The organism is Microbacterium sp. NPDC090003, assembly GCF_044748385.1.
Classification (GTDB): domain Bacteria; phylum Actinomycetota; class Actinomycetes; order Actinomycetales; family Microbacteriaceae; genus Microbacterium.
Window position 1 is genome coordinate 1,187,560 of record NZ_JBIVFW010000001.1, and the last position, 57,399, is coordinate 1,244,958.

Consider the following 57,399-nt stretch of genomic DNA (forward strand, 5'->3'; position numbering starts at 1 on the left):
GCTGGTCTGGCGCGAGATGATGCGCCCGGAGGTGTACGACTCGTGGAACTCGAGGCTCAGCCGCTGCGTGTGCAGGAAGATCCGCTTGCGCAGATCCAGCAGCACCGCCTGCGTCAGCTTGGCGGCGATGATGACGTACCACGCGATCATCGCGGCGGCCACGGCTCCCGCGAGCAGGTAGACGCCACCGATCATGAAGGTCGGCATCCAGTCGGAGTGCTCGATCACGGCGGGCAGCGCGCGGTCGAGCCCGATGCTGATGAGGATGGGGCCCGCGACCTGCAGCGCGGTCGAGATGACGAGCACGACGGCCGCCAGCACGATGCGCGCCTTGAGCGGACGCACGAGCGAGCCGAGCAGATGCAGCGAGCGCTGACGGATCGCCCTGCTCTCCTCCTTGGTGTACCGGGAGCGGTCTTCGTCCTGCGTTCCGATGAGAGCGCTCATGACCGCACCTCCTTCTCGGTGGTCACGCCTTCGTCGGCCAGATCGGCCTCCGCCCGGCGGATGCCTTCGTGGATGGTCTCGGCGACGTTCTCGTCACCGTCGGCCTCCGCTCCGATCACGGGGATAGCACCGGTGCGCGCCGCTTCCTCGGCCTCGAGGCTGGAGATGACGTGACGGTAGTGGCGACTGCTGCGCAGCAGCTCGCTGTGCGTGCCGACGGCGGTGATACGGCCGGCCTCGAGCAGCGCCACGCGGTCGGCGAGGGCGACGGTCGACGGCCGGTGCGCAACGATCATCGCGGTCGTGTCGGCGAGCACATGGCGCAGCGCCTCCTCGACGAGCGCCTCGGTGTCGACGTCGAGCGCAGAGAGCGGGTCATCGAGCACGAGCACCTTCGGCTTCGCGGCGACCGCACGCGCGAGCGCGAGTCGCTGGCGTTGTCCGCCCGAGAGGCTCAGCCCCTCTTCGCCGATGACCGTCTCGACGCCGTCGGGCAGCGTGTCGACGAACGACGCCTGGGCGACATCGAGGGCTTCGCGCAGCACGCGCTCCGCCTCCTCGCTGTGCACGTCGAGCTCGGCGCGGCCGAGCAGCACGTTCTCGCGCACGGTCGCCGAGAAGAGCGTCGCGTCTTCGAACGCCATCGCGATGTGCTGGCGCAGCTCGGCCAGCGGCAGGTCGCGCACGTCGACGCCGTCGAGCGTCACGGAGCCGCCGGTCACGTCGTAGAGGCGTGTCGGCAGCGTCGTGAGGGTGGTCTTGCCGCTGCCGGTGAGACCGACCAGCGCCATGGTCTCGCCCGGTCGCAGCACGAGGTCGATGCCGTCGAGCAGATCGCGCTCCTGCGCCCCCGCGTCCTGATAGCGGAAGTGGGCGCTCCGGAACGCGAGCTCGCCTCGCGGGCTCTCGATGTGCACGGGATTCTCGGGGTCGGTGATCGTGTTCGTCTCGGAGAAGATCTCGAACACGCGGTCGGTCGCCGTACGCGCGTCGAGCATGAACGAGAACAGGAATCCGATCGATTCGATCGGCCAGCGCAGCACCGTGGCCATCGCGAAGAAGGCGAACAGCTCGGGCAGCTCGATCTCGCCCTGCGAGATGAGCCAGATGCCCGACATGAGGCTGAGACCGAAGGCGATCTGCGGCATGAGGTCGAGCCAGAACCAGATCGAGGCGATCGCCCCGGCTTTGCTCATCTCGGTTTCGCGCAGCGTCTCGGCCTGGCGACTGAAGCGGCTCAGCGCGTGCTTTCCGCGCCCGAAGGCCTTGAGCACACGAATGCCGTGCACGCTCTCCTCGACGCTCGTGGCGAGGTCGCCCGCCTGATCCTGACTGCGACGGGTGAGCGCACCGTAGCGCTTCTCGAAGAGGTAGCCGCGGATCCACAGCGGGATGGCGGTGACGATGAAGATCGTGCCGAGCAGCCAGTGCCAGCGGAACAGGAGCGCCGCACCGATGATGATCGTCAGGATGTTCACCACGAGCAGCACGAGACCGAAGGCGAGCCAGCGGCGGATGAGGCTGATGTCCTGCATCATGCGGCTGAGCAGCTGGCCCGACTGCCAACGGTCGTGGAAAGCCACGGGCAGGGTCTGCAGGCGCGCGTAGAGATCGGTGCGCATGCGGTACTCGACCTCGGTGGAGGGCTTGAGCACGAACTGCCGGCGCAGGAACACCATCACGGCTTCACCGAGGGCGAGTCCGAGCACGGCGACGGCACCCCAGACGATGGCGCCGAGTTCACCGGTCTGTACCGGACCGCGGATGATCTGCTCGAGCACGATCGGGATCATCAGCGCGATGATCGCGGCGGCGAGCGCGCTGGCAGCACCGCCGGCGAGCCGCCAGATGACGGGGCGGACGAAGGGTTTCAGACGCCACAGCGCTGCGGCGGTCGACAGGGAGGAGGAAGCGGGGGGATTCTGCGAGGAAGACATGTCTCTCAGACGGTTCGTGCGGAAGAGGTTGCGGAGCAGGCGGGCGCCGAGCGGTATCGGCGAGTGCGGCGGACTCGTCGAGTCCGGCGTCCGGCGGGGAGGAAACGGAGCGCGGAGCGTCGAGCAGCTCTAGTGGAAAGTACGCACCGGGGTCGTGCCGAGAGCTGCGATCTGCGTGACCAGGATCGTGGTCATGGTGTCCTCCTCAGGGCTCGGCGGTGTCGTCCGGTTGGTGCGACAGCCCTCCAGCCTATTGCTGTGAACAAGCTGTGCGCAAGAGGAATTCCCCCTTTCCCTCTCTCGCGGCCCTCTCGTGCGATCCGTCGTCTCCGTCCCTCAGCGTGCGACCTCTTCGCGTGCGAGCAGGCTCTCCTTCACCTCGAGCCCCCAGGCGAAGCCGCCGAGGCTGCCGTCGCTGCGCAGTACCCGGTGGCACGGCACGAACAGCGCCGGGGCGTTGCGTGCGCAGATCGATGCCGCGGCCCGCACGGCGCGCGGGTTGTCGAGCACCGCGGCGAACGAGGTGTACGTGAGCGGAGCGCCCGGGGCGATCTCCCGCAGCGCGGCCCACCCCGACAGCTGCAGCGAGGTGCCCGTCTGCCGCACGGGCACGGAGTCGATCGCCGCGAGATCCCCGGCGTAGTACGCCTCCACGGCCGCCGCCGCTTCGGTCTCGCCCTCGCGCACCTCTGCCGGGCGCCCGGCCGCGCCGAGCCTGCCGAGGATCGCCGCGTGGTCGGCCGTCCAGCCGGACGCCAGCACGCGCTGCTCGTCGTCGGCGAGGATCGTGAACGCCCCGTCGGGGGTGTCGATGGTCTGGATGAGGGCGGTCATCGGGTCTCCTTCGAGGTCGGTGTCTTCGAGGTCGGTGTCTTCGAGGTCGGTGTCTTCGAGATCGGTGTCTTCGTCGGGCGCTTCGCCGAGCGCACGGGGGCGGCCCGCCAGAGATGGGCCGTCAGGTAGCTCCGCCAGGGAGCCGTCCGCTCCGCCCACGACGCCAGGGCACGCGGTTCGCCCGGGAGGCCGGAGGCGGCGGCCCCGGCGCGCATCGCGACGTCGCCCGGGAGCAGGATGTCGGGGTCTCCGAGCACCCGCATGCGCACGTAGTCGGCGGTCCACGGCCCGATTCCCGGCATCGCGAGGAGTGCGGCCCGCTGCTCGGCCCCATCGTCACCGACCGTGAGGGTGAGCGATCCGTCCGCCAGCGCGGCAGCGGCACCGGTGATCGCGCGGATGCGGGCGGCAGGGCCCCGGAGCACCTCGGCGCCGTGCTCGGCGATCGCCGCCATGGTCGGGAAGAGCACGCCGTCATCGGTGCGTTCTCCGAGAGCGTCGGCGAGCGCGCTCAGCGCCGTGCGCGCGGCGACGACCGTGATCTGCTGGCCGACCATCGCGCGGATGAGCATCTCGTGCGGATCGGCCACTCCCGGCACGCGGATGCCCGGGGTCGCGGCGATCAGCGGCGCGAGTTCGGGATGCGCACCGAGCGCGTCGTCGACGGCCCGCGGATCGGCGTCGAGGTCGAACAGGCGCCGCACCATGCCCACCAGGGGCGCGAGATCGCCCAGCTGCGTGACCCGGGCGCGCAGATGCAGACGCTCGGCGGCGTCTTGACGCACCTCGAACCACGCCGGTCCTCCGCCCATGCGCAGGTGCCGGGCGAACGATGCCTCGCTCGCCACCTCGACCCCGGGCAGCGCACGGGCGGCCATCCAGGCGAAGACGCCCGAGGCATCGAGTGGGCCGCGGAAGGGCAGCACGAGGTCGATCGAGCCGGGAGCTGCCGCCATCGGCATCCGTCGTCGGGCGCGCAGCTCGCTGGGCGTGAGCGCGAAGACCTCGCGGATCGTTTCATTGCACTGCCGGATGCTGGCGAATCCGGCCGAGAACGCCACATCGGAGACGGGCATGTCGGTGCCGACGAGCAGCATGCGCGCGGTGTGCGCGCGATGCGCCCGGGCGAGGGCCAGCGGTCCGGCGCCGAGCTCGCTCACCAGCACCCGGTTCAGATGGCGACTCGAGTACCCGAGCCGTGCGGCGAGCCCGGAGACGCCCTCGCGTTCCACCACACCGGCGGCGATGAGTCGCATCGCCCGGGCGGCCGAGTCGCCGCGCAGATTCCAGGCCGGCGACCCGGGCGCCGCCTCGGGGAGACAGCGCTTGCATGCCCGGTAGCCGGCCTCGTGCGCTGCGGCGCTGGTCGGGTAGAACGTCACGTTCTCGGGCTTCGGCGTGCGCGCCGGACAGCTCGGACGGCAGTAGATGCCCGTCGACCGGACGGCCGTCACGAACTGCCCGTCGAAACGGGTGTCGCGAGCGTCGATCGCGCGGTACCGCTCGTCGAAGTCGGTCACGGGGAGGCTCATGACTCCATGCTGTCACGGGCCTCCGACATCGACTGGCGGAAATCGGACATCGCGGTGAGAGCTCCGAGAAGCCGAGGCCCCCACCCGTCGTCTGCGGATGGGGGCCTCGAGAAGACTGTCCGGATGCTCAGTGGAAGAAGTGGCGCTCTCCCGTGAAGAACATCGTGACGCCGGCCTTGCGGGCCGCATCCACGACCTCCTCGTCACGCACCGAGCCGCCGGGCTGCACGATCGCCGTGACTCCGGCGTCGATGAGCACCTGGGCGCCGTCGGCGAACGGGAAGAACGCATCGGATGCCGCGACCGAACCGGCCGCGCGCTCGCCCGCGCGCTCGACCGCGAGGCGGCACGAGTCGACGCGGTTGACCTGGCCCATGCCGACGCCGACCGTGGCGTTGTCCTTGGCGAGCACGATCGCGTTCGACTTGACGGCGCGGCACGCCTTCCACGCGAAGATCAGGTTCTCCATCTCGAGGTCGCTCGGGCGCTCACCGGAGACGAGCTCCCAGTTCTTGGCGACCGAGACGATGTCGTCGGGGAACCGGTCGGCGTCCTGCAGCAGGAGTCCGCCCGAGACCAGGCGCACATCCATGCGCTCCTGCTGCCAGTCCTCGGGCAGCTGCAGCAGACGCAGGTTCTTCTTGGCCTTGAACACCTCGAGGGCGGCGGGCTCGAACGCGGGGGCGACGATGACCTCGGTGAAGATGTCCTTGAGGTTCTCGGCCATCTTGAGCGTCACGGTGCCGTTCGCGGCGATCACGCCGCCGTATGCGGAGACCGGGTCGCACTCGTGCGCGCGCAGGTGGGCGCTGGCGATCGGGTCGAGGGCGTTCGGTGCGGTCGTCGCGATGCCGCACGGGTTGGCGTGCTTGATGATCGCGACGGCCGGCTTGATCATGTCGTAGGCGGCGCGCAGGGCGGCATCCGCGTCGACGTAGTTGTTGTACGACATCTCCTTGCCCTGCAACTGCGTGGCCTGCGCGATGCCGTGACCGCCCGCACGGGTGTAGATCGCACCGCGCTGGTGCGAGTTCTCGCCGTAGCGGAGCGTCGCGAGCCGCTCGGCCTGGATCGTCAGGTGCGTCGGCAGGTCGCCGTCGTCCTGGAGGGTGCCCTCGGCGAACCACGACGCGACGGCCGTGTCGTAGGCGGCGGTGTGCGCGAATGCGCGGGCCGCGAGCTCGCGACGCTGAGACAGCGAGGTACCGCCGTCGGCGATCGCCGAGATGATCCCGGGGTACGACTGCGGCGACACGACGATCGCCACGTTCGCGTGGTTCTTGGCGGCGGCGCGCACCATGGCGGGGCCGCCGATGTCGATCTGCTCCACGACGTCGTCGCCCTGGGCACCCGAGGCGACGGTCTCGACGAACGGGTACAGGTTCACCACGACGAGCTCGAACGGTGCGATGTCGAGCTCGGCGAGCTGACGCTCGTGGTCCTCGAGGCGCAGGTCGGCGAGCAGGCCGCCGTGGATCTTCGGGTGCAGGGTCTTCACGCGGCCGTCGAGCATCTCGGCGACGCCGGTCACCGCGGCCACGTCGGTCACCTCGAAGCCGGCCTCGCGGATCGTCGCGGCGGTCGAACCGGTCGACACGATCTGCACGCCGGAGTCGGCGAGCGCCTTCGCGAGGACGAGCAGATCCGTCTTGTCGCTGACCGAGACGAGCGCCCGGCGGATCGGCACCGTGTCGCGATCGCGGTACAGCGAGGGGTCGTGGCGGGGGCCGGCCATGGTGATGCTCCTTCGTGCGTCGTGCGTGAGAGAGGGGAGGAAAGGGTTCAGGAAGCGGCGTCGAGCGCGAGCTCGCCGGTCGCGATGCGCCGCACGACATCGATCAGCAGACGGCGCTCGACGGGCTTGATGCGGTCGTGCAGGGAGTGCTCGGTGTCGCCGTCGAGGATCGGCACGCGCTCCTGCGCGAGGATCGGTCCGGTGTCGACGCCGTCGTCGACGACGATCACGCTGGCGCCCGTCTCGGCGACGCCGGCGGCGAGCGCGTCTCGCACGCCGTGCGCACCGGGGAACTCCGGCAGATAGGCCGGATGGGTGTTCACGAGACGCGGGGCGAACTGCGCGACGAGGGATGCCGGCAGCAGGCGCATGAGACCGCTGAGCACGACGAGGTCGGGGTTCCAGACGGCGAGCTGGCGCCCGAGCTCCTCGCCCCATGCCTCGCGGCTCTCGTGCTCGTGCCACGGCACGGTGAAGCTGGGGATGCCGAACTCCTCGGCGTGGGCCAGGCCGTCGGCCTCGCGGTCGGCGCCGACGACGACCACCCGCGCGGGAAAGTCCGGGTGGCGGGCGGCCTCGAGGAGGGCACGAAGATTCGAGCCGGTGCCCGAGATGAGAACGGCGACCGTGAGCACGCGCCCAGTCTACCGGGGCGCGGGAGGGCGTCCCTCCCCGGTGACGTCGTCGAGCGGAGCCGTCTCCGCGAACGGCAGGGGCGCGGCATCCGCTGGCGAATCGGCCGCTCCGGCATAGGGCGACGGCGATGCCGTGTCGCCGATCAGATCGTCGAGATCGGATGCCGTCATCTCGGCGACCCAACGATCGGTGCGCTCCTCGGCGAGCTCGTCGCGGTTGCGCGGCGACAGCAGCAGGATCGCGGCCCCCAGCAGCACCTCTCCCCCGAGGGCGAGCGCGAAAGCGCCGACCGACGGGCCGGTCTCGGCGAGGCGGCCCGGGCCGATCGACCCGCTGGTGAGCAACGCGGCGAGGGCGGCGACACCCGCGGTCACGGCACCCATGCCGACCGCGATCACGGCGCGCGGCAGCATCCGCAGCGGCGTCCCCTCCCACACCAGGCGCGAGCGCACGGCCCATCCGGCCACGGCGCCTGCGGCGACCGGTAGCAGTACGACGATGAGCATCCAGATCGAGCTGTTCTCGGGCAGCAGCCCCAGCACCGGGATGCCGGGCACGACGCCGAGCTGCGTGCCCGCCGGAGACACCGCGGTGCCGACGCCCACGGCGAATCCGGGGCCCGCGATCCACGACGCCGTCCAGACGAGGAGCGTCGGCAGGTAGAGCAACTGGGCGAGGGTGATCACGACCGCGCCGAGCACGTCGACACGTGCGGCCTGGAAGAGGGCGACGACCTCCCCGCCCCGGAACAGCGTGAGGAGGGCGAGGGCGGCGGCCGAGACACCGAGGACGGCGACGAGGGCGAACGCCGCTCCCCGCACGATGGCCGCGGGCACCGGGGTCCACTCGGTCCAGGCGTCCAGTCGATCGTGGATCGCGTCGATCGGACCGCCGTCGCCGTCCTCCCAGACCACGCGCACCGCCCCGCACACCGCGCCCGCGAGGTACACGGCCGCGGGCAGCAGGATCGCGAGGAGCAGGGAGGTCTTCGCCGCGTCGAGACGCGAGGTGAGGGCGACGCCGGCGGCGATCGCGGCGAACACGACCGTGCCCGAGAGTACGCCGGTCACCCACGACCCGGCGTTCGCGGCCCGCGCGCCCGAACGCGCGGCGAACAGCAGGGTGAAGACCAGGAGGGCGAGCGGGGCCACCGACACGGTGAACGTCGCCGCAGCCGCGGGAACCCCGACCGCGACCAGTGCCGCATCCGCGATCGTGATGTCGAGCGGCACCCCGTGCCCGAACGCCCACAGCGTGCCGGTCAGCGGCCAGAGCGCACCCCAATCGGCCGTGGTGCCGAAGGCGAGTGTCCACAGCAGGGTCAGCGGCGCCAGGAGCACGGCGAGTCCGACAGCGGCCGCGATGGCGGCGTCGAACGCGGCGAGGAGGGCGACGAGAAGGCGTTGCATAGCGTTTCGAGACTACGACGAGAACCGTCGGGGATCCCGGTGGGCGCGCGCGACGCGGGAGAGACGATATCGTCTCATCCGGAGGTTCACCCGAATGACAACTGCCCCGTCCCCCGCCCCCGCCACCGCAGAGCCGAAGAACGCCCTGGATCGCTTCTTCGAGATCAGCAAGCGCGGTTCCACCTTCGGCACCGAGATCCGAGGTGGCCTGGTGACGTTCGTCACGATGGCGTACATCGTGATCCTCAACCCGATCATCCTCGGAACGCCCGACGTCGACGGCGTCGTGCTGTCCAGCTCCGCGGTCGCCGCCGCCACCGCGCTCACCGCCGGTGTGATGACGATCCTGTTCGGCGTGATCACGCGTCTGCCGTTCGCGTTCGCCGCCGGCCTCGGAATCAACGCCTTCATCGCCTTCTCGGTTGTCGGCTCGGTGACCTGGCCCGAGGCCATGGCGCTCGTCATGATCAACGGTGTCATCATCGTGCTGCTCGCCGCGACCGGCCTGCGGAAGATGATCTTCGATGCCGTTCCCGTGCAGCTCAAGCTCGCGATCACGGTCGGCATCGGCCTCTTCATCGCCTTCATCGGCTTCGTGAACGCCGGCTTCGTGACGGCGACCGGCAATGCCTCGCCGCCCGTCGACCTCGGCATCGGCGGCTCCGTGGCCTCCATCCCGACCCTGCTCTTCGTCGTCACCCTGCTCATCGGCGGCGTGCTGACCGCGCTGCGCGTCAAGGGCGCGATCCTGATCGCCCTCGTCGGCGGCACGGTGCTCGGGGGCATCGTCAACCTCATCTGGCCGTTCGGCCTCGACTTCGGCTTCACCGGATCGATCGTGGGCCTCCCCGATCTCAGCCTCGTCGGCCAGGTCGACTTCGGCTTCGACCTGCAGAAGGTCAGCATCGTCGCCCTCGTCATGTTCGTGTTCACGCTGCTCTTCTCGAACTTCTTCGACGCCATGGGCACCATGACGGGCCTGGCGAAGGAGGCCGACCTCGCCGATGAGAAGGGCGACTTCCCGCGCATCAAGTCGGCGCTGGTCGTCGAGGGCATCGGCGCGATCGCCGGTGGTGGCACGTCGTCGTCGTCGGCGACGGTCTTCGTCGAGTCGGGTGCCGGCATCGGCGAGGGCGCGCGCACGGGCTTCGCCACCCTCATCACGGGTGCGATGTTCCTGGTCGCGATGTTCTTCACCCCGCTGACCTCGCTCGTGCCCGGCGCCGTCGCGGCCGCCGCCCTCGTGCTCGTCGGCGCGATGATGCTCGCGCAGATCAAGAACATCGATCTCAGCGACTTCCGCGTGCTGCTGCCGGTGTTCCTCACCGCCACGGTCATGCCGATGACCTACTCGATCGCCAACGGCATCGGCGCCGGCTTCATCAGCTGGATCGTCGTGAACGCCTTCTCGGGCCGTGCCAAGACGATCCACCCGCTGCTCTGGGTGGTCGGTGTCGGGTTCGTGATCTTCTTCGCCCGCGGGCCGATCGAGGCGTTGTTCGGCATCGGGATCTGACACCGAGTCGACAACCGAGTCGACAGAGGGGCGGATGCTGCGGCATCCGCCCCTCTGTCGCGTCACCGACGCTTCTCGCTCGCAACGAGCCCCGTCAGTCCGGGGGCTGAGAGGACAGTTGTCGGACCGAATCGCCATCCGCGTCCGACATGTGTCCCCGGGGCCCCCGCGCCGAAGACGGCGAGACGAACGGATGCCGTCGTCCGAACGAGATGCCGGATGCTCGCGGGCATGAAGAAGGCCCCGGGGTGGAGCCCGGGGCCTTCTCCTACAGTCTAACGCGTCAGAGCGACTCGACGATCGCGCGCATCAGGTCGGCGGTCTCGGACGGCGTCTTGCCGACCTTGACCCCGGCGGCCTCGAGGGCCTCCTTCTTGGCCTGAGCGGTTCCGGCCGAACCGGAGACGATGGCACCGGCGTGACCCATGGTCTTGCCCTCGGGAGCCGTGAAGCCGGCGACGTAGCCGACGACCGGCTTGGTGACGTGCGCCTTGATGTACTCGGCCGCGCGCTCCTCGGCGTCGCCGCCGATCTCGCCGATCATGACGATGGCCTTCGTCTCGGGGTCGGCTTCGAACGCGGCGAGCGCGTCGATGTGCGTCGTACCGATGACCGGGTCGCCGCCGATGCCGATGGCGGTCGAGAAGCCCAGGTCACGCAGCTCGAACATCATCTGGTAGGTCAGGGTGCCCGACTTCGACACGAGGCCGATCGGTCCCTTGCCGGTGATGTTCGCCGGCGTGATGCCGACGAGCGCCTCACCGGGGGTGATGATGCCGGGGCAGTTCGGCCCGATGATGCGGGTCTTGTTGCCCTTGCTCTGGGCGTACGCCCAGGCCTCGGCGGAGTCGCCGACGGGCACGCCCTCGGTGATCACGACGAGCAGCGGGATCTCGGCGTCGATGGCCTCGACCATCGCGTCCTTGGTGAAGGCGCCCGGCACGAAGGCGATCGACACGTCGGCACCGGTCTCCTTCATGGCCTCGGCGACCGAGGCGAAGACGGGCAGCTCGACGGCGTTGCCGTCCTTGTCGGTGTGCGAGACCGTGGTGCCGGCCTTGCGGGCGTTGACGCCGCCGACGACCTGGGTGCCGGCCTTGAGCATGAGCGCCGTGTGCTTGGTGCCCTCGCCGCCGGTGATGCCCTGGACGATGACCTTGGAGTCCTTGTTGAGGTAGATCGACATTCTTCTAGTCCTTGTGTCTCAGCGTCGGATCAGGCGTTGGCGAGCTCGGCGGCCTTGTCGGCGCCCTCGTCCATGGTGGCGGCCAGAGTCACGAGCGGGTGCGCGTACTCGGCGAGGATCGCGCGGCCCTCGTCGACGCGGTTTCCGTCGAGGCGCACGACGAGCGGCTTCGACGCCGTGGAGCCGAGGGTCTCGAGCGCGCCCTTGATGCCGTTGGCGACGGCGTCGCACGCCGTGATGCCGCCGAAGACGTTGACGAAGACGCTCTTGACCTGCGGGTCACCGAGGATGACGTCGAGGCCGGCGGCCATGACCTCGGCCGAGGCGCCGCCGCCGATGTCGAGGAAGTTCGCGGGCTTGACGCCGTTGTGGTTCTCGCCGGCGTACGCGACGACGTCGAGCGTCGACATGACGAGGCCCGCGCCGTTGCCGATGATGCCGACCTCGCCGTCGAGCTTCACGTAGTTGAGACCGGATGCCTTGGCCTTGGCCTCGAGCGGGTCGGCGGCGTCCTTGTCTTCCAGCGCTTCGTGCTCGGGGTGGCGGATCTCCGACGCGTTGTCGTCGAGGGTGACCTTGCCGTCGAGCGCGATGATGTCGCCCTCTTCGGTGCGCACGAGCGGGTTGACCTCGACGAGCGTGGCGTCCTCGCCCTTGTAGACGTCGAACAGCTTGACGAAGACGTCGGAGACCTTCTCGACGAGGTCTTCGGGGAAGTTCGCGGCGCGCGCGATCTCGACGGCCTTCTCCTTGTCGATGCCGGTGAGCGGGTTCACCTCGACGCGCGCGAGGGCCTCGGGGCGCTCGACCGCGAGCTCCTCGATCTCCATGCCGCCCTCGACCGAGCAGAGGCTCAGGTAGGAGCGGTTCGCGCGGTCGAGCAGCACGGAGAAGTAGAACTCCTCCGCGATGCGTGCGCCCTGGGCGACCATGACGCGCTTGACGACGTGGCCCTTGATGTCGAGACCGAGAATGGCCTTCGCCGCCTCGTACGCCTCTTCGGGGGTCTTCGCGACCTTGACGCCGCCCGCCTTGCCACGGCCACCGGTCTTGACCTGCGCCTTGACGACGACGACGCCGCCGATCTTCTCCGCGGCTGCCTTCACCTCCTCGGGGGTGTCGGCGACGATGCCGGCGAGAACCGGCACTCCGTACTTCTCGAAAACGTCTCGTGCCTGGTACTCGTACAGATCCACTGTGGTTCCTTCACTGGGCTGCTGTCTGGTAATTCTCTCGATGTCGAGACATCGACCAGTCCCCCAGCCTACTACCTCGGACTGGACGCTCCTGCGGGTGCGGACGCTCCTGCGGGGGCCGGCCGCGTCACACCGTCCGCATGCTCGACAGCGCGAGGTCTAGGCTCGTGCCATGCACGAATCCGCAGAACTGCGCACCGGCGTCGTGGCCGCTGCCCTCGAGCTCTTCGACGCGCAGGGCTTCGATCAGACCTCGGTCGAGCAGATCGCGAAGGCCGCCGGCGTCTCGCGATCCACCTTCTTCCGCCAGTTCGGCGGCAAGGAGGACGTGGTCTTCGCCGACCATGAGGTGCTGCTGGAGCGCCTGCGAGTATTCCTCGCCGAGGGCCACGACGATCCGTGGGGCGCGGTGTGCGCGGCATCCGAATCGGTCTTCTCGCACTTCGCGCACGATCCCGAGCTCGCCCGTCGCCGCTACCGGATCGTGCGCGAGGTGCCGGTGCTGCGCGAGCGTGAGATCATCACGGTGTTCCGCTACGAGCGCCTGTTCGACGACTATCTGCGCGGGGCGCTCCCCGGCGTCGACCCGCTCGACGCGGTCGGATTCGCGGCTCTGGTGACCGCGGTGCACAATCACGTGCTCCGCCAGCTGCTGCGCGGCACGAAGAAGGTGCCGCTGGCGACCCTGCAGGCGGCACTGGCGGACGTGCGCCGTCGTTACGGCGTGCCGGCGGATGCCTCGGCCAGCGCTCCCGACGATGTCGTCGTCGCCGTGTTCCCGCGCTCGATGCCGGTGGCCGAGGTCACCCGGCGACTGCGTTCGCAGCTGGACTGAGCGCTCCTCGGCAGGACTCCGCGTCCGCGTACCCGGAGTCGTGGCACTCAGTTTCGAGGAGTACGATACTTGGTGCCACGAAGGAGCCTCATGAGCATCGATTCCTCTTCCCTCCCCGGCGAGCGCGTCTCGTCGTACGACGTCACGGGACGGCAGGGCAGCGACTACTACGCCGTGTTCGCCGACATCCCGGACGCCGATCGAGCCGCCTGGGAACGTGCGCAGGCGTACGTCGACGAGGTCGCCCCGCAGATGGCCGATGCGTGGGACCGCGCGGAGTACCCGCTGACCGCCGCTCGCCGCATGGGCGAGATGGATCTGGTCGTCGACGGTGTCGAGCACCCCGCCCTGACACGCCTCTCCCCTCTCGCGGCCGGGCTGGTCAACATGGAGGTGTCGCGCGGTGACGGCTCCCTCGGCACGATCCTCGCGGTGCAGGGCGGACTCGCCCTGCGCACCCTCGCTCTTTTCGGCTCTCCCGCGCAGCAGGAGAAGTGGCTCACGGCTCTCGCCGACGCGAGCGTGCTGGGCTCGTTCGCCCTCACCGAGCCCGACCACGGATCGGACTCGGTCTCGCTCGAGACGGTCGCGCGACGCGACGGCGACGCCTGGGTCATCAGCGGCACGAAGAAGTGGATCGGCAACGGGGCATCCGGCGGGATCACCTTCGTCTGGGCGCGCGTCGACGACGAGTCCGCCGACGAGCACGGCGCCGTGCGCTGCTTCCTCGTCGAGCAGGGCACTCCGGGATACACCGGCACCGTCATCCGCGGGAAGGCGTCGCTGCGTGCGATCCACCAGGCGCACATCCGGCTCGACGAGGTGCGCGTTCCCCTCGACGCCGTGCTCCCGGGAACGCACAGCTTCAAGGACGCGTCGGTCGTGCTCTACGCGACCCGCTCCGGCGTCGCCTGGTCGGCGCTCGGCCACGCCACCGCCTGCTACGAAGCCGCCCTGGCGTACGCGACCCAGCGCGTGCAGTTCGGCAAACCGCTCGCGAAGTTCCAGATGGTGCAGGAGCGCCTCACCCACATGCTCGAGGACCTCACCGCGATGCAGCTCTACTGCCGTCGGATGGCCGACCTCGAGACGTCTGGCGCGCTGCGTCCGACGCAGGCGTCACTCGCGAAGTTCCACAACACCCGCGCCGCACGTCGCATCGCCTCGACCGCCCGCGACCTGCTCGGGGGCAACGGCATCCTGCTCGAGAACGGCGTGATGCAGCACCTCGCCGACATCGAGGCGATCCACACCTACGAGGGCACGGAGAGCGTCCAGGCGCTCCTGCTCGGGCGCGACATCACCGGGATGAGCGCGTTCGCCTGACCGCGGAGGACGGATGCCGGTCGGCGCTCAGTCGCAGCCGCATCCGCCCGACGGCGTCTTGACCATGAAGCACACGTCGCAGACGCCGTAGTCGCGTTCGGTCACGGGCTTCGGCGCCTTCTCGCGCGGCACCGACGGTGTGCGCGGCGTCGAGGAGCGCTTCGCCGCACGGGCGGGGACGGAGGGCGCGTACTCGCTCGGGTGGGTGACGTAGAAGTACGGTGCGCGCCCCTCGCTGGGCTGCAGGCGCAGCGGCGTGGAGCCGACGACGATGGTCTCATCCTCGGCGAACCCGTTCGTGTAGGTGCGCCCGATGTGGAGCGAGGCGTGGTCTCCGCGGCGCAGGGCCTCGATGTAGCGGCCGCGGTCGATGAACGAGGTCACACCCACGGCGTCGACGATCGCGCCGATGAACTCGTGGTTCACCGGGTCGATGCGGTGCGCGCGTAGCGCCTCCGCGAGGGAGCGGTAGGGACGGGAGGTGCCGGTCGGGGTCGGGCCCTGTACTTCGTTCATCCTCTCCAGGATCGCACGATCGCGGAGCCGTCTCGACCGCTTCCGTGCCTCGCCCCCGCCTGGGCCGTGCGAGACTGGCGATATGGTGCGGGCGACGATCATCGGCAGCGGACCCAACGGCCTGGTGAGCGCCGTGTCGCTCGCCAGGGCGGGGTACGAAGTGCGGGTGCTCGAGGCATCCGACACGATCGGCGGCGGCGTGCGCACGACCGACGGCATCCTCCCCGGCTTCCGCCACGACGTCTGCTCCGCCGTGCATCCGGCGGCGCTCGCCTCGCCGTTCTTCCAGGCCTTCGGTCTCGCCGACCGCATCGACTGGATCCGTCCCGAGATCTCCTACGCCCATCCGCTCGACGGCGGCCGGGCGGCGATCGCCTGGCGCGACATCGAGAAGACGTCCGCCGCTCTCGGAGCCGACCGCGATGCGTGGCTCGCCCGACTGCGGCCCCTGAGCGAGCACATCGACGGCGTCGTCGACTTCACCGGCCATCAGATCCCGCGTTGGCCGCACGAGCCGCTCACCGCGGCGCGATACGCCCTGCGGATGCTCGACCAGGGCACACCGCTCGCCTCGCGCGCCTTCCGCACCCCGGAGGCGGCGGCCCTGATCACGGGCGTGCTCGCGCACGCCAACGCACCCGTCCCCTCACTCCCCGGTGCAGCGGCCGGACTTCTGCTCGCCGCCCTCGGACACGCCCAGGGCTGGATGTATCCGCGCGGGGGCGCGCAGCGGATCGCCGACGCGCTCGTCGCCGACCTCGAAGCGCACGGCGGTCGCATCGAGACGGGGCTGCACGTGCGCGACCTCGGCATCCTCGACTGGGGCGATCCCGCACGCGGCGACCTGCTCCTGCTGAACACCTCGCCGCGTCTCGCCCTCACCCACCCCGGAATCCCCGCCGGATACGCTCGTGCTCTCTCCCGCTACCGGTACGGGCCGGCCGCGGCGAAGGTCGACTTCGAACTCAACGGACCGGTGCCGTGGGCGAATGCCGACGTCGCGCAGTCGCCGACCGTGCACCTCGGCGGCACCCGTGAGGAGGTGAGGGCGAGCGAGAACGCCGTCGCCCGGGGGCGGGTGAGCGAGCGCCCCTACGTGCTCGCCGTCCAGCCGTCGATCTTCGATCCCACCCGCGCACCCGAGGGCAAGGCCGTGCTGTGGACGTACATCCACGTGCCCCTCGACTCAGACCTCGATGCGACCGAGCTGATCACGCGACAGGTCGAGCGCTTCGCCCCGGGGTTCCGCGAGCGCATCCTCGCGCACCGTCCGGTGCCCGCATCCGCGCGCGAGGCTGTGAACCCGGCCGAGATCCAGGGCGATGTGCTCGGCGGGGCGTTCACGATGCGCCAGGCGCTGCAGCGGCCGACGCTCTCCACGGCCCCGTGGCGCACGCCGATGCGCGGCGTCTATCTCGCCTCGGCCGCGACCCCGCCCGGGCCCGGCGTCAACGGCATGTCGGGGTGGCTCGCCGCCCGCACGGCCCTTGCCGATGCCGGCGAGCCGCACGAGCTCGGAGACCTCTTCCCCTGACCCCTCACGCCCTCTTCCGCCGCGCTCACGTGCTCGCCAGGATGGAGGCATGCGTTACGACATCCCCGCCCCGATGCTCGCGAAGGCCGCAGCGACCGTGCCCGATCCGGCGAAGACGCCCGGAGGCCTGCTCTTCGAACCCAAGTGGGACGGATTCCGCGGACTCCTCGCGTGGGACGGCGAGACCGTCGAGATCGGATCCCGTGGAGCCAAACCCCTCACCCGGTACTTCCCGGAACTCGTCGAGGCGATCCCGCACGCGCTCCCCCGCCCGTGCCTGCTCGACGGCGAGATCGTTGTCGCGACGGGCCCCGAGGGCGCGCAGCGACTCGATTGGGAGGCACTCAGCCAGCGCATCCACCCCGCCACCTCCCGCGTGACCCGGCTCGCCACCGAGACGCCGGCGATGTTCATCGCGTTCGATCTGCTCGCCGAGGGTGATGACGACCTGCTGGACCGGCCGTTCTCCGAGCGTCGCTCGCGGCTGGAGTCGCTCCTCGCGGACGTGCCGCATCCGCTGCACATCACTCGCACGACCCGCGATCGCGATGCCGCGGTACGCTGGCTCGCCGAGTTCGAGGGTGCCGGGCTCGACGGGGTCGTCGCGAAACCGCTCGAACAGCTCTACGCCCCCGGCAAGCGCACCCTGATCAAGGTCAAGCACGCCCGCACGGCCGACGTCGTCGCTCTCGGATACCGCATCCACAAGTCCGGCGCGGGCGTGGGATCGCTCCTCGTCGGTCTCTACGACGAGGAGGGAACGCTACGGCAGGTGGGCGGCGTCGCCGCGTGGAGCGACGCGCGTCGCCGCGAGCTCGTCGACGAGCTCGCCCCTCTCGTCGAGCTCGACGACGCCGGAGACGCCGTCACCGGCGAGGGTGAGCGATCGCGGTTCACCGGATCGAAGGACGTCTCCTTCGTGCGCCTGCGTCCCGAACGCGTGCTCGAGGTGCGCTACGACCAGCTCGAGGGCGCCCGTTTCCGCCACACCGTGCAGTTCGAGCGCTGGCGCCCCGATCGCGAGGCGCGCTCCTGCACCTATGCGCAGCTCGACACGGTGGCGGGATACGACCTCGCCGAGGTGATCGGCTGAATCAGTCCTTCGCGGCGGGCTCCCCGTCGGCGTCCCAATGCGCGGCCACCTTCTTGCTGGGCTGCACGCGCGGCGGCTCCCCCGGCATCTTGGGGAACTCCGGCGGGAACGACAGCTCGCCGAGCCCGTCGGCGACATCGCGCTCCCACCAGTCGAGCAGGGTGTCGATCCGTCCCGGCTTCTGCTGTTTGTCGGCCCACGGATCGCCGATCTCGTCGAGGCGCTGCGGAACGGTGCGCACCGTGAACCTCGTCGGGTCGAGGCCGTCGAGCTCGTCCCAGTGCACCGGGGTCGACACCGTCGCGCCGGGCAGGGCACGCGGGCTGTAGGCGCCCGCCATCGTTCGATCGCGATTGGCCTGGTTGAAGTCGATGAAGATGCGCTCTCCGCGCTCCTCCTTCCACCAGCTCATCGTGACCCGATCGGGCATCCGACGTTCGAGTTCGCGCCCCGCGGCGATGACCGCGTGACGCACGTCGAGGAACTCGTGGGTGGGTTCGATCGGTGCGAACACGTGCAGACCGCGGTTGCCGCTCGTCTTCGCGAAGGCCTCGAGTCCCGCCTCGCTCAGCACCTCCCGCAGGCCGTGCGCGGCGGTTACGGCGTCCGCGAAATCCGTGCCCGGTTGCGGATCGAGGTCGATGCGCAGTTCCACCGGGTTGTCGGAATCGCTCGCGAGCGATGCCCAGGGATGGAACACGATCGTGTTCATCTGCACGGCCCAGACGATCGCCGACGGGCGGTTCAGCACGATCTGCGGATGCCGCCGCCCACTGTTGTACGTCACCGTAACGGCGTCGACGTAGTCGGGCGTGCCCTTCGGCGGGTTCTTCGAGAAGAAGCCCTCACTGCCCACGCCGTCGCGGAACCGTTCGAGCGAGACCGGACGGCCACCGTTCGACGCGAGAAAGGGCACAGCGACCCGCTGCACGTAGTCGGCCAGCTCTGCCTTGGTGACCCCGACCTCCGGCCACACGACCCGGTTCGGGCTGGAGAGCACGACCTCGCGCTGCCCTTCGGGGTCGGACACGGTCACGGGCACACGTTCGGAGGCCATGCAACGACCCTAGAGCGCGGCCGTCGCCCACGGAAGAGCGCGGGCAGCACGGTCCCGTCCGTCGTCGGGCCTCAGTCGTCGGTCGCGGGGGCGAGTTCGAGCACGCGCGTGAGGGCGTCGCGTTCGACGATGAGCGTGGGACCTGCCGGATCGATCACGACGCCCGCCATCTCGGTGTGACCCGCGAGCACCTTCGCGAGCTGCACGGGCTCGAACGGCAGCGGGCGGTCGCCGCGTCCGAGGGCGATGACCTCGAGCGGGTGCGAGAACAGCTGCAGGAAGCGCTTGCCGTCGGTCGTCTGCGCCTCGGCGATACCGACCTGACCGTCGGCGCCACCGTCGTTCACGGCCACCCACATGCGAGTCTCGGCGAGCGCTTCGCCCGCTCGCGTGGCGGAGTCCTGCTCGCGCGGGGCCGCGACGATGGCCTTGACCGTCATCTCGGCGTCGGCCTGCTCGAGCGTCTTCTGCAGGAGCTCGGTCGGGAATACGACCCGGTGCGGCGCGGAGGCGTTGTCGATGATCAGTCCCGCGAAGTCGCCCGCGACGACCTGCTGCATGACGGAGGTCGAGGGCTGCGCGACGGCCGAGGTCGAGGAGGGGTCGGCCTCGAGCTTCACGGAGTCGCGCACGGCGGCCGCCGAGCTGAAGGCCAGCATGAACTGGCGCTCCTCGTCGCGCACGACGGCGACGGCGAGGGGCTTGCCCTCGGCGATCTGCGCACGGGCATCGCCGTTCACGCGGATGAAGAGGTGTCCCTGCAGTGCCTGGCGCATGACCCCGAGCAGTTGCTCGTTGCTCGCGCCCTTCTCGACCTGCTTCAGGGCTTCGCGCAGCAGCACGTTGTCCTTCATACCGGGAACCGACTCGGTCTGCTCGGGCGGCGACGCGGGGGCGAGCGGCAGACGCGGCTCGCCGGCGGGCGCGGCAGGGGCGGCGGGAGCCGCGGGGGTGGCCCGCGCGGCCGGAGCGGGTTTCGCATCGGGGTCGGGCAGCGAGACCTCGGGGCCCGCCTCCGCTCCGACTCCGCGGAACGCCTGCACCGAGATGCCGATCGTCGGTGCCGCGGGGGCTTGCTCCGCCGCATCGACCGTTGGCTCGGTCGATGCCGCGTCGTCCGCTGCCGTGTCATCCGTCGGGGCCTCGTCCGTCGGGGTCTCGACCACCTCGGCGGTGTCGGATGCGGAGGTGACGGCGTCGTCAGCGGACTTCTTGCGGCGGGAGAAGAGGGCCATATGAGCCAGCTTAACCCTCCGCGGCTTCGCCCTCCGCGGCGCGTGCCCGGTGCCGTCAGATCTTCTCGATCGGTGCGACCTTGATGAGGAGCTTCTTCTGCCCGGCGGTGTCGAATCGCACGTGTGCGATGCGCTTGGCGCCTTCACCGGTGACGGCGTCGACGCGGCCCTCGCCGAAGTCGACGTGGCGGATGCGGTCACCTGCGGTGAGTTCGAGGTCGCCGTTGTCGCGCACCTTGGCCGTGACACGGTTCGGGAAGCGATCCATGGCGGTCGAGAGCGGCTTGAGCGAATCGCGACCGGGCAACGGCTTGACTCCGAAGCGATCGCCGGAGCCGGAACCCGATCCCCCGAATCCGCCCGGGCGGCGCGCATTGAGAGCGCGCGACTGCATGCCGCCGCGGGAGTTGACGTCTCCCGGCGACTGGCGCCAGTCGATCAGAGCCACCGGGATCTCCTGCAGGAATCGGCTCGGCATCGCGACGGTCACCTCGCCGAACTGCGCCCGGGTCATCGCCAGCGACAGGTGCAGGCGCTTGCGAGCACGGGTGATGCCGACGTAGAAGAGCCGGCGCTCCTCCTGCGGACCACCGGGCTCGCCGGCCGAGATGCGGTGGGGGATGAGGTCTTCCTCGACGCCCGTGACGAAGACCGCGTCGTACTCGAGGCCCTTGGCGGTGTGCATCGTCATGAGCGACACCGTGCCCGACTCGTCATCGAGGTCATCCGCATCCGCCACGAGCGCCACATCGGTGAGGAAGTCGACGATCGTGCCCTCGGGGTTGTTGCGTGCGAAGTCGCGGGCGACGGCGACGAACTCGTCGAGGTTCTCGACGCGCGCTTCGTCTTGCGGATCGCGGCTGGCGCGCAGCGCATCGAGGTAACCGCTCTTGGCGAGCAGCAGGCTCAGACCGTCGGCCACGGTCGTCGGAGCCGGCACCTCGCCCGTCGGCGGCAGCATGAGGGCCGTCGCCTCGGTGAGCACGGCATCGAGCTGCGCGATCGCCGCCTGGATCTTGGGCCCGAAGCCGAGCTGCGCCGGCATCGAGAGGGCGTCGCGGAACGTGATCCCCTGCTCCTCCGCGAAGCGGGCGATGGCCGTCTCGGTCACATCGCCGATGCCGCGACGCGGTTTGTTGAGGATGCGGCGGACCGCCATCTCATCGGCGGGATTCGCGACCGCCACGAGGTACGCCAGCGCGTCCTTGATCTCCGCGCGCTCGTAGAACTTGGTACCGCCCATGATCTTGTACGGCACCGCCGACCGGATGAAGATCTCCTCGAGAGCACGCGACTGGGAGTTCGTGCGGTAGAAGACCGCCATCTCGGAGTACGGCATGCCGGCGCGGTGCAGCGCCTCGACCTCGTCGGCCACGAACTGCGCCTCGTCGTGCTGCGAGTAGCCGGTGAAGCCGATGATCTTGTCGCCCTCGCCCCGGTCGCTCCAGAGCTTCTTCTCTTTACGGTCGAAGTTGTTGCCGATCACCGCGTTGGCCGCCGAGAGGATGTTCTGCGTCGAACGGTAGTTCTGCTCGAGGAGAACCACGCGCGCCCCGGGGAAATCGCGTTCGAACTCGCTGATGTTGCGGATGTCCGCGCCGCGGAACGCGTAGATCGACTGGTCGGAGTCGCCGACCACCGTGAGCGAGGCTCCGGCCGTGTCGGCGTTCGTCGTCTCGGGCTCCGGCTCGAAGATCATCATGCCGTTCGAGGCATACGGATCGGGTGCCGACGACGAGGCGAGAGGCCGCGTGAGCTCGTGGATGAGCGCGTACTGCGCGTGGTTCGTGTCCTGGTACTCGTCGACGAGGATGTGCCGGAACCGGCGGCGATACGTGTCGGCCACCTCGGGGAAGGCGCGGAAGAGGTAGACCGTCTGCCCGATCAGGTCGTCGAAGTCGAAGGCGTTCGCCTTCTGCAGCTGGCGCTGGTAGTCGGCGAACACCTCGACGAAGATCCGCTCGGCCGGATCCGACATGTTGGCCTGCCGCGCGTACGACTCGGCATCCGACAGCTCGTTCTTGAGCTTCGAGATGCGCGACTGCACGGATGCGGGGGTCAGACCGAACGCGTCGGCCTCGTGCTCCTTGACCAGGCGTTTGATGAGCGCGCGGGAATCGCCGGAGTCGTAGATCGTGAACGACTTCGTGAACCCGAACTGCTGCGCCTCGCGCCGCAGGATGCGCACGCACGCCGAGTGGAACGTCGAGATCCACATGCCGCGCGCCGCATCGCCGATCAGGCCCTCGACCCGCTCGCGCATCTCGCCCGCCGCCTTGTTGGTGAAGGTGATCGCGAGGATCTGGCTGGGCCATGCCTCGCGGCTGCGCAGCAGTGACGCGATCCGACGGGTGAGCACGCTCGTCTTGCCCGATCCGGCACCCGCGACGATGAGCAGCGCGGGGCCGCGGTAGGTGACGGCTTCGAGCTGCTGCGGGTTGAGGCCGGCGAGGAGGTCGTCCTGACCCTGCGGGCCGGCGGTTCCGGGAACGATGAGAGGAGCTTCGGTCATGGCTCTCCGAGTCTAGGCGGCGTCACCGACACCGCCCTCCCCCGGAAGCGCACATCATCGGGTGGCACAATCGGCTCATGCGCACGCTCCTCAACATCATCTGGGTCATCCTCGCCGGATGGGCCCTGTTCCTCGGCTACGTGCTCGCCGGCCTGCTGCTGTGCATCCCCATCGTGACGATCCCCTGGGCGATCGCGTCGTTCCGCATCGCCCGTTACGCCATCTGGCCCTTCGGGCGCGAGGTGGTCGGCAGACCCACCGCCGGCGTCGGATCTCTCCTCGGCAACATCCTCTGGGTGATCCTCGCGGGATGGTGGCTCGCCCTGGGGCACATCGTCTCGGGGCTCGCGCTGTGCATCACCATCATCGGTATCCCGATGGGCATCGCGGACTTCAAGATGGTCCCGGTGTCGCTCATGCCGCTGGGCAAGGAGATCGTCTCGACCCGCCGGGGAGCCTTCGACCGCACGCTCTGACGGGACGTCAGCCGCGGAAGAATCCCACGCCGAGGTCGGGGTGGTCGACGAAGACCCCGTCGACGCCCTGGCGCGCGATCGCATCCCACTCCGCCTCGTAGTCGCCGAAGGCGCCCTTGCCGCCGTTGCCGCGGAACTCGGGCGAGAGGAAGGCGTTCTCGGGTCGGCAGGTCCAGGTGAAGACCTGGAGGCCGCGTGCATGCGCGTCGGCGACGATCGTGTTGCCGGGGGCGAGCAGCATCTTCTTGCTCACGCTGATGCCGTCGACCGCACCGATCAGGCCGTCGAGTCCCCGCGGCGAGACCGTCGCCTTGTAGGTGAGCGCCCTCTTGCCGTGCGCGACGAGCTGGTCGTAGGGGCGGCCGGACGATTCGATCAGATAGATGTAGGTGGCGGGGATGCCCCGGGCCCGCAGCTGCCCCAGCACGGTCTGCTCGAAGCACTCGATGATCAGCGGCAGTTCGCCGCCGGCCCAGCCTGCCGCGCGCAGATCGCGCTCGATCAGCGGCACCAGGTCGAGACCGATGCTCGCGAAGTACGTGGCGTGCTTGACTTCGAGCACCACACCGATCTCGCGCCCGTGCTCGACGGACCCGCGCCGCACGAGGTCGAGCAGATCGACGAGGCGCAGGATCGGCTGCCCTCCGTCGAAGCTCGCGCTCGTGGCACGCAGCTCCGGCAGACGCTCGCGTCCGCGGAGTGCCGAGAGCTCATCCCAGGTGAAATCCTCGGTGAACCAGCCCGTCAGCGCCTGCCCGTCGACCCGCTTGGTGGTGCGTCGATCGGCGAACTCCGGATGCTCCGCCACATCGGTCGTGCCCGAGATCTCGTTCTCGTGGCGCACGACCAGCACGCCGTCCTTCGTCGCGACGACGTCGGGCTCGACGGCATCCACCCCCATCGCGAGTGCCAGCTCGTAGGAGGACCGGCTGTGCTCCGGTCGATAGCCGGGCGCGCCCCGGTGTCCGATGACGAGGGGCGATTTCCTGGGCACGCTCTCAGCGTAGAACACCCCACCGCGCGCCCCACGCCGGTATCGTGGAGGAAAGCGACCTACGACACCCTTCTGGAGTGAGGCCCACCATGAGCAACTTCGCATTCAACAACCCTGCTTTCAAGCAGCAGGATCCGCGCAATGTCGCGACCTACCCCGGCGCACCGCAGGGTGCTCAGGGAGCCCAGGCCGCATCGTTCCAGCACGCCACCGTCGACGCGGCGGCCAACGCGCAGCTCGAGGGCATGTACGCGGCTCCGCCGGCGGGCTCGATCGAGACCGACCGCATGTCCGTCGAGGACACCGTCTGGAAGACGGCCGGCCTGTTCGGCATCCTCCTCGTCACCGCGGCCATCGGCTGGGTGTGGACGCTCGGCGGCACCGACATCAACTCGTTCTCGACCGTCTCGCTCGTACCGTGGATGATCGGCGCGCTCGGCGGCTTCGTGCTCGCGATGGTCATCACCTTCACCTCGCGGAAGAAGGTGCGTCCGGCGCTGATCTTCGCGTACGCCGCACTCGAGGGGCTGTTCATCGGTGGCATCTCGGCGTTCTTCGAGGTGATCTACCCGGGCATCGTGCTCCAGGCCACGCTCGCCACGATCTCGGTCGTCGGCGTGACCCTCGCCCTCTTCGCCAGCGGCAAGATCCGCGCGTCGAAGAAGGCCACCAAGATCTTCATGGTCGCGATGGTCGGCTACCTGGTCTTCTCGCTTCTCAACCTCGTGCTCATGTGGACGGGCGTGCTGCCCCCGAGCCAGGCGTTCGGCCTCTACAGCGCGACGATCGCCGGCATCCCGCTCGGGCTGATCATCGGTGTTCTCGTGGTCATCATGGCCGCGTACTCGCTCGTGCTCGACTTCGACCAGGTCCAGCAGGGTGTGCGCAACGGCGCTCCCCGCGTGTACGGCTGGCTCGGCGCGTTCGGCATCATGGTCACGGTCGTCTGGCTGTACGTCGAGATCCTGCGGATCATCGCGATCGTCCGCGGCAACAACTGACGCTTCGTCGCCTGTCGCTCAGGAGGCCCGTCTCCCACCGGAGGCGGGCCTCCTGCCATGTTCGGCCCCGCGGCGCAAGGGGTTTCCTGAAAGCTTCCTGAGAGAGCACAATCGAGACATCAGACGAACCTCGTCTGCACACAGGAGGTCATCATGAGCTTTCTCGGCTTTCTTCTTCTCGGTCTCATCGCCGGGGCCATCGCGAAACTAATCCTTCCCGGCAAGCAGGGCGGTGGATGGTTCATCACTCTGCTGCTGGGCGTCGTCGGCGCTCTGCTGGGCGGGTGGCTCGGTTCACTGATCCTCAACCGCCCGCTCACCGAGTTCTGGGATCTGGGCACGTGGCTCCTCGCCATCGGCGGATCGATCATCGTGCTGCTGATCTACGGCCTGATCGTCGGTCGTGGCAGCCGCAGCAAGGCGTGATCCCCGCTTGACCCGCTGATCGCGGCGCTTCGCCCCCTCCGGCTCCCGGTGGGGGCGAAGTCATGTCCGGTCACCGCGCGACTTCGCCGCGAGCAGGGCACGTTCGCGGTCGTTGCGGGCGAGGGCCGCGGCCGTCGCGAACTCACTGCGCGCCTCGTCCTCCCGCCCGAGGCGGCGGAGCATCTCGGCCCGCGTCGCCGGGAGCAGGTGGTAACCGCGCAGAGCCCCGGATGCCTCCAGCCGATCCAGGACCTCGAGCGCCGAGGCGGGCCCTGTGGCCATCGCGACGGCCGCCGCGCGGTTGAGCTCGACGACGGGAGACGGCGCGAGCCGACCGAGCGCCTCGTAGAGCACGACGATCTGATCCCAGTCGGTCTCCTCGATCGACGGAGCGCGAGCATGGCACTCGGCGATCGCCGCCTGCAGTCCATAGGCGCCACGGCCCCGGCCGACGGCATCCGCCCGCGCGAGCGCCGCGCGTCCTCGCGCGATCCGGCTACGGTCCCACAGTCGACGATCCTGGTCGCCGAGCAGCACCGGAACACCCCGCCCGTCGGTCCGCGCCGGGAATCGCGCCGCGGTGAGCTCCATCAGCGCGAGCAGCCCGAGCGCGTCCGGCTCGCGGGGCATCAGCCCGACCAGCACACGACCCAGCCTGATCGCCTCGTCGGCGAGGTCCGGCCGCATCCATTCCGGCCCGCTGCTCGCCGCGTGCGCCTCGTTGAAGATCAGGTACACGACGCCGAGGAGCGCCCCGAGACGGACGGTGTGCTCCTCGCGAGGAGGAGTGGCGAACGGAACCCCCGCCGCGGCCAGCGTCTTCTTCGCCCGCACGATGCGCTGCTGCACGGTCGCGGTGGGAATCAGGAAGGCGCGAGCGATCTCCTCGTTCGAGAGTCCCGCGACCACGCGCAGGGTCAGAGCCACCTGGGCTTCCCGTGACAGCACCGGGTGGCAGGCGATGAACATCAACCGGAGCACGTCGTCGTCGACGGCGTCCGGATCCCAGGGCACGCCATCGGCCCGCTCGGCGTGGTCGCGCTCCAGGTCGTGGGCGAGCACGGCGATGCGATCGTCGAGGCGCTCCCGCCGCCGCCATCCGTCGATCGCCCGGCGCTTCGCGACGGCCGTCAACCAGGCGGCGCCGTTGCGGGGCACACCCTCGACCGGCCACTGCCGCAGCGCGTCGAGCAGTGCTTCCTGGGCGAGGTCCTCCGCCCACCCGAAGTCGCCGACCATGCGGGCGAGCGTGCCGACGATCTTCGCCGACTCGATGCGCCAGACCGCGGCGACGGTGCGCTCCGCCGTTCCCGGTGAGAGGAGGGGACGCACCGTCGCATCGTCGGAGGACAGCGTCATCTCACTGCTGGGCGCGCTGCGCCTGCCCCTCGCGCCAGCCGGCTTCCTTCTCGATCCACTCGTTGTCGGCGGGGAAGTCCGAGGCGTCGGTCACCCGGCGCACCTCGAGGAACGATCCGGGTCCGAGCGGTGCACGGCTCGCCCACTCGGCGGCCTCCTCACGGCTCGACACCTCGAGGATCCAGAATCCGTTGAACAGCTCCTTGGTCTCACCGTAGGGGCCGTCGGTGATGAGCGGGGTCTCGGCGCTGAAGTCGACGACGAAGCCCTCCGCGGCATCGGTGAGGCCCTCACCCGCGGCCAGCACGCCGGCCTTGATCATGGACTCGTTGTACTTTCCCATCGCCTCGATGACCTGCTCGAAGGGGATCTCCTTGTACGCCTCGACGGCCTCGTCGGTCGCGCGCATGATGAGCATGTACTTCATGGTGTTCTCCTTGATCGATGGGATCGTGTCTCGACCCTCTCATCAAAGACGTCGAACGGGAATGCGTCGGATCGACAAGCGATCCGGAATTCTTCGAGATTCCTTCTCGCGCGTTCTTCTCGCCCGTTCTTCTCAGGGTGTGCTCAGCGCCGCGGCGGCCGACGCACGGCGGCGTCGATAACGGCGGTGAGAGCGCTCAGCGACTTCTCGGGGCTCCACGCCGCGGCCACCTCAGGAGCCTCGGCGCTCAGCCGCGCGAGCAGCGCGGGGTCGGCGAGCACGCCGCGCAGGGCAGCGGCCAACGCCTCGACATCGCCGCTCGGAGCGAGCACTCCCCCGCCCGCGCCCAGGACGTCGCGGATGCCGTAGCGCACGTCGTACGACACGACCGGCGCTCCGTGCAGCAGCGCCTCGACGATCGACAGCGGCTGCCCTTCGAAGGCCGTGGCGGTGAGGACGACCGAGGCCCGGTCGAGAACGCGGCCCGGATCGTCGGTGTATCCGGCGAGCACCACACGATCCGCCGCACCGAGCTCATCGATGAGAGCGGTCAGGCGTCCCTGCTCCGGTCCGCCACCCCAGATCTCGAGGCGGGTTCCGGGCACGTCGGCCGCGAGGAACGCGCGGATGGCCTGATCGACGCGCTTCCCCGGGGCCAGGCGACCGAGCACCACGACCAGTCCCGGCTCCCGCAGATCGTCGCGGCGCGCGACGGCTGCGATCGGGTTCGGCACGGTCTCGTTGCGCGCAGCCGTGCCGAAGCGGGCCACCACGTCGTCACGCTGCGTCGCGGTCGGCCAGATCACGGCATCGAAGCGGTCGGAGAGGGCGAACCAGCGCGTCCACAGCGCGTTGGTCGGGGCATCCGCCGTGTAGGGAGCCTCGAGGTGGATGGTGTGGATCGTGTGGAGGATGCGCACGCGCGGATCCTGCCACCCCACGATGAGCTCGCCGAGCTGGCGCGACTCGCAGATGACCACGATCGGGCGGTCGCCGAGGCCCGCGGCCAGGTGCGACAGCCACGCGCGGTACAGTCCGCCGAATCCGACGACGCCACCGGCGACCTCACCGTCCGCGTCGAAGATCTGCACCGGCTCGATGCTCAGGTGCCAGTCGGGATCGCCCGGGATCACCGGGAGCGCGGCGAACGGCCGCCCCTCGGCGTCCACGATCGTGCGGTACTCGACCCCCGCGTTCGCGACCAGAGCGGGGTCGGCGGCCGAGCGCAACCAGGCGGCGGCCCCGCCCTCGGCGTCGACGGCCTCATCGAAGAGATTGCGCAGGCGGGAGGCGTCGATCAGCGCACCGCGCGAGACGAACGTCTCCCGGTGCTGCGCGTGGTCGGCCGCGGTACCCGGATCGAAGGTGAGCAGCTGCGGACCGCGCCCCTCCGCCACGCCCGCAGCGGCCAGCTGCCGGGCGCGCGACAGCGTCGCGATCGTGTAGCCGCCGTCGAGGTCGGGGATGAGCCGGCTCGACAGCACCAGGTACTCGGCGTCCGGCAGGACCGGCGCCGACTCGGGGAGCATCGTCTCCCCTACTCCCACTCGATCGTCCCCGGCGGCTTCGACGTGACGTCGAGCACCACGCGGTTGACGTCGCGCACGCCGTTGGTGATCCGGTTCGAGATCTTGGAGAGCACGTCGTACGGCAGACGCGTCCAGTCGGCCGTCATCGCGTCCTCGCTCGAGACGGGACGCAGCACGATCGGATGCCCGTAGGTGCGGCCGTCGCCCTGCACGCCCACCGAGCGCACGTCGGCGAGGAGCACGACGGGGCACTGCCAGATCTCCTGGTCGAGCCCCGCCTTGGTGAGCTCCTCGCGGGCGATGGCGTCGGCCTCGCGAAGGATCTCCAGGCGGTCGGCCGTGACCTCGCCGATGATGCGGATGCCGAGGCCGGGGCCGGGGAACGGCTGGCGGCCGACGATCGCCTCGGGGATGCCGAGCTCGCGCCCGATCGCCCGGACCTCGTCCTTGAAGAGCGCGCGCAGCGGCTCGATCAGCTCGAAGTCGAGATCGTCGGGCAGGCCGCCCACGTTGTGGTGCGACTTGATGTTCGCCGTGCCCGCACCGCCGCCGGACTCGACGACGTCGGGGTAGAGCGTGCCCTGCACGAGGAACTTGACCGGGGCGCCGCCCGAGGCCTTCGCCTCGGCGACCAGATCGAGCTGCACCTTCTCGAACGCGCGGATGAACTCGCGTCCGATGATCTTGCGCTTCTCCTCGGGGTCGGTGACACCCTTCAGGTGGCCGAGGAAGGTCTCTGCGGCGTCGACCGTGATCAGACGCACGCCGGTGGACTCGACGTAGTCCTTCTCGACCTGCTCGCGCTCGCCCTTGCGGAGGAGCCCGTGGTCGACGAACACGGCGGTGAGCTGATCGCCGATCGCCTTGTGCACGAGCGCGGTGGAGACCGCGGAGTCGACACCGCCGGAGAGCGCCGAGATGACGCGCGCGTCGCCCACCTGCTCGCGGATGCGCTCGATCTGCTCGGCGATCACGTTGTCGCTGTTCCAGTCGGAGGCGAGTCCCGCGCCCTTGTGCAGGAAGTTCTCGAGCACGCGCTGTCCGTGGTCGGAGTGCTTGACCTCCGGGTGCCACTGCACTCCGTAGAAGCCACGGTCCTCGTTCGCGAACGCCGCGACCTTGGTCGCGTCCGTCGTCGCGAGCACGTCGAACCCCTCGGGAGCACGGGCGACCTGGTCGCCGTGGCTCATCCACACGTTCTGCTCGACGGGCTGGCCGCCGAGCAGCGTCCCGCCGTCGCCCGTGATGACGGCATCGGTCGCCCCGTACTCGCGCAGGCCGGTGTTCGCGACCTCGCCGCCCAGGGTCTGGGCCATGTACTGGAAGCCGTAGCAGATGCCGAGCGTGGGCACGCCGAGGTCGAACACCGCGGGATCGAGGCGCGGCGCTCCCTCTTCGTAGACCGACGACGGGCCTCCCGAGAGGATGATCGCGACCGGGTTCTTGGCGGCGATCTCGGCGGCGGTCGCGGTGTGCGGCACGATCTCGCTGTAGACGCCGGCCTCGCGCACGCGACGGGCGATCAGCTGCGCGTACTGCGCGCCGAAGTCGACGACGAGCGCGGGGCGCTGCTGGGTCTCGGACTGTTCGGTCAACGGGCACCTTCCGGGGCGGGAGCGGAGGCCTCTGAGGCCTCGCGGGTGGCGAGGTAGGTCTTGACTTCACGGGCCACGATGGCCTCCATGAAGAACGACAGCAGCGGGATCACACCGCCGAGCGCGAGCAGGATGAAACGCGGGAACGGCCAGCGCATCAGGCTCCACATGCGGAAGCATGCGAAGAGGTACACGACGTAGAACCAGCCGTGGGCGACGAGGATCGCCAGTGACAGGTTGAAGCCGTCGCCCAGGGAGGTCATCTCGCACGAGTTCGTCCAGGGGGCGAACAGCGACCACCACTCGCAGTCGGCTCCGGCGAGGACCCCGGCGAACCAGAGCGGTCCGCCCGAACCTCCGAGGAACAGTTCGAGGTGGATCGGCGTGTACTTCAGCACCATCTCGGTCAGCAGCAGGAGCAGCATGACTCCGGTGATGATCGACGCGATCTGGTAGAACTTCAGCGCACCGCGGATCGCCGGAAAGCTGGCGACTTTCGGTTCGGGCATGCGTCCAGTCTAGTCGGCGCGCCGCACCGCTCGATCCGGCGCGGATGGCCCGCGCTCGACGGCCTCACGGCGCGGGCGGCCGAGCGATCAGCGCCTCGCCGTGGCCCGTCAGCGCGCGCTCCGACGCCGCCGCGGGCACGAGCACCGTCGATCCCGCGGGGAACGCCCGACCGTTCAGGGCGACCTCGCCATCGACCACCACGACGATCGCGAATCCGGGATCGAGTACCGTGGGCTCGCCGTCGACCGGAACCCGCTCGAGACGGAAGTACTCGTCGGCCGCGGCGGGGAACACCGACCCCGATCGGGGCGCCGCACGCACGAGTCCGTCGAGGTCGGCTCGATCGCGCCCTGCACGGTTCACCGCGGTCAGGGCGAGATCGAACCCGAGACCCAGATGCCCCTCGCCCGGGCCGTCGATCGCGAAACCCTCCCACTCGAGCAGAATCGAGAGGTCCTCGGGCTGCTGCAGCTCGAGCAGGAGGACCCCCGCACCGATCGCGTGCAGCTCGCCGGGCGGCACCCAGACGACGTCGCCCGGGCCGACCTCGATCGCGTGCAGCAGATCGAGGAGTGCGTCGACGTCCTGTCGAGCGACCAGGTCGGCGAGAGCATCCGCCGACACGTCCTCCCGCAGACCGACGTGCACCGTCCCGCCCTCGAGGATGTACCAGGCCTCGGCCTTGCCGTGCGCGCGGCCGAGGTGCCCTGCCGCGAAGTCGTCGTGCGGATGCGCGTGCACCGGCAACCGCTCCCCCGCGTCGAGCAGCTTGACGAGCAGGCGCGCGTCGTCGCCCCAGCGGCGGACGTGCTCCTCCCCCAGCCAGGCCGTCGGATCCCCGGCGATCGCCTCGCGCAGCAGCCGCCCGTCGGGCAGAGTGCTGAGGCCGAGAGTCTCCTCGCCGCGAACCGTCGTCACCGATCCGATCCAGTCCTCGGGCTCGCGGGGAGCCGACCCCTGATCGCCGCGGAACGCACGGAGACGCTCACCACCGCGGTAGAAGCGCTCGGCGGGTCTGTTCGCGGCCAGGGCGATCGGTGTCATCGGGTGGCTCCATTCAGGTCGGCGTGCGCGGCATCCGCATCGGCGTGGACGGCATCCGCATCGGCGTGCGCAGCCAGGAACCCGCCGACGAAGGTATCGCCGAGACCGATCGTGGTCGGCTCCGCGATGTCGAGGGCGAAGGCCGGCACGCCGACCGCTCCGGGGATGCCGCGCTCGACGGCGGCGACGAGCTCGGCTCCGCGTCGGCTCCGCGCCATCGCGGCCGTCGCCACGGCATCCGACGACGAGAATCCGTCGCCGAGCCGGTAGCGGGTCGCCGCGACTCGCACGGCGCTCTCGAGCGCTGCGCGGTGGCGCACGGCATCAGATCCGACGGCGATCGCCCAGTGCCGGGTGTGCACGACGAGGGCCGGGGCGGGGATCAGGCGGGCGATCACGGCGAGCGCGGCGATCATGTCGGTCGGATCGAGCAGATCGAGGGATCGACCCAGGTACTCCTGCAGTTCGTCCTCGTTCATGCCGTACACATCGATGCGGGAGAGCAGCCGTTCGCGGACCGTGTGCGAGAAGGCCCGCGTGTAGAAACCCGCGTCCTCGTAGTACACCAGCGCATCGTCGGGCAGCGACTCGAGCGCCACGAGCAGCTCGTCGAGCCGGCGCTCGAGCAGGTCATGGTCCTGCATCGTGTTGAAGCCCGACACCAGGAACACGGATGCTCCGGCCAGGGCCGCCGGCAGATCGTCGGCGAGACGCATCTCGCGATTCGGCGGGTCGTTCGCGAAGATCAGCCGGTTCGCGCTCGGGGAGACGATGTCGCCATCGATCAGCCGCACCTGCGCCCCGACCGGGTACTGCACGATCAGGTGCGGATCGAGGGTGTCGCGCTCGGCAGATGACACGTATGAGACGCGCTCCGGCAGCAGGCGGCGGACGTTGTCGTCGATGCTCACCAGATGCTGCACGCTCGGGATGCCGAGGCTGTCGAGCACGAGCCCCGCACGCACCCCCGTGCCACCGAGCGTCACGGCCACGTCGAAATGCGCGGCGAAGCGCTCGATCACCTCGGAGGACTCGACGAAGCGCTCGGCCCCGGTCCCGGCTGCGACGAACGCGAGCACGGCCACCAGGAGCGAGCGCTCGTCGACGATCGGCGCCGCGGCGGTCAGCTCGTGCCGCCGGATGCGATGCTCCCGGGCCAGGCGACCGACCACGTCGGAGTTCCATCGCAGTTCGAAGTCGACCGTTCCCCCGAGCCCCAGCACGAGTCGCCCGTTCACATCCTCGGTCATCCGTCGATCGCCCTCCCCGTCGAGATCAGTGCTGCTCAGTACAGGTCGGCCTTGCCGTCCGCGCCGAACAGTTCGATCTTCTCAGCAGCGGTCGCCTTGAGGGCGGCGATCGGCTCGGGCTGGATCGCGTTCGGCTCGCGGAGGCGCTCGTCGGTACCGAGGATCTCGCGCATGCGGTTGTGGTACGAGACCTTGATGTCGCTCGAGATGTTGATCTTGTTGATGCCGAGTTCGACCGCTCGACGCAGCTCGGCGTCCGGGTTCGCCGATCCGCCGTGCAGCACGAGCGGGATGCCGACCGCAGCCTTGATCTCCTGCAGCAGGTCGTGGCGCAGCTCGGGGTTCTTCTCGGCGGGGTACAGGCCGTGCGAGGTGCCGATCGCGATCGCCAGGCTGTCGACGCCCGTCTCCTCGACGAAGCGCACGGCGTCGTCGACGTTCGTGTAGATGATCTCCGCTGCGCCCGACTCGCCATAGCTGTCGTTCGCGCCGATCGTGCCCAGCTCGCCCTCGACCTGGATGCCCACCGCGTGGGCGGCCTCGACGACCTTGCGCGTGAGCGCGACGTTCTCGTCGAACGGCAGGAGCGATGCGTCGATCATGACGGAGGTGAACCCGGCCTTGATCGCCGTGATCATCTGCTCGTAGCTGCCTCCGTGGTCCCAGTGGATCGCCACGGGAACGCTCGAGCGGTGCGCCCGCGAGTGCATCGCCGCGATCAGGTCGGTCGTGATGTGCGAGACCTCGTCCGGGTGGATCGCGATGATCACCGGCGCGTTCTTCTCCTCGCTGATGTCCATGACTCCGTTGAACATCGCCCAATCGCTGATGTTGAACGCCGGGATCGCGAAGTTGTGCGCGTTGGCGACGTCGAGGATGGATTTTCCGGTGTAGAGCACGTGTTTCTCCTGTTTTCGTGATGGTCGAAGGCCCCGGAAGGGGTGGCGGTCAGCTCTTCACCGAGCCGGCCGTGAGGCCGCTGATGAAGTAGCGCTGGAAGAAGAGGAAGAGGATGAGCACGGGGATGGATCCGAGCACGCTCATGGCCATGATCTGGTTCCACTCGTACGAGTGCTGACCCATGAGGAGCTGGATGCCGATGGGCACCGTGCGCATGTCGATCGTGCGCGTGAGGGTGAGGGCGAACAGGTACTCGTTCCACGCGATCATGAACGTGTAGATGCCCACCGACACGATGCCCGGCACCGAGATCGGCACGAGGATGCGCCACAGCGCCGTGAACGACCCGGCGCCGTCGACACGGACGGCCTCGTCGAGCTCGCGCGGCAGGGTGTTGAAGTAGCCGGTCATCATGATGATCGCGTAGGGCAGCGTGAACACCATGTAGGTGAGGACCAGCCCGGCATAGGAGTTGTAGAGGCCGAGCGCGACCATGAGGCCGAAGTACGGGATCAGCAGTGTGATGGGCGGCACGGCCTGCACGCTCACGATCACCACGTTGAGAATGCGCTTGCCCCGGAAGTCGAAGCGGCTGAAGGCGTAGGCGGCCTGGATCGCGACGATGAGGGTGAGCACCGTGACCGACCCCGCGACGATGTAGCTGTTGAGGAAGAACCGCACCGTCTCGGCGTTGGTGAAGATCGCGATGTACGCGTCGAAAGAGAAGGTGTCGGTCACCAGCCGCGGGGGCAGCTCGAAGATCTGGGTGTTGGACTTGAACGAGCTCGAGAGCATCCACAGCACGGGTCCGGCGGCGAAGACGGCTCCGATGATCAGCCCGATCATCAGCGAACCCTTCGCGACGACGCGGCGGTTCTTGACGGTGAGCGCCATGATCAGTCCCTCGCTTTCTGGTGACGGACGTAGAAGACGGCGAGCACCATCGACATGAGCAGCACGAGCACGGCCGAGGTGGCGGCGAGCGAGAAGTCGTACTTGGCGAAGGCGAGCTTGTACGTGAAGGTGCTGAGGACCTCGGTGACGTCGATCGGGCCGCCGCCGGTGGTCATCCAGATGAGCGCGAACTGCTGCGAGGTCCAGATCAGGTCGAGCAGCACGAGACTCACGATGATCGGCCGCAGCTGCGGGATCGTCACGTTCCAGAAGCGCTGCACGTTGCTGGCACCGTCGACCGTGGCCGCCTCGTGCAGTTCGGCCGGGACACCCTGGAGGCCCGTGAGCAGGCTCACCATGAAGAAGGGATAGCCCGCCCAGATGTTGATGAAGATGATGGTGCCCAACGCCAGCTGCGGAGAGGCGAGCCATTCGATGTCGGTGTTGAGCAGGAAGTTGATCACGCCGTTCGGGGCCAGGAGCATGCGCCACAGCACCGCGATCACGGCGACCGTGAACAGCCACGGCAGGACGTAGAGGGCCCGGAACAGCGAGCGCGAGACCCGGCCGAGGAGCGGGCTGTTCAGCATCATCGCGAACGCGAGGCCGAGCACCAGGTGCGCCAGCACGCTCGTGACCGTGAACAGGATCGTGTTGCCGGTGGCCTTCCAGAAGCGGGGGTCGGAGAGCACCTCGACGTAGTTGGCGATTCCGACGAACTCGGGCGACTTGTTCAGGATCACGTTGTCCTGGAACGAGTATCCGATCACCATCACGATCGGCACGATCATCAGGACGAACAGCAGGATGATCGTCGGCGAGAGGAAGGCGTACGACTCGGTGGTCTTGCGCAGTTGCCGTCGGCGCCGCGAGTGCGGCACCCCGGTGACGATCACCTCGGTGTCGTCGGTCGTTCTCAGGCTCATGAGGTGCAGGCTCCTAGGTTGGTCGGGTGCCGCACCGCATCATCGGCGATGCGGCACCCCGTTCAGGCGGGAGGCGAGGAGCTCAGAACTCCGCTTCCCAGGACGTCTGCGCCGCCTTGAGCGCATCGGGGATCGACTGCTGACCGTCGAGCGCGGACTGCAGCTGTTCGCCGAACTGGCGCATCAGCTCCTCCGCCACCGGCAGTCCGGTGAACTCGTTGGCGGGGTAGCCGGCCTGATAGATGTCGAACGCGGTCTTGAACAGCTCGTCGTCGTTCACGAAGTCGGGAACCGAGGTCGAGTTGCCGGGGAAGGCCTTCGCCATGGTCGACAGCGTCGAGTTGGTCTCCTGACTCATGAGGAACTCGACGAGCTTGAACGCCGCCTCCTTGTGCTCGGAGTTCTCGGCCACGCCGATGCCCCATGAGGCGTAGGGGATGCCGCGTTCACCCTCGTACCCGTCCTCGGCGGGGATCGCCGAGATCGAGAACTCGAGGTCCGGGTTCGTCTCGCGGATGAGGTTGATGTGCGCGAGCGAGTCGATCATCATGCCGGCACGGCCGTTGGTGAACTCCTCGACCTTGTCCTGCTCCTTCATCGTGAACGAGCCGGAGGCGATCACGCCCGCGTCCCACAGCTCGCCGATGTACTCGACCGCGGAGGTCACGTCGTCGTTGGTGAGATCGGGCTGGCCGTCCTTCAGCATGGAGCCACCGGATGCCCAGACCCACGACATGACGTCGTTCTGCACACCGTTCGGCGCTTCGAGCGAGAGCGGGAGCACCCACCCGGAGACGTCTCCACCGAGGGCGGAGACCTTCTTCGCGGCATCCGCGAACTCGCTGCGGGTGGCGGGCGGAGCATCGACGCCGGCCTCGGCGAGCAGCGCATCGTTCGTGAACATCGGATACACGAAGTTGACGACCGGGATCATGTAGGTGCTGCCGTCGACCTGGATCTGGCTGGCGAGCTCGCTGTCGTCGTAGTCGTACTCCTCCATCAGCGCGCTGAGGTCGGCGATGACACCCTGCGAGGCGAAGTCGTTGACCCACGCGCCGTCGAGACCGACGACGTCGGGCATCGTGCCCGACGCAGCTCCCGCGAACAGCTGCTCCTTGGTGGAGGCGTACGGCCCGCTCACGAGATCGACCGTGATCCCGGGGTTCGCCGCCTCGAACTCGTCGATGAGGGCGCGGAACTCGCCGTCGGGCAGTTCCGGCTCCCACCACTGGGCGAACTCGATCGTCACGTCGCCGCCGTCGCCACCGCTGTCGCCGCCGGTGCTGGGCGCGCAGCCCGCCACCGCCAGAAGGGTCACGGCCGCCGCGGCGGCTCCGACGATGTTCCGGGTGCGTCGCTGCCCCAGTCGCACTGTGCTCATCACTTCTCCTCTTCGAGATCGTGCCGCATCACGCGCTTCAATGCTTGTTCATGCGGTTTTGAGCCATGTTATGCCCGGATTTGCTATCGCGTCAAGCATGAATGCGGATAGTTCGCCTCGGTTTTCCTGGTCGAAGACCCATATCCCGCGAACAATCAGGCCTGCACCCCACATGCAGTTTTCTGCACAAATCTGCGGTGTTCGTCGCTCTCGTGTGCTAGAGATGACTGCATGGAAACATCCGCACCGGCACATCGTCGTCGCCTCCCCGCGGGCAGGAAGGCCGATCTCGCCAGCTACGTCGAACAGACGGGTCAGGTCACGGTCGGCGATCTCGCCGAGCATTTCGGCGTCTCGATCGACACGATCCGCCGCGATCTCGATCAACTCGACCGCGAAGGCGTTCTCGTGCGCACCCACGGCGGCGCCGTCAGCTCCGCGACCGGACCGCTCAAGGACCGCGCCCTCGACGTGCGCATGCGCGTGCAGACCGAGGAGAAGGAACGCATCGCCCGCATCGCCGCCGGCCTGATCGAAGACGGCTCGGTGGTGATGCTGAACGCCGGAACGACGACGTTGGCGGTCGCTCGTGCGCTCCGCAACCATCAGGATCTGACGATCGCGACGAACAACCTGCGGATCCCTGCCGAGCTCGCGCCGACCGCGTTCCGCGATCTCTACGTCTTCGGTGGCGCCGTGCGCTCGATCACCCAGGCGACGACCGGTCCCGTGACATTCACGATGACGCCCGGCGGCCCGGAGGTCGACATCCGCTGCGACCTCGCGCTGATCGGTGTCGGAGCCGTCGACGAGGGCGGGTACTCGGCGTCGAACCTCGGCGACGCCGCGATGATGTCCGAGATGATGCAGCGCGCCGAGCGCACCGCGATCCTCGCGGACTCCTCGAAGATCGGGCGCCGGTTCTTCGCGCAGATCGCCCAGCTCGACCGGGCCGACTACCTGATCACGGATGCACCGCCTCCCCCGCACATCGCCACCGCCCTCACGCAGGCCGATGTGCAGGTGCTCGTCCCCTGATGACGACGGAGGCCGCCGGGATCCCTCCCGGCGGCCTCCGCTGCGCTCAGCGGGGTGGGGTCACCACCATCCGCCGATCAGATCGAGGATCCAATCGATGATGCCGCCGATGATCCCGCCGATCGTGCTCGCCTTCTTGACGGTGACGGATGCCGTGGCCTCGTCTCCGTCCGACTGCGACACCGCGACGGTGTAATCGCCGGCCTTCGTGTTCTTCGGAACGGTCACCGAGCTGTCGAACGAGCCGTCGCCCGCGACCTGGATCGTACCGACCTCGATCGCCGCGCCCTTCTTCGGTCGCAACTGCACCGTCACCGTCTCGCCGGGCTCGTATCCCTCACCGGTGATCTGCAGCTTCTTGCCTGCCGTCACCTTCGAGGAGCCCAGGTCGATCGTGCCGGAGAACTCCGCCTCACCCGTGATCGTGAACGGCACCTGCACCGTCGTGCCCGTCGAGGGGACCGATACGGTGAGCGCCTGCTCACCCGTCACCCCCGCGGGAACGGCGAAGGTGAGCGTCGCGCGCCCGACCTCGTCGGTCGTGTCGACGATCGTCGGATCGATCGCACCCGTGGCGAGCGGGGTGTCGCCCAGCGAGAGCGTCACCTCGCCCGGCGCCGGCTCTCCCGCGCTGAACGCGAGCGACGACAGCGCGACTGTCACCTGATCGCCCGCGCTGTAGCCGTCGGCATCCGCCGGGCTGACGGTCACACCGACGGCGCGCTGCGCCTGATCGGGCGTCGCGGTGCCGTTCGCGTCGAACCAATCGACCATCGACTGCAGGTCGATCTTGCCGGTGTCGCGCTTGCCGGTGCCCTCCCGGAAGGTGACGAAGTTGTCGCCTCCTGCCGCGAGGAACGAGTTCGCCGCGACCGTGTACTCGGCAGTCGGGTCGATCGGGGTTCCGTCGAGCGTGATCGAGGTGATCCGCGCCCCCTGCGCGGCGGTGGGGTCGTACGTGTAGACGAGCCCCTCCGAGACACCGAGCTTCAGGAACGGACGCGCCGCGCCCGCGGGCTGCCACTGCTCCTCGAGCACACCCTTGAGCTGCTCCCCCGTCAGGGTGAGCGTCACGAGCGTGTTGGCGAACGGTTGCACGTTCGCCGCCTCTCGGTAGGTGACGTTGCCATCGGGATCGGATGCCCCGCTCGAGGCGTACGCGAGGTTCGCTCGCAGACCGCCGGGGTTCATCAGGGCGATGTCGGCATCCGTCGACCACTTCTGCACGTCAGCCACGAAGTTGCCGATGGTCGACTCGCCACCGCGGTTCTCGGAACCGTTCGCCTGTCGCGCCCGATTGAAGTCCGCCGTGATCTGTCCGACCTCGACCGCGCCCAGCACGTCGGCCTCGGCCTTCGCCTTCGCGACGATCTCGGCGACCTCGGGCACGGCCGGGTAGAGCGGCTGCCCGTTGGCGGTGAGCGGCTTGATCTCGTTGGTGATCGAGATCAGATCCTTCGTGGTCGGGTCGACCTGGATGTTCATCAGGCCCAGGTTCTCGCCGTACTGCCCCGCCGAGACGACCGGGCGGCCGTCGATGACGTGGTTGTAGGCGAGGTGGGTGTGCGCCGAGACGATCGCATCGACGTCGTCGTCCACGCCGTACACGATCTCGCCGAGCGGCGAGTCGGGCGTGACCGCCGCGACGTCGGTGCTCTCGGCCCCCTCGTGCACGAGCAGGATGATAACGTCGGCCTCGCCGTTGGACTCGTCGCCGTCGCGCAGATCGTCCGCGACCGCGTTCACGGAGTCGGCGATGCTGCGCACCTCGAGGTCGGCGATCCCCTCCGGGGAGACCAGCGAGTCGAGATCCTCGGTGACGGCTCCGATGAAGCCGACCTTGACGCCGTCGAGCTCCTTCACCCATGCGGGGGCCAGAGCGGGCTCGCCGGTCTCGGTCACGAAGACGTTCGACGCGATGTACTCCCAGTCCGCGCGGTCCTGCACGCGATCGCGCAGGTCCTCCCAGCCCTGGTCGAACTCGTGGTTGCCCGCCGAGCTCACGTCGAGACCGGCGGCGTTGAGCGCGTCGATCGTGGGGTTGTCATCGTTGATGAACGAGGTGAAGGTCGAGGCACCGATCAGATCGCCCGCTCCCGCGAAGATCGTGTTCGGGTTCTCGGAGCGGAACTGCTGCACGGCCCCCGCGAGCACGGCGGCACCGGCGGCGGCGCCGTCGGCCTCGATGCGTCCGTGGAAGTCGTTCACCGTGACGACGTCGATGCTCACCGGCGGGATCTCCGAAGAGACACCGACGATGATCGGGTCGTGGTCGCTCGAGCGGTAGGGCGTCCCCGCCTCGGTGGCGCCGAACGCGTAGCCGCGATCGCTCCACTCGGGGGAGTTGATGCCCCAGACGCCCGCTCCCGTGATCGAGGAGGTCAGCGACGGCGACGCGATCACGTGGTCGAGCGAGCCGAGCTCGCCGTCGAACGAGTACGTGTACTGCCCGTCGGTCTTGTCGGCGACGAGGTCACTCCAGCCCGCCGACGTGAACACGTCGATCGGGTCTTCCTTGCCGTACGCGTTGAAGTCGCCGATCAGCAGCAGGTCGCTGCTGCCGGTCGACTCCTCGAGGTCGCCGGCGAAGTCGAGGATCGCCTCGGCCTGCGCCACACGGTCGGCGTTGAAGAACCCCTGGCCGTCGGCCGGCTCCGCACCGGCGCCGGTGGGCGGGGACTTCGACTTGAGGTGGTTCGCGACGACCGTCACGACCCGTCCGTCGATGTCGAACGCCTGCGCGATCGGCTCGCGGGCATTGCCCCACACCGACTCGTCGGTCACGGTCGCGCTGTCGCCGATCGGCGAGACGGCATCCTTCTTGTAGATGATCGCGTTGGTGATGTAGTCGGTCGTCGCCGCGTCGTTCAGAGCCTCGGGCGTCGGCACGAATGCCCATACCTCGCTGCCCGCCGCGTCGTTGAGCCCCTCGACGAGATCGGCGAGCGCGGTGTCGATCGGCTTGCCGAGCTTGACCGAGTTCTCGATCTCCATGAGCGAGACGATGTCGGCGTCGAGGCCGTTGATCGCCGCGACGATCTTGGACTTCTGGATCGCGAACTGCGCCGCATCGGCGGCGCCGCGCGCGTCGGGGTTCTCGCTCTTCAGCGTCGTGAAGTAGTTGAAGACGTTGAACGACCCGACCTGCACGTCGCCGCCCACGTCCGGAGCGGTCTCGGTGCGCGGGTTGGTCTGCTCGAAGCCGACCTTGAGCTCGGCGGGAGAGGAGTCGTCGATCGGGACGGTCGGCTGCAGCCGCCAGTCGTCGAAGCCCCACTGCAGGATGTAGCCGGCGTCGCTGAAGTCGACGACGTCACCCGTGCGCACGACCTGGTCGGTCGTGAAGTACGGCTGCTGGCCCGGGTGGTTGTTGTTGTTGTTGACCTGCAGCGACCATGCGTCGTCGAGCAGGATGCGGTTCTCCCGGTTGGCGGCCGCGATCGCGGCGGCCTCGTCACCCGGACGCGTCGTCTCGGTGCTCTTGACGTTGAGGTCTTCTCCGGCGTTCAGCCACAGCGTCCCGAAGTTGTAGAGCTGGTGGCTCGATGCGAGGCGGTAGGTGCCGGCCGGTGCCACGAGCATGTTCTCGTACTGCTCGCGCTCGGCTCCCACGACGGTGTCGGGAAGAGGGGTGACCTCGGGCAGACCGGCATCCGCCGTGACGACCTCGACGCCCGCGAGAGCCGTGGGAGAGATCTGCGTCTGACCGAAGTACTCGCTCACCTTGCCGGTGACCGAGACGAGGTCGCCGATCTCGAGCGTCGGTGCGAGGGCGTTCAGGTAGACGAACACTCCGTCGGAGGCTCCGGGCGTCGCATCTGCGGCACCACCGGATCCCTGCGTCTGGATCACGATGCCCTTGTAGCCACCGGTGCGGTAGTCGGCGGTGACGATGCCCTCCACCGTGACGGTCTGCCCGTTCACGGGAGAGACGTCGCCGGTGCCCTGCACCTCGGCGATGGTGTGGGTGGCCGGCGTGCTCGCGGCCGCGGCATCCTCCGCGGGAGCCGCCGGTGCATCTTCGGGCGCGGGCGCTGTGGCCGCGTCATCCGCCTCGTCCTCGACGGTCGGCGGCGTAGACGGGGCCTCCTCCGGTGCGGGGGGTGCGGTGTCGTCCGGCGCGGGGGTCGCCGGTGCCTCCGTCTCGGTGCTCGACGACGCGGGGGGATCGACGGGCTCCTCGGCGAAGGCGGGGGTCGCGGCGAGCGACCCGAAGGTCAATGCGACGGCGGTGGTCAGAGCGAGAGCGCCGGCGCGCCCCCGCTTCCGGAATTCTGACGAATCGACTCCCGTGCGGGCGTCGTCGTGGGGGGCTGACATGCGAACGGTCTCCTCGACATTGTGGATTTCGGTGACGTCGGGCCCTTGTGGGGCCTGTCGTGCGAGCGTCCGAAGCGTGTGTCCGACCGCGCGCATGTCTTCGACCCTACGGAGAGGGTCCGACATCCTCAATGGTGTTCGCCGTTTGGTCACCGACTGCTCACCGACTGCGCCTGGCGGCGTCGGTCGGTTCGTCGATCAGGCGGACGCCGCTGCGGCGTCCTCGAATTCCTCGACCTCGCGCTCCCACGCGTCCTTCGCCAGGCGGTACCAGAGGTAGAAGGCGAACCCCGCGAAGATCGCCCACTCGACGGCATAGAACACGTTGAGCCAGTTGACCGGCGACATCTCGTTCGGCGCCGGCGAGTCGATGTCGACGAGCCCTGCGGATGCCTCGGTCGAGGCGAGATACGGCCGATACACGTCGAGCTGATCGGTGTCGTGCCAGAAGCTGAGCAGTGCGGCGGGCGACATCCGGTTCATCCGGTCGGGCTGGTCGTGCGGCGGCGGGACCGGTCCCTCGTCGGAGATGATGCGGCCGGCGATCTCGACGGCGCCGGCGTCACCGGCGTTCAGTTCGTCGATCGCGGCGTCCGCGCTCTCGCGGTCGGGCGCCCATCCGATCGCGACGGCGATCGAGGTGCGCTCGGCGACGCGCAACTGACCGGTCACCCAGTAGCCCTCGACGCCGTCGTTGTACCGCTGCGAGACGACGAGGAAGTCACCGGGCACCCAGGTGCCCGAGGTCTCGACGCGCTGCCCGACGAGCGGCTCCGGGAGGTACTGCCCCGGAGCGACGACCTCGTCGAGCCGCTGCACCTGCTCGGTCGCGCCCGGCTCGGGCGGGTCGGTCTCGATCGCCCGTTCGAGCTGCCACTGGCCGAGCCACGCGAACACACCGGCCACCAGCAGGCAGAACAGCAGCATGCCGATCCATCGCCCGCGCAGCATCACCTCGCGGAGGGTCGGGGGGAACAGCGGGGCGGACGACACGGCGGCGATAGGGAGGATCAGGCTTCGTACGGGGCGAGGACGACCTCGACCCGCTGGAACTCCTTGAGGTCGGAGTATCCGGTGGTCGCCATGGATTTGCGCAGCGCGCCGATGAGGTTCGCGGTGCCGTCGGCCACGGGAGCAGGACCGTACAGGATCTCTTCGAGCGTGCCGATCCCGCCGACCTGCACGCGACGACCGCGCGGCAGCTTCGGGTGGTGCGCCTCCGGGCCCCAGTGGTAGCCGTGACCGGGCGCATCGGTGGCGCGGGCCAGCGCGACGCCGAGCATGACGGCATCCGCCCCCATCGCCAACGCCTTCACGATGTCGCCCGAGGTGCCCACGCCGCCGTCGGCGATGACGTGCACATAGCGTCCGCCGGACTCGTCGAGATAGTCGCGACGCGCCGCGGCGACGTCGGAGACGGCGGTCGCCATCGGCGCATGGATGCCGAGGGTCGCGCGCGTGGTCGACGCCGCTCCCCCGCCGAAGCCGACCAGCACACCGGCCGCGCCCGTGCGCATGAGGTGCAGGGCGGCGGTGTAGGTGGCCGCACCGCCGACGATCACGGGCACGTCGAGGTCGTAGATGAACTTCTTGAGGTTGAGGGGCTCGACGTCGCTCGAGACGTGCTCGGCCGACACCGTGGTGCCGCGGATCACGAAGAGGTCGACCCCGGCCGCGGCGACCGTGTCGTAGAACTCCTGGGTGCGCTGCGGCGTGAGGGATCCTGCGACGGTGACACCCGCCTCGCGGATCTCGGCGAGGCGCTGCGTGATGAGCGCGGGCTTGATCGGCTCGGCGTACAGCTGCTGCATGCGCACGGTCGCCTGGGAGTCGCTGAGGCCGGCGATCTCGGCGAGCAGCGGCTCGGGATTCTCGTACCGGGTCCACAGGCCCTCGAGGTCGAGCACGCCGAGGCCGCCGAGCTGCCCGAGCATGATCGCCGTCTGCGGGCTCACGACGGAATCCATCGGCGCCCCCAGCACGGGGATGCCGAAGCCGAAGGCGTCGATCGTCCAGGCGGTCGACACGTCCTCCGGGTTGCGCGTGCGCCGCGAGGGCACCACCGCGATGTCATCGAACGTGTACGCGCGACGCGCGCGCTTTCCTCGGCCGAGCTCGATCTCCATGGTCACCCCGTAAGCCTACCCGGGCGCGGAGGCGGTCGATGGCTGGGAGACTGGGAGCGACATCGGGAGGATGCATGGGAGCGGATGCCGCAGCGGTCGTCGTGGTGGGCGGTGGGGTCATGGGACTCGCCACGGCCTGGGAGCTCGCGCGGCGCGGGAAGCGCCCCGTCGTGCTGGAGAGGTTCGCCCGCGGCCACCGCGAGGGTGCGTCGCACGGAGCCACGCGCAACTTCAACAACGCCTACGACGAGGATCACTACCTCGACCTCCTCGTGCGTGCACGGGAGGGCTGGGACGCACTCGGCGACGTCGATGGGGCTCCCCTGCTGCGGTTGCACGGACTCGTCACGCACGGCGATGTCGACCTCTCGCGGATCCACGAGCGCCTGACCGCGCGCGGGATCCCGGCCGAGGTGCTCTCCACCGGCGAGGCCCACCGCCGCTGGGCCGGCATGCGCTTCGACGGCGACGCGCTGTGGTCGCCCGACGCCGGCGTCGTGCGGGCATCCGACGCCCTGATCGAGTTCGAGCGCCGCATCGTCGGCGCCGGCGGCGAGGTGCGCTGGAGCACGCCGGTCGCGTCGATCGCCGACCGCGGAGAGGACGTCGACATCGCCCTCGCCGACGGCTCGCACCTGCGCCCCGAGACCGTCGTGGTCACGGTCGGCGCCTGGAGCCAGAGCCTCGTCGGGCGGCTCGGACTCCCCCGGCTCACGGTCACCGAGGAGACCCCCGCGCACTTCTCCCCGGTCGACGGAGCCGTCTGGCCCTCATTCAACCACTACGTCGAACCGGCGGAGTACCCGGCGACCGTCTACGGGATGCCCACCCCCGGGGAGGGCGTGAAGGTCGGCTTCCACCGCGTGGGCGACGAGGTCGATCCCGATGCCCGTCCACACGTCCCCACGCACCTCGGCGCCCTCGCGGCGTACGTGCGCGAGTGGATGCCGGGACTCGACGCGGTGAGCGCCGCGCCGATCAGCTGCACCTACACCTCCACCGACGACGGCGCCTTCGTGCTCGACCGACGCGGACGGATCGTCGTCGGAGCGGGCTTCTCGGGCCACGGCTTCAAGTTCGCGACCGGGATCGGGGCGACGCTCGCGGATCTCGCACTCGACGAGTCGACGCGCGCCGCCGAGCCGTTCCGGCTCCGCGACGAGACCTGAGGGGTCAGAACACGCCGCAGGACGGCATCCGCGCGCGGCGAGTCCCGACCCCGCGCCGGGATTTCAGCCGTTGTGCAGGTTCGGCAGGCGCAGCGCCTCCGTGCGCAGGGCGACCGGCAGGGTGAACCAGAACTCGGTTCCCGCTCCGACCTCGCTGCGCATGCTCATGCTCCCGCCGTGGGCGAGCACGATCGCGCGGGTGATCGTCAGCCCGAGGCCCACGCCCGGCACGGCGTTACGGGTCGCCGTCGATGCGCGGAAGAACCGGGTGAACAGCATCCCCTGCTCCTCCTCCGGGATTCCGAGGCCGGTGTCCTCGATGCAGATGCGAACGTCGCCGTCCCGCATCTCCACACGGGCCGTGACGCGTCCGCCCCGCGGCGTGAACTTGATCGCGTTCGAGAGCAGGTTGTCGACGGCCTGGCCGATCCGGCCGGCATCGACGACCAGGTGCACCGGATCCGCGGGGATGTCCGAGATGAGCTCGATGCCGTTCTTCTGCGCATTCGGCCCCGCCGACTCCACGGCGGATGCCACGAGAGCCGAGAGATCGGTATCCGCCTTCTCCAGGGGGAATCGGCCCGATTCCGCCTGCGCCGTGAAGAGCAGGTCGCCCACGAGGTTCAGAAGTCGTTTCGCATTCCGCTCGATCACGGCGACGAAGTCCTGCTGGTCGGCGGTCAAAGGTTGCTGCGGATCGTTCTGGAGAAGGTCGAGGAAGCCGATGATCGCGCTCAGCGGAGTGCGCAGCTCGTGCGAGATCATGCCGACGAACTCATCCTTGAGACGCGCGACCTCGACGGCCTTCGTCTCGTCCGTGACGACGAGCAGGTAGCCGCGTCGTGCGCCGTCCGTGCCCTGATACAGCGACAGGGTGAGACGCGCCGGGACGACGGAGCCCCCGGCCGTGGTCATGTCGACGTCGGCCTCGACCGTGCGACCCGCGTCCACCTCGTCGAGCAGGGCGCGTATTCCGGTCGAATCGTCGAGCGACCGAGGAGTCGCAGGATCGGCGAACAGGCCGAGTGCCGTGGGATCGAAGAATCGATCGACGGTCACACCTCCGAGTGCCTCGTCGACCGAGATTCCGATGAGGCGCTCCGCCCCGGGATTCCACGCGATCACGACGCCCTGACGGTCGGTCGCGATCACCGCCTGAGCGGTGATCGAATTCCACAGGCTGCTGAACGAGTCCAGGAGGAACTGGTACTGCTTCTCGCTCGCCTGGAGTTGCTGAACCATCGAGAGGTTCGACGAGAGCGCCGCCGTCCGCTCGACGACGAGCGATTCTGCTTGAGCGGTGCGCAGGCGCTGCAGACGCGAGAGTTCGTTCACGATCGCGCCGACCACTGCGAACACGAGGGGGCTGATCACGCCGCGGAGCCAGGCGAGATCGCCGGATGACGGGTCGAGAGCGATCGGCATCAGGAACGCGATGGATGTCAGGACGCCGATCAGGAAGACGGGTCGCAACCCCGGCGCGGCGGCGAGCCAGATCACCGGGAGCAGGACGAACGCCGAGAACAGCGACGCGGTACCCCCTGTGCCGAGCCGCAGGGCGCCGATGGCGAGGATGTCGACGGCGGGGATGAGGAGCACGATCCATCCGTCGTGGACTCCGCGAGCCGCGAGGATCGCAGCGAGGACGGTGACCAGACCCACGAGCGCGATGCCCGCGATCGCCGCCGGCGGGTTGGTCGCCTCGATGCCCGGCACCGAGACCACGAGCAGCCCCGCGAGGGCGACGGCGACGGCGGTGGGGCCCTGCTTGATGAGCGGTGTCGGGTCGTCGAAGTACCGTTGCCATCCGCGCTGCGGGGGTGCGGGGGCAGCCGCTGTGCCGAGCGATTCGTAGCGGTTCATCGGCTGACTCCGGCGACGGCGCTGCGCAGCGCCGCGCCGCGCACGGGCTTGGGGAGCGCGGCATCCGCCGTCGGGTACGACGCCACATCGAGCACGGAGCTGATCACGAGGAAGCACCGCGGGAACGTCTCGCGTACCAGGCGCGCGCACTCGGCGCCGGAGATGCCCGGAAGCAGCAGATCGAGCACCGCCAGCGAGGGGTCGATGTGCGGGAAAGCGGAGATCGCCGACTCGGCGTCGCCGGCGGAGAACACGTCGAAACCCTCGCGGTCGAGATGACGACGCAGCAGCGACATCTGGTCGAGGTCGTCCTCGACCACGAGAGCCAACGGGCGTGCGCTCATCGAAGGAACATCTCGCGGACGACCACGACGACGACGACGACGGCGACGGCGGCGAGCGCCTGCCAGACCAGCCGCTTCTCGGAGCGCGCGTCCTGCTCGATCTCCTCGGCCTCGGCCTGAGGCGTGGGCATCTCGGTCATGAGTCGACCCGTCCGACCTTCTCGGTCTTGATCCAGGAGGCGTCGGCGCGACGCCACTCCTTGATGTAGGAATCCACGGTGATGGCGCACAGCAACGAGCCGTATCCGCAGATGTAGAGCAGGAGGCCGGCGAAGAATCGCCCACCCGGCAGCTTCTCGACGGTCCGGGCGAGCCAAACGCCCAGCATCGAGATCGGGCCCCAGAGATAGAAGACGAGCGCCCAGACGAAGAGGGTGTCGTCGTTCAACGACCCACCGAGGGCGCGAACGGCGTCCTCGAACGCCCAGGGGAACAACGCGATGGCCATCAGGATCAGCGCGCCGAGGCCGGGGAACATGATGGCCTCGCGCCACGAGTGCCGACCGATGCGTCCGTCGAGCTGCACGGAATAGAGCATCGAGAACAGATAGATGCACGCGGCCGAGATCCACATGAACCGGAAGACGAACTCCGCGATGTCACTGTGGAAGATGAGCAGGACCACGAGCGCGGTCGCCGCGACCAGCATGAAGGCCGGCAGCAGCAGGATCGTGAACCATGCGAGCCCGAACGAGAAGCTGCCCAGCTGATGGTCGGGGCTGGGTCGGAACCACAGGTGCTTGTAGATCGACGTCAGCTGCACGTTGCCGCGGGCCCACCGAAGACGTTGCTTCCAGAGCGCGTCGATCGTGCGCGGCTCCTCGGCCAGCACGACCGCGTACGGCTCGAACACCGCTCTCCGGCCCTTCAACTGCCCTTCGAAGGTGGTCATGGTGTCTTCGGCGAGCGTGCCGGTGGGGATCCGTCCGCCGATCGCCTCGAGGTTCGCCCGCGAATGCAGTTGCGCCCCGCCGGCCAGGCAGGCGATCGCCCCGAGCACGTTCTGGGTGCGCCGGGCGGAGAGCTGGCCGATGATGTACTCGACGCCGATGAACCGCGTGAGGTAGTTGCGATCGCGGCTGCCCTCGGCGATGTATGCGGTCACCGCGCCGACCTTCTCGTCGGCGAGGTGACGGGTGAGCTTTCGCAGTGCGTCGCGCGCGAAGATGACGTCGGCGTCCATGATCAGCACGGCCTCGGTCCACGGGTCGGCGAGGGCGATATCGAGTCCGTGGTTCAGCGTGTGCGCCTTGCCCTGACCTCCGACCTCGCGCCGAAGGTGCTCCACTCGGCCCGGATGCTGCGCCGCCTTCGCCCGTACGATGTCCGGCGTGTCGTCCGTCGACGCGTCGTCGACGACGAAGATCCGCAACCGATCCTCCGGGTACTGGAGTTGCAGCAACCGTTCGATCGCGGGCCCGATCACGAGTCCCTCGTTCCAGGCGGGGATGATCACCGCGACGTTCGGGTGATGCGGGGCCGCCTTGCCGTAGTGGTTGCGGAACGCGTGCATCGGCAGCGAGAGGAACTGCAGCCCCGTGTTGATGACCGGCAGAGTGCCGACGAGGATGCAGAGGATGAGCACGATGACGATCGCCGTCTGCCACCACTCGAGCTGGTCGATCACGACAGCGCCTCCGCTCCGAGCAGATCGCGTACACGCGCGTACCGGCCCACATCCCGGGCGTCGTGGCTGTCGGTGGAGGCCACCAACTCCGCACCGGCGGCGCGGAGCGCGGCCAGCGACGCGGGCTCGGGGCATCCCCACTTCTCGTTGATCTCGACGAGCGTGCCCGTTCGGGCGGCGGCCCGTGCCCACGCCGTCAGACGCTCGTCGCCGAGGTCGCTCTCGGCGAGACCGATCTTCGGCAGCAGCGAGAAGCAGTGGGCGAGCTGATTGCCCGGGTGGCGTTCCATCGCGGCGATGACACCGGTCACGAAGTCGTCGAGCACGTCCGTCGTCGCCCACCCGGCGGCGATGCGCTCGCGCACGGCGGTCGGGCCGAGGGGCCCGTCGGCCCCGGGGAACTGGTGGTCGGCGATGAGGATGCGGTCGATCCCCGGCGGCAACTCGGGGATGTCGAGGGTTCCCGCGGTGTCGAGGATCTTGGCCTCGACACCCGTGAGCACCGTCAGCCCCTCGGGCACGCGGAGGGCCGCGATCGCGGAGACGTACTCGGGCACCCAGGTGGTGTCGCGGCGCACGTGGTCGACGATGCGGAGGGTCTCGAGGCCCACGACGACGGCGGCCGCGACGTTCTCCTCGGGTGTGGAGACGGCGTCGTCGGAGAAGGTGGAGTGGACGTGGTGGTCGCCGCGGAGGATGCGGCCGCTCACGCTTCCTCCTGATGGCCGGCATGCTCCGAGACGAGCACGTCATCGATCTCGACCACGATGTCCTCGAGGAAGCGCACCGAGGCGAGTTCCCGGAACGGCAGGCGCTCGGGGAGTTCCGCCCCCAGGAACAGGTCGACCACGAGCGACGGGATGTCGACGCCCGCGGCGATCGTGAGCGGCAGCGCTCCGGGGAATCGCGGGTTGACCTCGAGGAGCACGGCGGCGCCGGTGCGGTCGCGGCGGAGCTGCACGTTGGCGACGCCCACCAACCCGATCGCCCGGGCGACCTCGGCGGCGGTCTCCTCGAGCTCGGGATCGTGCACGGTGCGTCCGGCGATCGCGACGCCGGAGTCCACACGCGCGCGGGTGCGCGGCACCGCGGCGACGACCCTTCCTGCGGCATCGGCGATGACGTCGACCGAGTACTCCTCGCCGGGCAGGAAGTCCTGCACGATCAGTCCCTCGTCGAGCGGGAGCGCTTCGAGCGCGGCCCGATCGGGCACCAGGCGGATGCCGCGGCTCCCCGCACCCTGGCGGGGCTTCGCGAAGACGGGGAACTCCCACTCGATCGCGAGCGCGTCAGCGCCCGCCAGCACCGTGCGCGGTGCGCGTCCGGTGGGAGCGCACCGCTCGGCGAGGAGCAGCTTGTCGAGCGCGGTGTCGAGGGTGTCGGCCGAGGGCGCGGCGAGGACGGCGGGGGCGAGTTCCTCGCGTCGGCGGGCGAGGGCGATGAGTTCGACGTCGACCGTCGAGATCACGAGGTCGAGGCGGTCGTCGGCCACCATCCGCGCCAGAGCCGGCACGAAGTCGTCGGACTTGCCCGGCGGCACCAGACGCCGCTGCTCGGCGGGCACGAGGTAGAGGCCCGCCGCCCAGCCGTCCATGTCGGCTGCGAAGACCGTCAGCTCCGGTCGGCGCAGCAGCGAACGGATGACGGCGACCCCGGCAGGTCCGCCGGCTCCGGTCACGAGGACGCGGGCCATGTCAGCCCTCCTGTCGGGTGAGTTCATGGGCGCCGACGAACGCCGCCGTCTCGCGGACGATCTCGAGCGGCTCCACCGCGACGCCGCCGCCGAAGCGCGACCAGTAGCGCGCGGTCGCTCGCACGAACTCCGGCTCGAGGTAGGCGCGGCTCGCGGTCTGCGATCCGAAGCAGTCGAGCAGGCGCAGCTTCTGATCGACGAAGCCGTCGATGCGCACGAAGCGCGTGGGCCGGAAATCGATCGTCGATGAGGGGCTCTGGTAGCAGGCGACCGTGCCGACGCGACGCGTGGCGACCGTGGTCGCCTCGTTCACGGCGCGGTGGTCCTGATGGCGGTCGTGCGCGGAGTGCGTGTAGACGATCGTGGGCTGGATCTGCTCGACGACCTCTTCGATCAGGCGCACGGTCGACCCGCCGCCGGAGATCTCGGTGTCGACCAGGTCCTTGAGGAACAGGCGGGCGCCGATCAGCTCGGCGGCGGCCAGCGATTCGTTCTGACGGCTGTCGGCATCGCCCCCGCGCGCGCCCCGCGACAGGGTGAGGATGGTGATCTCATCGCCCGCGGCGGCGTGCGCGGCGAGCACTCCCCCGACGCCGATCTCGACGTCGTCGGGGTGGGCTCCGACCGCGAGCACGATCTCCTTGCGGCGCCCTTCTTCGCGGCGTCGACGGCCCTCCTCCGCGAGCTTGCGGACCACCTCGACGAGACGCGCGTTGTCGAGCGGCTTGGTGAGGAACTCGTCGGCCTGGGCGCGGAGGGCCGAGACCGCGTACTCCACCGAGACGTGGGCGGTCATGACGACGACCGGCACCGCGGGCACCTTGCGACGCAACTCGGCGAGGAGCTCGAGCCCGTTCAGGCCGGGCATCTCGATGTCGGTGATGACGACGTCGGGGCGGATCTCGGCGACCTTCTCGACCGCGACGAGCCCGTCGGGGGCGAGGTCGACCACGCACCCGGCCCGTCGCTCGAGCACCGTCTTCACGAGCAGGGAGACGTCCTGGTCGTCATCGACGACGAGGACACGGATGGCGTCTACGGACAATTCGGCTCTCCTGGGGGAGATTCCCGGCCGTGGGGGCGGTGCACCCCCGACGCCTTCGTCACCGGGAGCGCGCGGGAAAGGGCGAGCAGGTTCCTCACGATTGTGGCACACCCCCTTCGCCGCACGGCGCGCAACGCCACGCAGAGGAAGAGGGACGGATGCCGCAGCATCCGTCCCTCTTCCTCGTCCGCGCGAGCGGATCACTTCTTGTAGTTGGGTGCCTCCACGACGATCTGCACGTCGTGCGGGTGCGACTCCTTGAGTCCGGCCGAGGTGATGCGCACGAACTTGCCGCGCGTCTTGAGCTCCTCGATCGTACGGGCGCCGACGTAGAACATCGACTGACGGAGTCCGCCGACGAGCTGGTACGCGACGGCGCCGAGCGGTCCGCGGTAGGGGACCTGACCCTCGATGCCCTCGGGGATGAGCTTGTCATCGCTGGGAACGTCGGCCTGGAAGTAGCGGTCCTTGGAGTAGGAGGTCTGCTTGCCACGGGTCTGCATGGCGCCGAGCGAGCCCATGCCGCGGTACTGCTTAAACTGCTTGCCGGACTGGAACACGATCTCGCCCGGAGACTCGTCGGTGCCGGCCAGGAGCGACCCGAGCATCACGGCATCCGCACCGGCGACGAGCGCCTTGGCGATGTCGCCCGAGTACTGCAGCCCACCGTCGGCGATCACCGGCACGCCCGCGGGGCGGGCGGCGAGGGAGGCTTCGTACACGGCGGTCACCTGCGGCACGCCCACGCCGGCGACGACGCGGGTGGTGCAGATGGAGCCGGGGCCGACGCCGACCTTGACCGCGTCGACTCCCGCATCGACGAGCGCCTGTGCGCCCTCGCGGGTCGCGACGTTACCGCCGATGATGTCGATGTGCGCGAAGGACTCGTCGGCCTTGAGCCGCTTGACGAGATCGATGACGCCCTGCGACTGACCGTTGGCGGTGTCGACGACGAGCACGTCGACACCGGCGTCGCGCAGCGCCTCTGCGCGCTCCCACGCGTCGCCGAAGAAGCCGATGGCCGCACCGACGCGCAGACGACCCTGGTCGTCCTTGGTGGCGAGGGGGTACTTCTCGCTCTTGTCGAAGTCCTTGATCGTGATGAGACCGGCGAGCTTGCCGTCGGCGTCGATCAGGGGCAGCTTCTCGACGCGGTGCTTCGCGAAGAGGGCGATGACCTCGCCGGCTGCCACGCCGACGGATGCGGTGACGAGCCCCTCCGACGTCATGACGTCCTTCACGAGGGTCGACTGGCGCTCGAAGCCCGAGACGAAGCGCATGTCGCGGTTGGTGATGATGCCGACGAGACGGCCGTCGCCGTCGACGACGGGCAGGCCCGAGATGCGGTACTGCGCGCACAGCGCGTCGACCTCTTCGACGGTCGCGTCGGGGGTCGTGGTGATCGGGTCGGTGATCATTCCCGACTCGCTGCGCTTCACGCGGTCGACCTGCGACGCCTGGTCGGCGATCGACAGGTTGCGGTGCAGGATGCCGATGCCGCCCTCGCGCGCCATCGCGATCGCCATGCGCGCCTCGGTGACGGTGTCCATCGCACTGGAGAGAAGAGGAGTGGCGACCGAGATGCGACGGGTCACGCGCGAGGAGGTGTCGGCCTCGCTGGGGATGACATCCGTGTGCCCGGGAAGGAGGAGAACGTCGTCGTACGTCAGTCCGACGAAACCGAAGGGATCGTGCTGTTCCATGGATGCTCCTCCTGCGCGTGTCGCGCGACGCCGAGTTCGTGGGGCCGGCCGGATCCGACCGGGAAACCGTATGAAGATTCTAAGCGGAGAGCGGCCGAGAACATTCCCGGAGCCGGGTATCGCGACGGCCCCGATCGGCCCACCGGTGTATTGGTACCGCTCTCATTTCGATCAGATTAAAGGTGTAGGCGAAACGCAGATCGCACACTACAGTCAAGTGCGTCGTCCAACCCGAGACGGTCGAAGTCTGTGCGAAGGTGCACTCACACTGGAGGTTGCGTGGGACCCACAACAATCGCCGTCCACCGGAAGAAGCCGTGGCTGGTCGCGTTCATCGGAGTGCTGCTCGCACTCAGCGCGATCCTCATGCAGCCGCCGCTCGCCGCCTCGGCAGAGACGACAGACGACGGTCAAGAGGTCACCGACTTCTACTTCGGCGGGGTCATCACCTTCGACGACGAGCCGGTCGAGGGCGTCGAGCTCTCGGTCTCCGGCAACGGCTTCGAGGGCGAGACCGAGACGGATGCCGAGGGCAAGTGGCGCCTGTACGTCCCCGAGAAGGAGACGTACACGATCACGGTGAACGAGGAGACGCTCCCCGACGGTGTGATCGTCGACGCGACGCTCCTCCCCGAGGGCACCCAGCCGATCTCCGGCACGACGGCGTCGTTCGAGGTCGAGTTCGGCCTCACCGGCACCAAGATCCTCAACCTCTTCCTCGGTGAGGGTGAGCGCATCACCGTCAGTCTCATCGATCAACTGGCCTCACGGCTCGTGGGCGGCCTGAACTTCGGCCTGCTCCTCGCGCTCGCGTCGATGGGTGCCGCGCTCATCTACGGCACGACGCGACTGTCGAACTTCGCGCACGCCGAGATGGTCACCTGGGGCGGGCTCGTCGGCGTCGTGACGACCTCCCTGTGGATGCTTCCGCCGTGGCTGGGCATCGCCGCGGCCGTGATCGCCGGCGGTCTGCTGGGCTGGGCCATGGACGCCGGTCTGTGGCGTCCGCTGCGGCGTCGAGGGCTGGGCGTCGTCCAGCTGATGATCGTGAGCATCGGCCTCTCGCTCGCCCTCCGCTACCTCTTCCAGTACATGATCGGCGGCGGCACCTACCAGCTTCCGGGAGCGAGTCCCGAGCCCATCCGCTTCGGTCCCATCTCGCTGTCGTACATCGACCTGATCGCGATGGCCGTCAGCATCGTCGTCATCATCGGTGTCGCGTTCTTCCTCACCCGCACCCGCATCGGCAAGGCCACGCGAGCGATCTCCGACAACCCGCAGCTCGCCGCGGCATCCGGCATCGACGTCGACCGGGTCGTCCGATACGTCTGGATCCTCGCCGGAACGCTCGCCGCGATCTCGGGCGTGCTCTGGGGCTACTTCCGCCCCGGAGTGACGTGGAACATGGGCATGCAGATGCTGCTGCTCATCTTCGCCGCGATCACGCTCGGAGGTCTGGGCACCGCCTTCGGCGCTCTCGTCGGCTCGCTCATCGTGGGCATGGCCGTCGAGGTGTCGACTCTCTGGATCCCCTCCGACCTGAAGTACGCGAGCGCTCTCGTCATCCTCATCGTGATCCTTCTCGTCAGACCGCAGGGCCTGCTCGGCCGCAAGGAAAGGTTGGGCTGATCATCATGGACTTCGGATCCATCTTCACCAACACGGCCGCATACCTGTTCAGCCCGATCACGCTGGCCTATGCGCTGGCGGCCACGGGTCTCGCCGTGCACTTCGGCTACGCCGGGCTGCTCAACTTCGGCATGGCGGCGTTCATGGCCATCGGTGGCTACGGTTACGCCATCTCGGTACTGAGCTTCGGGCTGCCGTGGTTCGTGGGCATGCTCATCGGCCTGCTGGGCGGTGCACTGTTCGCAGTGCTGCTCGGCATCCCGACCCTGCGCCTGCGCGCCGACTACCTCGCCATCGCGACGATCGCCGCGGGCGAGATCGTCCGCCTGCTCTTCACGACGCAGGTCTTCGACGAGTTCACGAACTCCGCCGACGGCCTCGCCCAGTACAACGGCGGCTTCCGCGACGCGAACCCCTTCCCCCCGGGAACCTACGGGTTCGGTCCGTGGACGTACACCGCCAACGATCTGTGGAACCGCGTCTTCGGGCTGATCGTCCTGGCGCTCGCGGTGCTCCTCGTCTGGGCGCTGATGCGCAGCCCCTGGGGGCGCGTGCTCAAGGGCATCCGCGAGGACGAGGACGCCGTGCGCTCGCTGGGCAAGAACGTCTTCGCTTACAAGATGCAGGCGCTGGTCGTCGGCGGTGTGCTCGGCGCAGCCGGCGGAATCGTCTTCGTCCTCCCGTCGGCGGTCGTCCCCGGCAGCTACTCGACGTCGCTGACGTTCTTCCTGTGGACGATCCTCCTTCTCGGCGGCGCGGCCACCGTGTTCGGCCCGACGCTCGGAGCGGTGCTGTTCTGGGTCGTCAACGCCTTCCTGGCGAGCCTGCTGCCCCAGATGGCGAACGCGGGCATGCTGCCGATGACCGACAAGCAGGCGGCGACCGTCGTCTACATCGTCGTCGGCATAGCACTCATGCTGCTCGTGATCTTCCGCCCGCAGGGCATCCTCGGAGACAAGAGGGAGATGACCTTTGTCAAGTGAACTGACCCCCGAGCCGGCCGCCGCGCCCGCGACGGGAAGCATCAAGCGTCCGAAGACCACCGGCCTGACGAAGGGCGAGGTAGGGCCCGGCGTCGCCAAGGTCGACCCGATCCTCGTCGTCGACGCGGTGCAGCGACGCTTCGGCGGCATGACCGCCGTCGACGTCGAACACCTCGAGATCCCGCGCGGCGCCATCACGGCGCTCATCGGTCCGAACGGCGCAGGCAAGACCACGCTGTTCAACCTGCTCTGCGGATTCGACAGGCCCAACAGCGGCACGTGGTCGTTCGACGGCAAGAACCTGTCGGGCATCCCGTCGTTCAAGGTGGCCCGCATGGGTCAGGTGCGCACGTTCCAGCTCACGAAGTCGCTGTCGCTGCTCACCGTCCTCGAGAACATGAAGCTCGGGGCCACCGGCCAGCGCGGGGAGGGCTTCTGGTCGAGCCTGTTCCCCTTCCTCTGGCGTGCGCAGGACACCGAGATCGAGGGCAAGGCGCGTGAGCTGCTCGCCCGCTTCAAGCTCGACGCCAAGGAGAAGGACTTCGCCGCCGCGCTCTCGGGCGGTCAGCGCAAGCTCCTCGAGATGGCTCGGGCGCTCATGAGCGATCCGA

49 protein-coding genes (2 of these 49 cut by a window edge) are annotated in these 57,399 nt (G+C 69.1%); 13 read left to right on the top strand and 36 right to left on the bottom strand.

All coding sequences use genetic code 11. The features are described from left to right. The 7 genes from ACIPVN_RS05770 to ACIPVN_RS05800 form a co-directional block, all read right to left on the bottom strand. A protein-coding gene (locus ACIPVN_RS05770) for an ABC transporter ATP-binding protein (RefSeq protein WP_400440652.1) crosses the window boundary here: on the bottom strand, positions 1-447 show its start. 1,365 nt of this gene lie to the left of the window's left edge; 447 of the gene's 1,812 nt are visible here — the first part of the coding sequence; it begins with the start codon at positions 445-447; its stop codon lies beyond the left edge, outside the window. After that, positions 444-2,384: an ABC transporter ATP-binding protein gene (locus tag ACIPVN_RS05775; RefSeq protein WP_400440654.1), complete on the bottom strand. Its 1,941-nt coding sequence runs from the start codon at positions 2,382-2,384 to the stop codon at positions 444-446. Before ACIPVN_RS05775 ends, ACIPVN_RS05770 begins: the two co-directional genes overlap by 4 nt. Positions 2,385-2,720: 336 nt before the next feature. Next, complete coding sequence (locus tag ACIPVN_RS05780) at positions 2,721-3,218, bottom strand: methylated-DNA--[protein]-cysteine S-methyltransferase (RefSeq protein WP_400440657.1); 498 nt, start codon at positions 3,216-3,218, stop codon at positions 2,721-2,723. Beyond that, positions 3,215-4,750 (bottom strand): DNA-3-methyladenine glycosylase 2 family protein, encoded by a 1,536-nt coding sequence (locus ACIPVN_RS05785; protein ID WP_400440660.1) that lies wholly within the window; start codon positions 4,748-4,750, stop codon positions 3,215-3,217. The genes ACIPVN_RS05780 and ACIPVN_RS05785 overlap by 4 nt, the downstream gene beginning before the upstream one ends. Positions 4,751-4,877: 127 nt before the next feature. Then, positions 4,878-6,485 (bottom strand): bifunctional phosphoribosylaminoimidazolecarboxamide formyltransferase/IMP cyclohydrolase, encoded by a 1,608-nt coding sequence (purH, locus tag ACIPVN_RS05790; RefSeq protein ID WP_400440663.1) that lies wholly within the window; start codon positions 6,483-6,485, stop codon positions 4,878-4,880. A gap of 47 nt (positions 6,486-6,532) precedes the next feature. Continuing rightward, positions 6,533-7,120 carry a phosphoribosylglycinamide formyltransferase gene (gene purN / locus ACIPVN_RS05795; protein WP_400440666.1) on the bottom strand — a complete coding sequence of 196 codons (588 nt, stop codon included), beginning with the start codon at positions 7,118-7,120 and terminating at the stop codon, positions 6,533-6,535. A gap of 9 nt (positions 7,121-7,129) precedes the next feature. Continuing rightward, complete coding sequence (locus tag ACIPVN_RS05800; protein ID WP_400440669.1) at positions 7,130-8,530, bottom strand: DUF6350 family protein; 1,401 nt, start codon at positions 8,528-8,530, stop codon at positions 7,130-7,132. Positions 8,531-8,624: 94 nt separating this feature from the next. Here ACIPVN_RS05800 and ACIPVN_RS05805 point away from each other — a divergent pair, with 94 nt between their 5' ends. Further along, positions 8,625-10,046: an NCS2 family permease gene (locus ACIPVN_RS05805; protein ID WP_400440672.1), complete on the top strand. Its 1,422-nt coding sequence runs from the start codon at positions 8,625-8,627 to the stop codon at positions 10,044-10,046. Between the two features lie 283 nt (positions 10,047-10,329). Here the strand turns inward: ACIPVN_RS05805 and sucD are convergent, their stop codons facing one another. Next, positions 10,330-11,232 carry a succinate--CoA ligase subunit alpha gene (gene sucD / locus ACIPVN_RS05810; RefSeq protein WP_400440675.1) on the bottom strand — a complete coding sequence of 301 codons (903 nt, stop codon included), beginning with the start codon at positions 11,230-11,232 and terminating at the stop codon, positions 10,330-10,332. A 29-nt stretch (positions 11,233-11,261) separates the two neighbouring features. Then, entirely contained in the window at positions 11,262-12,428 is a 1,167-nt protein-coding gene (sucC, locus tag ACIPVN_RS05815) for an ADP-forming succinate--CoA ligase subunit beta (RefSeq protein WP_400440677.1), read from the bottom strand. Between the two features lie 172 nt (positions 12,429-12,600). On the opposite strand from sucC, the gene ACIPVN_RS05820 reads away from it, so the two are divergent. Beyond that, complete coding sequence (locus ACIPVN_RS05820) at positions 12,601-13,263, top strand: TetR/AcrR family transcriptional regulator (protein ID WP_400440680.1); 663 nt, start codon at positions 12,601-12,603, stop codon at positions 13,261-13,263. Positions 13,264-13,353: 90 nt separating this feature from the next. Next, a complete protein-coding gene (locus tag ACIPVN_RS05825) occupies positions 13,354-14,589 on the top strand; it encodes an acyl-CoA dehydrogenase family protein (RefSeq protein WP_400440683.1) in 1,236 nt (411 codons plus the stop codon). Between the two features lie 27 nt (positions 14,590-14,616). Here ACIPVN_RS05825 and ACIPVN_RS05830 read toward each other — a convergent pair whose 3' ends face one another. Continuing rightward, on the bottom strand, positions 14,617-15,105 hold the full coding sequence (locus ACIPVN_RS05830) for a hypothetical protein (protein WP_247623142.1): 489 nt from the start codon (positions 15,103-15,105) through the stop codon (positions 14,617-14,619). Between the two features lie 82 nt (positions 15,106-15,187). On the opposite strand from ACIPVN_RS05830, the gene ACIPVN_RS05835 reads away from it, so the two are divergent. Beyond that, on the top strand, positions 15,188-16,639 hold the full coding sequence (locus ACIPVN_RS05835; protein ID WP_400440686.1) for a phytoene desaturase family protein: 1,452 nt from the start codon (positions 15,188-15,190) through the stop codon (positions 16,637-16,639). 49 nt (positions 16,640-16,688) lie between these two features. Then, a complete protein-coding gene (locus tag ACIPVN_RS05840) occupies positions 16,689-17,732 on the top strand; it encodes an ATP-dependent DNA ligase (protein WP_400440688.1) in 1,044 nt (347 codons plus the stop codon). Position 17,733: 1 nt separating this feature from the next. On the opposite strand, the gene ligD is transcribed toward ACIPVN_RS05840, so the two are convergent. From ligD to ACIPVN_RS05855, 3 genes are all read right to left on the bottom strand, one after another. Next, on the bottom strand, positions 17,734-18,789 hold the full coding sequence (gene ligD, locus ACIPVN_RS05845) for a non-homologous end-joining DNA ligase (RefSeq protein WP_400440691.1): 1,056 nt from the start codon (positions 18,787-18,789) through the stop codon (positions 17,734-17,736). A gap of 71 nt (positions 18,790-18,860) precedes the next feature. Then, positions 18,861-20,024 carry an SseB family protein gene (locus ACIPVN_RS05850; protein ID WP_400440694.1) on the bottom strand — a complete coding sequence of 388 codons (1,164 nt, stop codon included), beginning with the start codon at positions 20,022-20,024 and terminating at the stop codon, positions 18,861-18,863. A gap of 55 nt (positions 20,025-20,079) precedes the next feature. After that, a complete protein-coding gene (locus ACIPVN_RS05855; protein WP_400440697.1) occupies positions 20,080-22,536 on the bottom strand; it encodes an ATP-dependent helicase in 2,457 nt (818 codons plus the stop codon). A 77-nt stretch (positions 22,537-22,613) separates the two neighbouring features. Here ACIPVN_RS05855 and ACIPVN_RS05860 point away from each other — a divergent pair, with 77 nt between their 5' ends. Continuing rightward, positions 22,614-23,012, top strand: coding sequence for a YccF domain-containing protein (locus ACIPVN_RS05860; protein WP_400440700.1), 399 nt, complete (start codon positions 22,614-22,616; stop codon positions 23,010-23,012). A gap of 7 nt (positions 23,013-23,019) precedes the next feature. On the opposite strand, the gene ACIPVN_RS05865 is transcribed toward ACIPVN_RS05860, so the two are convergent. Beyond that, entirely contained in the window at positions 23,020-24,006 is a 987-nt protein-coding gene (locus ACIPVN_RS05865) for a glycerophosphodiester phosphodiesterase family protein (protein ID WP_400440703.1), read from the bottom strand. An 89-nt stretch (positions 24,007-24,095) separates the two neighbouring features. Here ACIPVN_RS05865 and ACIPVN_RS05870 point away from each other — a divergent pair, with 89 nt between their 5' ends. Both ACIPVN_RS05870 and ACIPVN_RS05875 read left to right on the top strand, forming a co-directional pair. Then, positions 24,096-25,007, top strand: coding sequence for a Bax inhibitor-1/YccA family protein (locus ACIPVN_RS05870; protein ID WP_400440706.1), 912 nt, complete (start codon positions 24,096-24,098; stop codon positions 25,005-25,007). Between the two features lie 153 nt (positions 25,008-25,160). Next, complete coding sequence (locus ACIPVN_RS05875; protein WP_247623152.1) at positions 25,161-25,433, top strand: GlsB/YeaQ/YmgE family stress response membrane protein; 273 nt, start codon at positions 25,161-25,163, stop codon at positions 25,431-25,433. A gap of 60 nt (positions 25,434-25,493) precedes the next feature. On the opposite strand, the gene ACIPVN_RS05880 is transcribed toward ACIPVN_RS05875, so the two are convergent. The 11 genes from ACIPVN_RS05880 to ACIPVN_RS05930 all read right to left on the bottom strand — a co-directional run bounded on the left by ACIPVN_RS05880 (position 25,494) and on the right by ACIPVN_RS05930 (position 37,248). Then, positions 25,494-26,792: an RNA polymerase sigma factor gene (locus ACIPVN_RS05880; RefSeq protein WP_400440709.1), complete on the bottom strand. Its 1,299-nt coding sequence runs from the start codon at positions 26,790-26,792 to the stop codon at positions 25,494-25,496. 1 nt (position 26,793) lies between these two features. Beyond that, positions 26,794-27,219 carry a YciI family protein gene (locus ACIPVN_RS05885; RefSeq protein WP_400440712.1) on the bottom strand — a complete coding sequence of 142 codons (426 nt, stop codon included), beginning with the start codon at positions 27,217-27,219 and terminating at the stop codon, positions 26,794-26,796. Positions 27,220-27,362: 143 nt separating this feature from the next. Further along, on the bottom strand, positions 27,363-28,748 hold the full coding sequence (locus tag ACIPVN_RS05890) for a glycosyltransferase (protein ID WP_400440715.1): 1,386 nt from the start codon (positions 28,746-28,748) through the stop codon (positions 27,363-27,365). Positions 28,749-28,756: 8 nt separating this feature from the next. Beyond that, positions 28,757-30,343: a glutamine-hydrolyzing GMP synthase gene (gene guaA / locus ACIPVN_RS05895; RefSeq protein WP_400440717.1), complete on the bottom strand. Its 1,587-nt coding sequence runs from the start codon at positions 30,341-30,343 to the stop codon at positions 28,757-28,759. Next, positions 30,340-30,852 carry a DUF3817 domain-containing protein gene (locus tag ACIPVN_RS05900; RefSeq protein ID WP_400440720.1) on the bottom strand — a complete coding sequence of 171 codons (513 nt, stop codon included), beginning with the start codon at positions 30,850-30,852 and terminating at the stop codon, positions 30,340-30,342. Before ACIPVN_RS05900 ends, guaA begins: the two co-directional genes overlap by 4 nt. A 64-nt stretch (positions 30,853-30,916) precedes the next feature. Next, positions 30,917-31,897, bottom strand: a complete 981-nt coding sequence (locus ACIPVN_RS05905) for a class I mannose-6-phosphate isomerase (RefSeq protein ID WP_400440723.1) — start codon at positions 31,895-31,897, stop codon at positions 30,917-30,919. Next, on the bottom strand, positions 31,894-33,147 hold the full coding sequence (locus tag ACIPVN_RS05910) for an ADP-dependent glucokinase/phosphofructokinase (protein ID WP_400440726.1): 1,254 nt from the start codon (positions 33,145-33,147) through the stop codon (positions 31,894-31,896). Before ACIPVN_RS05910 ends, ACIPVN_RS05905 begins: the two co-directional genes overlap by 4 nt. A gap of 35 nt (positions 33,148-33,182) precedes the next feature. Further along, entirely contained in the window at positions 33,183-34,046 is an 864-nt protein-coding gene (locus ACIPVN_RS05915) for a ketose-bisphosphate aldolase (protein ID WP_336640827.1), read from the bottom strand. Between the two features lie 49 nt (positions 34,047-34,095). After that, the gene (locus ACIPVN_RS05920) at positions 34,096-34,941 is read right to left on the bottom strand and encodes a carbohydrate ABC transporter permease (protein WP_400440730.1); all 846 of its coding nucleotides are present in this window, start codon (positions 34,939-34,941) and stop codon (positions 34,096-34,098) included. A 2-nt stretch (positions 34,942-34,943) separates the two neighbouring features. Next, positions 34,944-35,867: a carbohydrate ABC transporter permease gene (locus tag ACIPVN_RS05925; protein ID WP_400440733.1), complete on the bottom strand. Its 924-nt coding sequence runs from the start codon at positions 35,865-35,867 to the stop codon at positions 34,944-34,946. A gap of 82 nt (positions 35,868-35,949) precedes the next feature. Then, a complete protein-coding gene (locus tag ACIPVN_RS05930; protein ID WP_400440736.1) occupies positions 35,950-37,248 on the bottom strand; it encodes an ABC transporter substrate-binding protein in 1,299 nt (432 codons plus the stop codon). A 231-nt stretch (positions 37,249-37,479) separates the two neighbouring features. On the opposite strand from ACIPVN_RS05930, the gene ACIPVN_RS05935 reads away from it, so the two are divergent. After that, a complete protein-coding gene (locus ACIPVN_RS05935) occupies positions 37,480-38,286 on the top strand; it encodes a DeoR/GlpR family DNA-binding transcription regulator (RefSeq protein WP_400440739.1) in 807 nt (268 codons plus the stop codon). Positions 38,287-38,346: 60 nt separating this feature from the next. Here ACIPVN_RS05935 and ACIPVN_RS05940 read toward each other — a convergent pair whose 3' ends face one another. From ACIPVN_RS05940 to ACIPVN_RS05950, 3 genes are all read right to left on the bottom strand, one after another. Further along, complete coding sequence (locus ACIPVN_RS05940; RefSeq protein ID WP_400440741.1) at positions 38,347-42,606, bottom strand: ExeM/NucH family extracellular endonuclease; 4,260 nt, start codon at positions 42,604-42,606, stop codon at positions 38,347-38,349. A gap of 198 nt (positions 42,607-42,804) precedes the next feature. Then, positions 42,805-43,557 (bottom strand): SURF1 family protein, encoded by a 753-nt coding sequence (locus ACIPVN_RS05945; protein ID WP_400443320.1) that lies wholly within the window; start codon positions 43,555-43,557, stop codon positions 42,805-42,807. A 59-nt stretch (positions 43,558-43,616) separates the two neighbouring features. Next, positions 43,617-44,732, bottom strand: coding sequence for a GuaB3 family IMP dehydrogenase-related protein (locus tag ACIPVN_RS05950; RefSeq protein WP_400443322.1), 1,116 nt, complete (start codon positions 44,730-44,732; stop codon positions 43,617-43,619). Positions 44,733-44,806: 74 nt separating this feature from the next. Here ACIPVN_RS05950 and ACIPVN_RS05955 point away from each other — a divergent pair, with 74 nt between their 5' ends. Continuing rightward, on the top strand, positions 44,807-45,901 hold the full coding sequence (locus ACIPVN_RS05955) for an FAD-dependent oxidoreductase (RefSeq protein ID WP_400440744.1): 1,095 nt from the start codon (positions 44,807-44,809) through the stop codon (positions 45,899-45,901). A gap of 63 nt (positions 45,902-45,964) precedes the next feature. On the opposite strand, the gene ACIPVN_RS05960 is transcribed toward ACIPVN_RS05955, so the two are convergent. From ACIPVN_RS05960 to guaB, 8 genes are all read right to left on the bottom strand, one after another. Further along, a complete protein-coding gene (locus ACIPVN_RS05960) occupies positions 45,965-47,764 on the bottom strand; it encodes a sensor histidine kinase (protein ID WP_400440747.1) in 1,800 nt (599 codons plus the stop codon). Beyond that, positions 47,761-48,108, bottom strand: a complete 348-nt coding sequence (locus ACIPVN_RS05965; RefSeq protein ID WP_400440750.1) for a response regulator transcription factor — start codon at positions 48,106-48,108, stop codon at positions 47,761-47,763. The genes ACIPVN_RS05960 and ACIPVN_RS05965 overlap by 4 nt, the downstream gene beginning before the upstream one ends. After that, positions 48,105-48,248 (bottom strand): hypothetical protein, encoded by a 144-nt coding sequence (locus ACIPVN_RS05970; protein WP_400440753.1) that lies wholly within the window; start codon positions 48,246-48,248, stop codon positions 48,105-48,107. Before ACIPVN_RS05970 ends, ACIPVN_RS05965 begins: the two co-directional genes overlap by 4 nt. Continuing rightward, the gene (locus ACIPVN_RS05975) at positions 48,245-49,735 is read right to left on the bottom strand and encodes a glycosyltransferase (RefSeq protein ID WP_400440756.1); all 1,491 of its coding nucleotides are present in this window, start codon (positions 49,733-49,735) and stop codon (positions 48,245-48,247) included. Before ACIPVN_RS05975 ends, ACIPVN_RS05970 begins: the two co-directional genes overlap by 4 nt. Continuing rightward, positions 49,732-50,445, bottom strand: coding sequence for a PHP domain-containing protein (locus ACIPVN_RS05980; RefSeq protein ID WP_400440759.1), 714 nt, complete (start codon positions 50,443-50,445; stop codon positions 49,732-49,734). The genes ACIPVN_RS05975 and ACIPVN_RS05980 overlap by 4 nt, the downstream gene beginning before the upstream one ends. Further along, positions 50,442-51,428: an ATP-grasp domain-containing protein gene (locus ACIPVN_RS05985; RefSeq protein WP_400440762.1), complete on the bottom strand. Its 987-nt coding sequence runs from the start codon at positions 51,426-51,428 to the stop codon at positions 50,442-50,444. Before ACIPVN_RS05985 ends, ACIPVN_RS05980 begins: the two co-directional genes overlap by 4 nt. Before the next feature lies 1 nt (position 51,429). After that, positions 51,430-52,473 (bottom strand): response regulator, encoded by a 1,044-nt coding sequence (locus ACIPVN_RS05990; RefSeq protein WP_400440765.1) that lies wholly within the window; start codon positions 52,471-52,473, stop codon positions 51,430-51,432. Positions 52,474-52,673: 200 nt separating this feature from the next. After that, on the bottom strand, positions 52,674-54,176 hold the full coding sequence (guaB, locus tag ACIPVN_RS05995; protein ID WP_247623174.1) for an IMP dehydrogenase: 1,503 nt from the start codon (positions 54,174-54,176) through the stop codon (positions 52,674-52,676). 366 nt (positions 54,177-54,542) lie between these two features. Here guaB and ACIPVN_RS06000 point away from each other — a divergent pair, with 366 nt between their 5' ends. The 3 genes in view from ACIPVN_RS06000 to ACIPVN_RS06010 are tightly spaced (at most 40 nt apart) and all read left to right on the top strand, a layout consistent with a single transcriptional unit that may run on beyond the window. Then, positions 54,543-55,805, top strand: coding sequence for a branched-chain amino acid ABC transporter permease (locus ACIPVN_RS06000; protein ID WP_400443324.1), 1,263 nt, complete (start codon positions 54,543-54,545; stop codon positions 55,803-55,805). Between the two features lie 5 nt (positions 55,806-55,810). Beyond that, positions 55,811-56,788, top strand: a complete 978-nt coding sequence (locus ACIPVN_RS06005) for a branched-chain amino acid ABC transporter permease (RefSeq protein WP_400440769.1) — start codon at positions 55,811-55,813, stop codon at positions 56,786-56,788. Between the two features lie 40 nt (positions 56,789-56,828). Next, positions 56,829-57,399, top strand: partial view of an ABC transporter ATP-binding protein gene (locus ACIPVN_RS06010; protein ID WP_400443325.1) — the 5' portion only. The gene runs 395 nt beyond the window's last position; the window shows 571 of its 966 coding nt (coding positions 1-571); the start codon lies at positions 56,829-56,831; its stop codon lies beyond the right edge, outside the window.

Bases quoted from the DNA above. Each gene is read 5' to 3' on its own strand.
- ACIPVN_RS05870 (WP_400440706.1), top strand. From the start codon at position 24,096: ATGAGCAACTTCGCATTCAACAACCCTGCTTTCAAGCAGCAGGATCCG.
- guaB (WP_247623174.1), bottom strand. From the start codon at position 54,176: ATGGAACAGCACGATCCCTTCGGTTTCGTCGGACTGACGTACGACGAC.
- ACIPVN_RS05885 (WP_400440712.1), bottom strand. From the start codon at position 27,219: ATGAAGTACATGCTCATCATGCGCGCGACCGACGAGGCCGTCGAGGCG.
- ACIPVN_RS05785 (WP_400440660.1), bottom strand. From the start codon at position 4,750: ATGAGCCTCCCCGTGACCGACTTCGACGAGCGGTACCGCGCGATCGAC.
- ACIPVN_RS05775 (WP_400440654.1), bottom strand. From the start codon at position 2,384: ATGTCTTCCTCGCAGAATCCCCCCGCTTCCTCCTCCCTGTCGACCGCC.
- ACIPVN_RS05925 (WP_400440733.1), bottom strand. From the start codon at position 35,867: ATGAGCCTGAGAACGACCGACGACACCGAGGTGATCGTCACCGGGGTG.
- ACIPVN_RS05880 (WP_400440709.1), bottom strand. From the start codon at position 26,792: ATGACGCTGTCCTCCGACGATGCGACGGTGCGTCCCCTCCTCTCACCG.
- ACIPVN_RS05960 (WP_400440747.1), bottom strand. From the start codon at position 47,764: ATGAACCGCTACGAATCGCTCGGCACAGCGGCTGCCCCCGCACCCCCG.
- ACIPVN_RS05860 (WP_400440700.1), top strand. From the start codon at position 22,614: ATGCGCACGCTCCTCAACATCATCTGGGTCATCCTCGCCGGATGGGCC.
- ACIPVN_RS05905 (WP_400440723.1), bottom strand. From the start codon at position 31,897: ATGACACCGATCGCCCTGGCCGCGAACAGACCCGCCGAGCGCTTCTAC.
- ACIPVN_RS05940 (WP_400440741.1), bottom strand. From the start codon at position 42,606: ATGTCAGCCCCCCACGACGACGCCCGCACGGGAGTCGATTCGTCAGAA.
- ACIPVN_RS05840 (WP_400440688.1), top strand. From the start codon at position 16,689: ATGCGTTACGACATCCCCGCCCCGATGCTCGCGAAGGCCGCAGCGACC.
- ACIPVN_RS05835 (WP_400440686.1), top strand. From the start codon at position 15,188: ATGGTGCGGGCGACGATCATCGGCAGCGGACCCAACGGCCTGGTGAGC.
- ACIPVN_RS06005 (WP_400440769.1), top strand. From the start codon at position 55,811: ATGGACTTCGGATCCATCTTCACCAACACGGCCGCATACCTGTTCAGC.
- ACIPVN_RS05780 (WP_400440657.1), bottom strand. From the start codon at position 3,218: ATGACCGCCCTCATCCAGACCATCGACACCCCCGACGGGGCGTTCACG.
- ACIPVN_RS05825 (WP_400440683.1), top strand. From the start codon at position 13,354: ATGAGCATCGATTCCTCTTCCCTCCCCGGCGAGCGCGTCTCGTCGTAC.
- ACIPVN_RS05955 (WP_400440744.1), top strand. From the start codon at position 44,807: ATGGGAGCGGATGCCGCAGCGGTCGTCGTGGTGGGCGGTGGGGTCATG.
- ACIPVN_RS05875 (WP_247623152.1), top strand. From the start codon at position 25,161: ATGAGCTTTCTCGGCTTTCTTCTTCTCGGTCTCATCGCCGGGGCCATC.
- ACIPVN_RS05935 (WP_400440739.1), top strand. From the start codon at position 37,480: ATGGAAACATCCGCACCGGCACATCGTCGTCGCCTCCCCGCGGGCAGG.
- ACIPVN_RS06000 (WP_400443324.1), top strand. From the start codon at position 54,543: ATGCAGCCGCCGCTCGCCGCCTCGGCAGAGACGACAGACGACGGTCAA.
- ACIPVN_RS05910 (WP_400440726.1), bottom strand. From the start codon at position 33,147: ATGACCGAGGATGTGAACGGGCGACTCGTGCTGGGGCTCGGGGGAACG.
- ACIPVN_RS05805 (WP_400440672.1), top strand. From the start codon at position 8,625: ATGACAACTGCCCCGTCCCCCGCCCCCGCCACCGCAGAGCCGAAGAAC.
- ACIPVN_RS05850 (WP_400440694.1), bottom strand. From the start codon at position 20,024: ATGGCCCTCTTCTCCCGCCGCAAGAAGTCCGCTGACGACGCCGTCACC.
- ACIPVN_RS05830 (WP_247623142.1), bottom strand. From the start codon at position 15,105: ATGAACGAAGTACAGGGCCCGACCCCGACCGGCACCTCCCGTCCCTAC.
- ACIPVN_RS05820 (WP_400440680.1), top strand. From the start codon at position 12,601: ATGCACGAATCCGCAGAACTGCGCACCGGCGTCGTGGCCGCTGCCCTC.
- ACIPVN_RS05950 (WP_400443322.1), bottom strand. From the start codon at position 44,732: ATGGAGATCGAGCTCGGCCGAGGAAAGCGCGCGCGTCGCGCGTACACG.
- ACIPVN_RS05920 (WP_400440730.1), bottom strand. From the start codon at position 34,941: ATGGCGCTCACCGTCAAGAACCGCCGCGTCGTCGCGAAGGGTTCGCTG.
- sucD (WP_400440675.1), bottom strand. From the start codon at position 11,232: ATGTCGATCTACCTCAACAAGGACTCCAAGGTCATCGTCCAGGGCATC.
- ACIPVN_RS05930 (WP_400440736.1), bottom strand. From the start codon at position 37,248: ATGAGCACAGTGCGACTGGGGCAGCGACGCACCCGGAACATCGTCGGA.
- ACIPVN_RS05970 (WP_400440753.1), bottom strand. From the start codon at position 48,248: ATGACCGAGATGCCCACGCCTCAGGCCGAGGCCGAGGAGATCGAGCAG.
- ACIPVN_RS05900 (WP_400440720.1), bottom strand. From the start codon at position 30,852: ATGCCCGAACCGAAAGTCGCCAGCTTTCCGGCGATCCGCGGTGCGCTG.
- ACIPVN_RS05855 (WP_400440697.1), bottom strand. From the start codon at position 22,536: ATGACCGAAGCTCCTCTCATCGTTCCCGGAACCGCCGGCCCGCAGGGT.
- purH (WP_400440663.1), bottom strand. From the start codon at position 6,485: ATGGCCGGCCCCCGCCACGACCCCTCGCTGTACCGCGATCGCGACACG.
- ACIPVN_RS05890 (WP_400440715.1), bottom strand. From the start codon at position 28,748: ATGCTCCCCGAGTCGGCGCCGGTCCTGCCGGACGCCGAGTACCTGGTG.
- ligD (WP_400440691.1), bottom strand. From the start codon at position 18,789: ATGGCCTCCGAACGTGTGCCCGTGACCGTGTCCGACCCCGAAGGGCAG.
- ACIPVN_RS05965 (WP_400440750.1), bottom strand. From the start codon at position 48,108: ATGAGCGCACGCCCGTTGGCTCTCGTGGTCGAGGACGACCTCGACCAG.
- ACIPVN_RS05800 (WP_400440669.1), bottom strand. From the start codon at position 8,530: ATGCAACGCCTTCTCGTCGCCCTCCTCGCCGCGTTCGACGCCGCCATC.
- ACIPVN_RS05985 (WP_400440762.1), bottom strand. From the start codon at position 51,428: ATGGCCCGCGTCCTCGTGACCGGAGCCGGCGGACCTGCCGGGGTCGCC.
- ACIPVN_RS05945 (WP_400443320.1), bottom strand. From the start codon at position 43,557: ATGCTGCGCGGGCGATGGATCGGCATGCTGCTGTTCTGCCTGCTGGTG.